Annotated in this window: 44 protein-coding genes and 1 pseudogene (1 of these 45 running past the window's edge); 21 read left to right on the forward strand and 24 right to left on the reverse strand. The window is 45.1% G+C overall.

What is annotated here, in order from left to right; genetic code table 11:
* The first annotated feature begins 15 nt into the window (after positions 1-15).
* Positions 16-416, forward strand: a pseudogene (locus H8S52_RS08040) (TraQ conjugal transfer family protein).
* Positions 413-943 carry a lysozyme gene (locus H8S52_RS08045; RefSeq protein ID WP_186909599.1) on the forward strand — a complete coding sequence of 177 codons (531 nt, stop codon included), beginning with the start codon at positions 413-415 and terminating at the stop codon, positions 941-943. Before H8S52_RS08040 ends, H8S52_RS08045 begins: the two are co-directional and overlap by 4 nt.
* Positions 944-1,006: 63 nt before the next feature.
* Here H8S52_RS08045 and H8S52_RS08050 read toward each other — a convergent pair whose 3' ends face one another.
* From H8S52_RS08050 to H8S52_RS08100, 11 genes are all read right to left on the reverse strand, one after another.
* Positions 1,007-1,228 (reverse strand): hypothetical protein, encoded by a 222-nt coding sequence (locus H8S52_RS08050; protein ID WP_186909600.1) that lies wholly within the window; start codon positions 1,226-1,228, stop codon positions 1,007-1,009.
* A gap of 115 nt (positions 1,229-1,343) precedes the next feature.
* Positions 1,344-1,652 carry a hypothetical protein gene (locus H8S52_RS08055; protein WP_186909633.1) on the reverse strand — a complete coding sequence of 103 codons (309 nt, stop codon included), beginning with the start codon at positions 1,650-1,652 and terminating at the stop codon, positions 1,344-1,346.
* 54 nt (positions 1,653-1,706) lie between these two features.
* Positions 1,707-2,009, reverse strand: coding sequence for a hypothetical protein (locus tag H8S52_RS08060; RefSeq protein WP_186909601.1), 303 nt, complete (start codon positions 2,007-2,009; stop codon positions 1,707-1,709).
* Positions 1,949-2,182: a DUF3873 family protein gene (locus H8S52_RS08065; protein ID WP_186909602.1), complete on the reverse strand. Its 234-nt coding sequence runs from the start codon at positions 2,180-2,182 to the stop codon at positions 1,949-1,951. Before H8S52_RS08065 ends, H8S52_RS08060 begins: the two co-directional genes overlap by 61 nt.
* Entirely contained in the window at positions 2,160-2,384 is a 225-nt protein-coding gene (locus H8S52_RS08070; RefSeq protein WP_186909603.1) for a hypothetical protein, read from the reverse strand. The genes H8S52_RS08065 and H8S52_RS08070 overlap by 23 nt, the downstream gene beginning before the upstream one ends.
* 21 nt (positions 2,385-2,405) lie before the next feature.
* Positions 2,406-2,663 (reverse strand): hypothetical protein, encoded by a 258-nt coding sequence (locus H8S52_RS08075; RefSeq protein WP_008655920.1) that lies wholly within the window; start codon positions 2,661-2,663, stop codon positions 2,406-2,408.
* 30 nt (positions 2,664-2,693) lie between these two features.
* Positions 2,694-3,959, reverse strand: coding sequence for a PcfJ domain-containing protein (locus H8S52_RS08080; RefSeq protein WP_186909604.1), 1,266 nt, complete (start codon positions 3,957-3,959; stop codon positions 2,694-2,696).
* A gap of 2 nt (positions 3,960-3,961) precedes the next feature.
* Complete coding sequence (locus H8S52_RS08085; protein ID WP_186909605.1) at positions 3,962-4,372, reverse strand: PcfK-like family protein; 411 nt, start codon at positions 4,370-4,372, stop codon at positions 3,962-3,964.
* A 4-nt stretch (positions 4,373-4,376) separates the two neighbouring features.
* Positions 4,377-4,634 (reverse strand): hypothetical protein, encoded by a 258-nt coding sequence (locus tag H8S52_RS08090; protein WP_008655927.1) that lies wholly within the window; start codon positions 4,632-4,634, stop codon positions 4,377-4,379.
* Positions 4,635-4,646: 12 nt separating this feature from the next.
* A complete protein-coding gene (locus H8S52_RS08095; protein ID WP_032941017.1) occupies positions 4,647-4,868 on the reverse strand; it encodes a hypothetical protein in 222 nt (73 codons plus the stop codon).
* Positions 4,869-4,879: 11 nt separating this feature from the next.
* Complete coding sequence (locus H8S52_RS08100; protein ID WP_032941018.1) at positions 4,880-5,095, reverse strand: hypothetical protein; 216 nt, start codon at positions 5,093-5,095, stop codon at positions 4,880-4,882.
* Between the two features lie 453 nt (positions 5,096-5,548).
* Between H8S52_RS08100 and H8S52_RS19810 the strand changes: the two genes are divergently transcribed.
* The 3 genes from H8S52_RS19810 to H8S52_RS08110 all read left to right on the forward strand — a co-directional run bounded on the left by H8S52_RS19810 (position 5,549) and on the right by H8S52_RS08110 (position 9,255).
* Positions 5,549-5,740, forward strand: a complete 192-nt coding sequence (locus H8S52_RS19810) for a hypothetical protein (protein ID WP_106624768.1) — start codon at positions 5,549-5,551, stop codon at positions 5,738-5,740.
* A 409-nt stretch (positions 5,741-6,149) separates the two neighbouring features.
* Positions 6,150-7,916, forward strand: coding sequence for a pectinesterase family protein (locus H8S52_RS08105; protein ID WP_186909606.1), 1,767 nt, complete (start codon positions 6,150-6,152; stop codon positions 7,914-7,916).
* Between the two features lie 19 nt (positions 7,917-7,935).
* Positions 7,936-9,255 (forward strand): acetylxylan esterase, encoded by a 1,320-nt coding sequence (locus H8S52_RS08110; protein ID WP_186909607.1) that lies wholly within the window; start codon positions 7,936-7,938, stop codon positions 9,253-9,255.
* A gap of 52 nt (positions 9,256-9,307) precedes the next feature.
* Here the strand turns inward: H8S52_RS08110 and H8S52_RS08115 are convergent, their stop codons facing one another.
* A complete protein-coding gene (locus H8S52_RS08115; protein ID WP_186909608.1) occupies positions 9,308-10,474 on the reverse strand; it encodes a dienelactone hydrolase family protein in 1,167 nt (388 codons plus the stop codon).
* 77 nt (positions 10,475-10,551) lie between these two features.
* Here H8S52_RS08115 and H8S52_RS08120 point away from each other — a divergent pair, with 77 nt between their 5' ends.
* The gene (locus H8S52_RS08120) at positions 10,552-15,024 is read left to right on the forward strand and encodes a two-component regulator propeller domain-containing protein (RefSeq protein WP_186909609.1); all 4,473 of its coding nucleotides are present in this window, start codon (positions 10,552-10,554) and stop codon (positions 15,022-15,024) included.
* Between the two features lie 274 nt (positions 15,025-15,298).
* Here the strand turns inward: H8S52_RS08120 and H8S52_RS08125 are convergent, their stop codons facing one another.
* The 3 genes from H8S52_RS08125 to H8S52_RS08135 form a co-directional block, all read right to left on the reverse strand.
* Entirely contained in the window at positions 15,299-17,086 is a 1,788-nt protein-coding gene (locus H8S52_RS08125; RefSeq protein WP_186909610.1) for a RagB/SusD family nutrient uptake outer membrane protein, read from the reverse strand.
* Between the two features lie 21 nt (positions 17,087-17,107).
* Entirely contained in the window at positions 17,108-20,332 is a 3,225-nt protein-coding gene (locus H8S52_RS08130) for a TonB-dependent receptor (RefSeq protein ID WP_186909611.1), read from the reverse strand.
* A gap of 260 nt (positions 20,333-20,592) precedes the next feature.
* On the reverse strand, positions 20,593-21,795 hold the full coding sequence (locus H8S52_RS08135; RefSeq protein WP_117741726.1) for a VapE domain-containing protein: 1,203 nt from the start codon (positions 21,793-21,795) through the stop codon (positions 20,593-20,595).
* 347 nt (positions 21,796-22,142) lie between these two features.
* On the opposite strand from H8S52_RS08135, the gene H8S52_RS08140 reads away from it, so the two are divergent.
* From H8S52_RS08140 to H8S52_RS08175, 8 genes are all read left to right on the forward strand, one after another.
* A complete protein-coding gene (locus H8S52_RS08140; RefSeq protein ID WP_005657408.1) occupies positions 22,143-22,781 on the forward strand; it encodes an HU family DNA-binding protein in 639 nt (212 codons plus the stop codon).
* A 299-nt stretch (positions 22,782-23,080) separates the two neighbouring features.
* Complete coding sequence (locus H8S52_RS08145) at positions 23,081-26,311, forward strand: SusC/RagA family TonB-linked outer membrane protein (protein WP_370527567.1); 3,231 nt, start codon at positions 23,081-23,083, stop codon at positions 26,309-26,311.
* A 22-nt stretch (positions 26,312-26,333) separates the two neighbouring features.
* Entirely contained in the window at positions 26,334-28,271 is a 1,938-nt protein-coding gene (locus H8S52_RS08150) for a RagB/SusD family nutrient uptake outer membrane protein (RefSeq protein ID WP_186909612.1), read from the forward strand.
* A gap of 18 nt (positions 28,272-28,289) precedes the next feature.
* Positions 28,290-30,170: a DUF5123 domain-containing protein gene (locus H8S52_RS08155; RefSeq protein WP_186909613.1), complete on the forward strand. Its 1,881-nt coding sequence runs from the start codon at positions 28,290-28,292 to the stop codon at positions 30,168-30,170.
* 23 nt (positions 30,171-30,193) lie between these two features.
* On the forward strand, positions 30,194-31,918 hold the full coding sequence (locus H8S52_RS08160) for a pectinesterase family protein (RefSeq protein WP_117899196.1): 1,725 nt from the start codon (positions 30,194-30,196) through the stop codon (positions 31,916-31,918).
* A gap of 58 nt (positions 31,919-31,976) precedes the next feature.
* Complete coding sequence (locus H8S52_RS08165; RefSeq protein WP_222620302.1) at positions 31,977-33,584, forward strand: pectate lyase; 1,608 nt, start codon at positions 31,977-31,979, stop codon at positions 33,582-33,584.
* Between the two features lie 42 nt (positions 33,585-33,626).
* Entirely contained in the window at positions 33,627-35,315 is a 1,689-nt protein-coding gene (locus H8S52_RS08170; RefSeq protein WP_117666858.1) for a polysaccharide lyase family 1 protein, read from the forward strand.
* 70 nt (positions 35,316-35,385) lie between these two features.
* Positions 35,386-36,819 carry a polysaccharide lyase family 1 protein gene (locus tag H8S52_RS08175; protein WP_370527568.1) on the forward strand — a complete coding sequence of 478 codons (1,434 nt, stop codon included), beginning with the start codon at positions 35,386-35,388 and terminating at the stop codon, positions 36,817-36,819.
* A 239-nt stretch (positions 36,820-37,058) separates the two neighbouring features.
* Here the strand turns inward: H8S52_RS08175 and H8S52_RS08180 are convergent, their stop codons facing one another.
* The 5 genes from H8S52_RS08180 to H8S52_RS08200 form a co-directional block, all read right to left on the reverse strand.
* Positions 37,059-39,536: a glycoside hydrolase N-terminal domain-containing protein gene (locus H8S52_RS08180; protein ID WP_186909615.1), complete on the reverse strand. Its 2,478-nt coding sequence runs from the start codon at positions 39,534-39,536 to the stop codon at positions 37,059-37,061.
* A 6-nt stretch (positions 39,537-39,542) separates the two neighbouring features.
* A complete protein-coding gene (locus H8S52_RS08185; RefSeq protein ID WP_005657388.1) occupies positions 39,543-40,193 on the reverse strand; it encodes an HAD family hydrolase in 651 nt (216 codons plus the stop codon).
* 161 nt (positions 40,194-40,354) lie between these two features.
* Entirely contained in the window at positions 40,355-42,031 is a 1,677-nt protein-coding gene (locus H8S52_RS08190; protein WP_186909616.1) for a glycoside hydrolase 43 family protein, read from the reverse strand.
* 24 nt (positions 42,032-42,055) lie between these two features.
* Entirely contained in the window at positions 42,056-43,285 is a 1,230-nt protein-coding gene (locus H8S52_RS08195; RefSeq protein ID WP_186909617.1) for a DUF4861 domain-containing protein, read from the reverse strand.
* A 107-nt stretch (positions 43,286-43,392) separates the two neighbouring features.
* Positions 43,393-44,994: a glycoside hydrolase family 28 protein gene (locus H8S52_RS08200; protein WP_186909618.1), complete on the reverse strand. Its 1,602-nt coding sequence runs from the start codon at positions 44,992-44,994 to the stop codon at positions 43,393-43,395.
* Positions 44,995-45,328: 334 nt separating this feature from the next.
* On the opposite strand from H8S52_RS08200, the gene H8S52_RS08205 reads away from it, so the two are divergent.
* Complete coding sequence (locus H8S52_RS08205) at positions 45,329-46,186, forward strand: enoyl-ACP reductase (RefSeq protein ID WP_005657379.1); 858 nt, start codon at positions 45,329-45,331, stop codon at positions 46,184-46,186.
* Positions 46,187-46,339: 153 nt separating this feature from the next.
* Positions 46,340-47,044, forward strand: coding sequence for an SAM-dependent methyltransferase (locus tag H8S52_RS08210; RefSeq protein ID WP_117955196.1), 705 nt, complete (start codon positions 46,340-46,342; stop codon positions 47,042-47,044).
* Here the strand turns inward: H8S52_RS08210 and H8S52_RS08215 are convergent.
* The 4 genes from H8S52_RS08215 to H8S52_RS08230 form a co-directional block, all read right to left on the reverse strand.
* The gene (locus H8S52_RS08215) at positions 47,010-48,128 is read right to left on the reverse strand and encodes a hypothetical protein (protein ID WP_186909619.1); all 1,119 of its coding nucleotides are present in this window, start codon (positions 48,126-48,128) and stop codon (positions 47,010-47,012) included. The two genes, H8S52_RS08210 and H8S52_RS08215, sit on opposite strands and share 35 nt — an antisense overlap.
* Positions 48,129-48,187: 59 nt before the next feature.
* Positions 48,188-49,051: a lipoyl synthase gene (gene lipA / locus H8S52_RS08220; protein WP_117741693.1), complete on the reverse strand. Its 864-nt coding sequence runs from the start codon at positions 49,049-49,051 to the stop codon at positions 48,188-48,190.
* Complete coding sequence (locus H8S52_RS08225; protein WP_186909620.1) at positions 49,052-51,268, reverse strand: S9 family peptidase; 2,217 nt, start codon at positions 51,266-51,268, stop codon at positions 49,052-49,054.
* 163 nt (positions 51,269-51,431) lie between these two features.
* The gene (locus H8S52_RS08230; RefSeq protein WP_117985839.1) at positions 51,432-52,583 is read right to left on the reverse strand and encodes a sugar MFS transporter; all 1,152 of its coding nucleotides are present in this window, start codon (positions 52,581-52,583) and stop codon (positions 51,432-51,434) included.
* Positions 52,584-52,832: 249 nt separating this feature from the next.
* Between H8S52_RS08230 and H8S52_RS08235 the strand changes: the two genes are divergently transcribed.
* From H8S52_RS08235 to H8S52_RS08255, 5 genes are all read left to right on the forward strand, one after another.
* Complete coding sequence (locus H8S52_RS08235) at positions 52,833-53,759, forward strand: TIGR01212 family radical SAM protein (RefSeq protein ID WP_186909621.1); 927 nt, start codon at positions 52,833-52,835, stop codon at positions 53,757-53,759.
* Between the two features lie 64 nt (positions 53,760-53,823).
* The gene (locus tag H8S52_RS08240) at positions 53,824-55,023 is read left to right on the forward strand and encodes an FprA family A-type flavoprotein (protein WP_005657367.1); all 1,200 of its coding nucleotides are present in this window, start codon (positions 53,824-53,826) and stop codon (positions 55,021-55,023) included.
* A gap of 38 nt (positions 55,024-55,061) precedes the next feature.
* The gene (nagB, locus tag H8S52_RS08245) at positions 55,062-55,874 is read left to right on the forward strand and encodes a glucosamine-6-phosphate deaminase (RefSeq protein WP_022103711.1); all 813 of its coding nucleotides are present in this window, start codon (positions 55,062-55,064) and stop codon (positions 55,872-55,874) included.
* Between the two features lie 212 nt (positions 55,875-56,086).
* A complete protein-coding gene (locus H8S52_RS08250) occupies positions 56,087-56,602 on the forward strand; it encodes a methylated-DNA--[protein]-cysteine S-methyltransferase (RefSeq protein WP_186909622.1) in 516 nt (171 codons plus the stop codon).
* A gap of 190 nt (positions 56,603-56,792) precedes the next feature.
* Positions 56,793-57,671: the beginning of a translation factor GTPase family protein gene (locus tag H8S52_RS08255; protein WP_005657363.1), read on the forward strand. It continues 1,278 nt past the right edge of the window; the window shows 879 of its 2,157 coding nt (coding positions 1-879); its start codon is at positions 56,793-56,795; the stop codon falls past the right edge of the window.

Here is a 57,671-nt window from a genome sequence, read left to right on the forward strand (position 1 = left end):
AAAAATCAAAGAATAATGAACATACTGAACAACAAGAACAAGAGAACATCAATCTTCAAGGCGTTGGCACTCTGCCTGTTCGCCGCAGTGTCATTCACATTCGTATCGTGCGACGACGACATGGACATCCAGCAATCCTATCCCTTCACGGTGGAAACCATGCCCGTGCCGAACAAGGTCACAAAGGGGCAGACGGTGGAAATCCGCTGTGAGCTGAAGAAAACGGGAAGTTCCGGCTGTATTACACGGCGCAGGGTGACGAGGCGCACAACTTCATCGTGGTAATAGAAGATAACTTCAAAAATTCCTACGAACTGGAATTTGACTTCAACAACTCAAACCGCTCCGATGATGAGGAAGAAAAGGTTGTTGGCACCCTGCCTGCCGGTTACTATCATCCTGTTATGAGCCTATGAGGAAGTGCAGGATGATACTGACGCTCTGTTTCCTTTCGGCGGTCTGCTCTTTGTGGGCGCAGGGCAACCGCCATAGAGAAACAGGTAAGGGAACGGGACTATACCATCTGTCCCTGCATGAGAGGGCTTTCTTGTGTACGCGCTACTTTGAGGGCTGGCACTCGGAGGGTTGCTATCCCTACGTGGGCTGGGGGCATCGTTTACAAAAAGGCGAGAAATACTCGGCACGCACCATGACGAAGCGGCAGGCAGACGCACTCCTGCGGAAAGACCTGCGGAAATTCTGTGCCATGTTCCGACAGTTCGGGCGCGACAGCGTTTTGCTTGGCACGTTGGCTTTCAATGTGGGTCCTGCGAAGCTGCTGGGCAGTAAGAGATACCCCAAAAGCAAGTTGATACGGAAGCTGGAAGCGGGCGACAGGGACATTTACCGGGAATATATCGCTTTCTGCCACTACAAGGGGGAACGGCACGCCATGCTGCTCAAACGGAGAAAGGCGGAGTTCGCGCTGCTGTACGTTCCGTAACATGGCAAGTGACTGACAAATGAAAATCCGATGAAGCCGCAACTTCATCGGATTTTCCGCTTTTCATACATTCGGAATTTCTCCTTTGCCGATTACCTCACTATCCCTGCAATGCTCGATGACGCCGGGCGAAAATCCCATGTCCCAGATTGCTATGTATCGGATATAATCCGCATACTCCTGACCTTGAAAATTCCTCCCCGTGAGGTTTTTGAAAATCATCCTTATGCTTGTTCTGTCACTACTGTGCAGGATGATTTTTCCGTTCTGTCTGATTGTTTCCATGATTAAAACTTCGTTTTTGTGAATGTTATCGGAGATTGGACAAGGTTTCTTTGCCTACTTTCTTCCCCGCCATCATGCTCATGAAAGAAAGTAGGCGGCTTCCGCCGCCCGCCTCTCAAAATCGGGTGTAAAGTCCCGTTACCATCGTGAACATTTCTTCCAGCATATCGTAATAGATACCCTCGTGCGTTTCGATGTCCTTCGTCTCACACTCGAATGTCTTTTTGCTGAACGTCCTGCGGTAGAAACGCATGTTGTAGAGGTCTGCCCCTGCATCGTAGATGATGTCAAGGCGGTTTGCGCTTGTCCTGTTCCTCGCAAGGCTCATGCGCAGTCCGTTCCCCATGTCTATGAAGTCCCTGCTACCCGTTATGGCGGCAAAGCGTCTGCCGCCTATCTGCTCCAAAATCGTCTTTGCTATCATATCCATTGTTTTTTAGGTGTTTATGTGTTGGCGGTGCGGACACCGCCAACTTGTTCAAAATTCTGTTATCTCGGCGATGGGTGTGCATCGTTTCAGCCATTCCAGCAGGCACTCCATATTGTACTCGCTCGTTATGACTGCCGTGTGGCTGTCAATGGCTGTGAACCTGCTACTTTCGTAGTCATCTATCCACTCTTTTAGGGTTGCCACTCCCCAAAACTGCGTATCTCTGAAAATGTCGTCCAATACCTTGATAGGCTTGCCGAACTTCACAATCAGCGTCTGGTAGTCTGCGTTCATCGTTTGCCCTCCTTTCCTCCCTTTGCCGTAAGCCACTTGTCCCGTGCGGCTCGGCACTCGTCCAACGTGGGTTTGACACAAGAGAACAACTCTCCGTCTAAAGGGTGGTGGTAATCATACTGCACAAGTGTCCGCTTGCGTCTGCCGATACCCGATTGGAAACGTTCGTATTTCTCCGTACCTGCTTCCGTGCAGGTGCTTACTCCGTTAACGGTCATTCGTGTTGCCATAATCATCTTTTTGAATAAATTTTTCTAAATACTTTTCCTGCACTCCGAGTGCTTCTGCATAGACACTCAATTGGGCAGCATAGTAGGTACGGTAGTAACTTCTCTCCATTTCGTTCTTGGATAATCCGATATGCGCCTTTATATCGTTCAAATGTCTTTTGACGATATACTTGTAGTAATGAAGTTTCCTCTTTCTGTCCATAATCGTTGCTTTTAATGGTCGTTAAAAATGTACTGACAGGACTCTGTTTTTCATTACCATTTCGGGGTTGCTCGTATAGCGTTGGTGAATCCAAAAGTGCCTGCGTCCGTAGCCGTAATGGAAGAACTTGTCAAGTTCGTGTTTTTCGGCAAACTCCTTTACACCCCGTCTTAACTGCTCCTCACTCGTTGTCAGAGTGAGGAGGTTCACAAATTCAAGAAACATCGTGGGGATTTTATCGTCCCACAAGCAAACCATGCTTTCAAATCTTACTTCCATGTTGTTCAATATTATAATTATAGGTTGATATTATGCTGCGTTCATCCGCTGACGGATAAGGCTCATGTTACTGTTCACAAGGGCGATGATGCGGTCGTGGTACTCGGTGTTCCCGTTGCATACGCCACGGCACTGCACCACCTCAAAGGTTTTCAGTGACACCTCCACCGTTTCTATGCGCCTGCCGTCTATCCGTGCGGAGAGTATCAGGGAATTTTTCCGATTGTGGTAGCCGCCCACACAATGGTGCATTAGCCTTCCTTCCGTTTCCATTTCCTCCACGCTTTCAATGACCTTGACAAGTATAAGGTTGTCAGAGAATGCAAGTCCGAAAAACATTCCTTTGGTTTTCAGATAATTCTTCTCGTCCTCAATCGCTTTCATGCGTTGCTGTTCCGTCCGTTCACGTTCCCTTTGTCGGTTGCGCCTTGCCACCAGCTTGTCGTGTTCGGATTTGAGGTCGGAGGGGCAGACGTACTTCGGGCTGTTCGTGTCCTTGCCGAAATGCCGCAGGAGGTCTATGGTGTCGCACCACATTGAGCCGTCCGAAATGGTGTAGCCGTTGCGGATACATATCTTCACGGATGCCCAATACCTCTCCATGTCGAAACGTGATGTCAGATAGTGGTGCAACATCGGGTATTGCCCTGCCTTCATAAGTGTTTCGGCTCGGCTGTCGGAAAGCAAGGCAGGGATGAGTCTGGTCGGCACTATGTCGTGGAAGTCACCGTCAAAGCCGTTCCTGCGCAATACGTCCAAAACCTTGGACTTGGGATATATCGGGGAATAGGCGATGTGGCGGTATGCCGCATTGTCGCTGCGGACTGCAAGCGGAGAGCCGAAGGAGAACGTGTCGATGTAGCAACCCGACACACGCTGTATGCCCACCACCGCCATGCGCCCTTGTGCGTTCCACCAATACTGCCCGATTTCAAGCGAATAAGGCTTTGCCTTGCAGCCTTTCTCCATCTCCACGACAAGCAGGAACATGCGCAGCACTTGGTATTCTCCGCTCGTGGTGAGGACGGTGAAATACTGCTTCTGCGGAAGTTTGCGCTCGAAAGTTTGGCGCACTTTCAGCCTTGCACCGCACTTGGGGCAGGTGCAGTTGTCGCTTGGCTCTGCCATAAGCCAGCCGTGTCCGCAGTCCATGCAGGTGGTACGACCTTTCGGCAGTCGGTAGGCGTAATGGTCTATGCACTCACGGAACGCCCAATTCATTTGCCGTTTGGTTATCGGGCGAAGGCTTTTGCTTTGGGCAAGCACAGCCTTTTCAAACTTGTTTCTCGGTTTCATAATCAGAAGTCAAATAATGATGGTTCTACTTTGGTTTCTTTTTTCGCTGTCGGCTTGTTGCGGTTCTGCAACTTGCGGACTTCCTCGTCTTGATATTGCCGGATAGCCTTTTGCCGTGCCTCCGCTTTTTCCTCCGCCGTGAGTTCCACAACGTGGTTCACCGCCACTTGGCATTGGATAGGCTTGCCCACCTCTATCTCGTTCTCGTCATAGTAATGCACGGCTTGTCCGTAAATCTCCCCGTCCGTGAAGCCGTTGCAACCACTGTTCTTCACATAGTTCAGAATGTAGGTGATGCAATCGTCCATGTTCTTGGCAGGGTTGCGGTAGTTCTTGGCAAAGAGCGCATCTTCCGCTGCACGCTGCTCCAAATACATCTGTATCGTTCTCTTGAAATGGTCTGTTCCTTTCATATCGTCAAATTTTAGCTGGGTTGTCATTCAGATAAAGTATGTCGCAGTCCTCCACTTCGGCAGGTAGTCCGAAAAGTGGATAGTATGAGAAGTACGGCTGTGCGTTGCCGTCCATGTCCGTGAGGGGCGAAACGATTTGCACCTGCCAATCGCTTGTCCATTTGTCTATCAAGCGGACTTCTTCCTCCGTCAGCCCCGCCCGGTCACCGCCCGTAAGGTAACACAAGCTCCATGTAGGTATCTTTTCCGTTGTCTTGTTCATATCGCTGTCATTTTAGATTGTCTGTTTCAGTATTCCTCTCCAATAGGTCGGCTCAACCTCGCTCAAAAGGAAGTCCATGAAGTCCTTTCGTGCGTCCTTGTTCAGTTCTCGGTAGAGTTCACGGAACACGGATATGTTGCCGTTGATGTACGTTTCCACCATATACACGAAGATGTTGCCCACCTCGTAATATCTGCACTGCTGTTCTACTGTCTTGCTGCTTCTCTTTGCCATGTCGGTAGGGGTTAAAGGGTAAATAACCAAAGAATAAATCCGAAGAAGGCGATAGTGGAAAGGATAGCCACGATTACGCCTATCGCCACTCGGAACACTCCGTTTACAATCTCCATGATGATGTCCCAAAGGATGCCGAACATCCCGAAGGCGGTGCGCACCATCAAGCCGCATATCGCAAGCCCTATGTACTGCGCCATTTGTCTGAAATTTGCCGTTGCCGTCATATTTTCGCTGTTTTTGATTTTTTGTTTTTTAATGCGGATTCAAGAGCTGAGGGAGTTGAGTTTCAAACTATCTATCTGCCTCTCGTTTATCCGACATTTTTTTAATGCGTCTTTCTGTCGCATCGGTCGTTTTCGTTTCGGGTGCTTGAAAAGGTAGGGATTAGGGAATGCAAGGTTTTTCGGCCAAAATACTACCCGCAGGGCTGGAGATTTTTGCCGGAAACAGGAGGCTTGACCTTGCTTTCCCGTCCAATCCCGGAGTTACCTTTGCGCCCAGAACGGAAATGACTGCCTGATGCGGCCCACTGAAAGGCGCGAAAATGGAGGTAAACGGAAGTGGAGGCAGATTAGACAGGAAAAACTTCAAAAGAGAAATCCGTAAAAAGAAGAAGCCTCAAAGGAAAAGGAATATCGCCGGAAGCGTGAAACCGGGCAAACCACATGCAAGGAAGTATGATTTTATATGTTCGGCCAGACTTGTCAGATCGGGCGGATAAAATCATTCTTCCCGGTTTGCCTGCTGTGGGTGACGGCTTGTGCCATTCATGGGCAAGCGGTCATGCACGGCTTTCCGCTTACGGCTCAAAGGAACAGCAAAAAAGAAAAAGTCCTCTGAAAATCCGTAAAAGCACCTCCTTGGCATAAGCGCAAAAAGAAATGGGCCTCGCGTCATAAGTCTGAAACGATAATCGCTCGTTCAGGCGTGACGCAAAGCCCTTTTCTCCGCTTATGCGGTAGTCGGCATACGGTCGTCCAAAATCCTTTTGGGCGATGGTGTACCGACGGACAAAACCGCTTTTACGGAAAAGCCCGCAAAAATAAGGTGAAAAAATCAGGGAGATTTTGTCTTAATCTCCCGTTTTATTTGTACTTTTGCACTTGAAGAGTTCTTTGAAGGTTACGCAACGTGCAGAAGGATGATGCAGTAGATAACTAACTAAATCGTAACCTATTACCATAATGAGCGGATAATGCATGCTCATTTTCAATATCTTAGACCTTTCTCATAACTTCCTGATACAAATATAGCGATAAATAATAAGTTTGAAAAACCATGAAAAGTAAATTGATTCTGCTGTTGGCAGCTTTTTTCTTGTGTTCCGCTTTCAAGGCCGATAAACCGGTAATTACCATTTTTATGATTGGTGATTCTACGATGTCAAATAAGTCGTTGGTGGGTGGTAATCCCGAAAGAGGGTGGGGGCATGTCCTGCCCGGTTTCTTTTCTGAAGACATACGGGTGGATAATCATGCCATGAACGGACGCAGTTCCAAGAGTTTTATCGATGAGGGGCGCTGGGACAAAGTGCTTTCACTGATAAAGAAAGGCGATTATGTTTTTATTCAGTTCGGGCACAACGACGAAAAGCCCAAAGCCGACCGCCATACAGACCCGGGAACAACCTTTGATGCCAACCTGCGTAAGTTCGTTAATGAGACTCGTGCGAAAGGCGGTATTCCTGTTCTGTTCAACTCCATTGTGCGCCGTAACTTTGGTACGGCCGATAATAAAGCCGTAGCGGAAGCTATTCTTCAGGATGATATTCGCAAGGGAATCAATCCTGATGCCAAACAAGACGCTTCTCAGGGAAATAATGTGGTGGAAGGAGACAAACTGATTGATACGCACGGAGCATATCTGGATTCTCCGCGCAATGTAGCAAAAGAGTTGAATGTTCCTTTTATTGATATGAATAAACTCACCCACGATTTGGTAGAAGGCTTGGGGCCGAAAGAATCGAAGAAACTCTTTATGTGGGTGTCCGCCAACACAATTGCTGCCATGCCTAAAGGTCGTGAAGACAATACTCACCTCAACATATACGGTGCACGTGTCATAGCCGGTATTACAGTAGATGCCATTGCCAAAGAAGTGCCGGAATTGGCAAAATATGTCCGCCATTATGATTTCGTGGTAGCTCAGGATGGCAGTGGCGATTTCTTTACTGTACAGGAAGCTATTAATGCCGTACCCGATTTCCGTAAAAATGTACGCACCACGATATTGGTGCGTAAAGGCGTATATAAAGAAAAACTGATTGTGCCCGAGAGCAAGATTAATATCTCTTTGATAGGACAGGAAGGAGCTGTCATATCCTATGACGACTATGCCAATAAACAGAATGTCTTTGGAGAGAACAAAGGTACGTCCGGTTCATCTTCCTGTTATATCTATGCGCCCGATTTTTATGTGGAGAATATCACGTTCGAGAATACATCCGGTCCGGTAGGGCAGGCTGTTGCCTGTTTTGTCAGTGCCGACCGTGCTTATTTCAAGAACTGCCGTTTTCTCGGATTTCAAGATACACTCTATACGTATGGGAAGGGAGTGCGGCAGTATTATGAAGATTGTTATATAGAGGGTACGGTCGATTTTATATTCGGTTGGTCTACGGCGGTATTCAACCGTTGCCATATTCATAGTAAACGTGACGGGTATGTCACAGCTCCTTCTACCGATGAAGGACAGAAATACGGCTATGTATTTTATGACTGCAAATTAACTGCGGATGCCAACGTGAAGAATGTTTATTTGTCCCGTCCGTGGCGTCCTTTTGCTCAGGCTGTGTTCATTCATTGCGATTTAGGAAAGCATATTCTTCCGGTCGGTTGGCATAACTGGAATAAGAAAGATGCTGAGAAAACCGTTTTCTATGCAGAGTACGACAGCTATGGCCCGGGTGCTAATCCTAAAGCACGCGCTGCTTTCTCCCATCAGTTGAAAGATACGGAAGGATATGAAATAGAGTCTGTTCTTGCCGGTACTGACGGTTGGAATCCGGTTGCTAATGGCAATGCATTGGTAAACATTAAACGTTGATTGATAAAACAATTCTGACATGGTAAAGAATAAAACAATATTGGGAGTTCTTATTCTGCTATTGGGTTTGGCATTGACTGCCAGTGCGGAAAATTATCCTTACAGGAGCGATGTACTTTGGGTTACCGTACCCAATCATGCCGATTGGCTCTATCAGACAGGGGAGAAAGCTACCGTAGAAGTACAATTCTATAAATACGGCATCCCGCAGGATGGTGTAACTGTCTGTTATGAACTTGGAGATGACATGATGCCTTCGGATACGAAAGGCTCTGTTACGTTGAAGAATGGTAGAGCCGTTGTTACTATCGGCACAATGAAGCAACCCGGATTCCGGGATTGCCGTTTACAGACCACTATCGCTGGAAAAACTTATAAACATCATGTAAAGGTAGGTTTCTCGCCCGATAAACTTCAACCTTATACGAAGATGCCTGCCGATTTCGATGAATTCTGGGATAAGAGTAAGTCTGAAATTGCAACTTTCCCTTTGTTGTATACGAAAGAGCGGGTTGAAAAGTATTCTACCGACAAGATAGACTGTTACTTGGTTAAACTACAGTTGAACAGTCGGGGACAAAGTATTTACGGCTATTTAACCTGTCCCCGGAATATGCAGAAAGGTGCTTGCCCGGTAGTGCTTTGTCCGCCGGGTGCAGGAATCAAAACTATCAAAGCCCCTCTTCGTCATAAATACTATGCAGAGCAGGGATGTATCCGTTTTGAGATGGAGATACATGGACTCAATCCGGAGATGTCCGAAGCGGAGTTCAAGGAAATCAGTAATGCGTTCAACGGCAGAGAGAACGGGTATTTATCAAACGGACTGGATAATAAGGATAATTATTACATGAGACGCGTTTATCTGGCATGTGTCCGCAGTATTGACTTTCTAACTTCTTTACCCGAATGGGACGGTAAGAATGTCATTGTGCAAGGGGGTAGCCAGGGAGGTGCTTTGGCATTGATTACCGCCGGACTGGATACACGGGTAACAGCGTGTGTAGCCAATCATCCGGCTTTAAGCGATATGGCAGGCTATAAGGCTGGCAGAGCGGGAGGTTATCCGCATTTCTTCCGTGTAGCAGGTATGGATACTGCCGATAAGTTGAATACAATGGCTTATTATGATGTAGTAAACTTTGCCCGCCGGATAAAAATTCCTACTTACATGACTTGGGGATACAATGATGATACTTGTCCGCCCACTACCAGTTATATCGTATATAATGTGTTGAATTGCCCCAAAGAAGCGCTAATCACTCCTATTAACGAACACTGGACATCTGAAGCTACGGAGTATGGGCATTTACTTTGGATAAAAAGACATCTGAAATAGCGATTGACCATTAGCGGTCAGTGATTGTTATTAATAAAGTTATCACTGACCGTTAATCCTTATTTCTCATTTCTTTGTTAAAGAACTCCAATACCTCTTCCTGCATCTCCTTGTTAAAGAAATGCTTCTCATCCCATATCTTAGTCACAAGCCTGTCACCGGCATGTTGACTGTCCCATACTGTTCGCATTGTTTGATATGCATCTCTTACTCCTTCTATCGGGAATAACTTATCTTTGCTTCCATTGAAGAAAAGGGCGGGTTTAGGACATGCGATACTTGCTGTATGCGGATAATCCAGATAACGCCTTAAGTTTGGAATAAGCATGGAGTAAGCGGAACCGCCTTTATTCTGATTATTAGTCAGCGTCATCAGATGCTCTGTGGTATTCATCCAGCAGATGGAAGCGGATGCTTTTATACAATCAGTCAGCGCAGCCAGCATCCAGGAACGGTAGGCACCCATTGAGAACCCGAGGCAACCTACTCTATTTTTATCGACAAATGGCAGTGAAGCCAGAAACTCGGCACTACGCACATCATCCATGTTGATAAAAGCCCCCCAGGATGCTCCCATTTGCATGAAATTGGAAGCCAGTGCCTGCTGTCCGTCATAACTTACTCCTTCCTTTCGTCCGCGTTCTCCCCAAAACAGGGCGTCGATAGACAGTACTACGTAACCGTTTTGTGCAAAGTAATCTCCGGTATATTGTCCGTCGTAACAACGGACCACCCAATCTTCGGCATCAGCCGATATTTCCGGTGAGACTCCGAAAGGACGTACCATTTTCTCTTTGCCGATGGAGAAGTGTGCTCCATGATCGTGCAGCATTATCACAGCCGGAAAAGGCCCTTTTCCGTCAGGAACCAATAAATAAGCCGGTATGCGAGACCATTCCGAAACATTAAACCATATCTTGCGGGCTTCATATCCCGCCCGCTGCTCTGTTCCGACGACAGACATATCGTATTTCGCGGGAGCAGGTGGCAGATTCTGCATGCACTCCATCACTACATTTCGTGTTTCGATTTTCCATTTCCCGAAGTCTTTTGTGGTAGACTTTCCCCATGCTGCGGGATAGGTAAGTTGCTGTTTCAGTTGCTCGTAGAAAACGGGCATGTTTTTTGTCACTTCATAACTTACCGTATCAGCTTGTTGAGCCTTTATACCCAGACTTACGGTAAGGAAAACAGCATAAAGTATAACGCTTGGTTTCATAGTGGTATTTAAAATAATGACAAATATACGATATTTTCGGCGAAATGCGTATCTTTACCCCACAGAACGAATATGTTATGAGAAAACTTCTATATCTGGTCATAGGCTTATTGTTTGTATTTGCATTACCGTCCGGAGCACAGCCGGAGTGTGTCTTTACCCATTATTCGTCCGAAGAGGGACTTTCGCAGAACACTGTCATGAGTATTCTGCAAGACAGAAAGGGAAATATGTGGTTTGCCACTTGGGATGGCATCAATAAATTCGACGGGTATGATTTCAGGACTTATAAGGCAAAGTTTGATAACCGCATTAACCTGACAAACAACCGGGTGGACTATATGTATGAAGACCGGTACGGTTTTCTGTGGCTGCTTACTTACGACAATCAGGCTTGGCGTTTTAATCCCCGTACCGAAGTATTTGAACGTGTTCCTGCCATGAAAGAAGAAGGAAGCAGGTTTGTGGTAACTTCAATCAAGGTATTGCCTTGCGGTTCGGTCTGGTTACTTTCGGAGGGAGAAGGAGCTATCCGTATCAAGACCGATCCGGAGAGTTTTCGCCTTTCATCAGAGATGTACTCAGCTGATAACGGTTTGTTTCCGGCTGCACGTGTATACGATGTTTATGAGGATGCTTCCGGAAATGAGTGGATGCTGACTGACAATGGGCTGGGGATGCTTGCTGCCGAAAGTGGTGCCCTTACGTCCTTTTTCGTAGAGAAAACATTGAAGAAAGAGAAAGGCGGCCAAATTTTTTATACAGCCCAGGAATGTGGAAATGAAATCTTTTTCGGGTCGGATAGCGGACGCGTATGGCGCTATCAGAAGAAAAACGGCCGGTTTCTGTTATTGCAGTTGCCTTGTGCCTCACATATCGTGGCTGTAGGAAAGATTGACGAACATAATCTGATAATGGTTACAGAGACAGACGGCTTTTTTACTTACAATACGCCCGCTAAGACAACTGTTCATTATCCGGCTTCCCGTCTGCCGGGTACTCCTGTTCACTCCATTTATATAGACAGAAACTCGGAAGTATGGTTCGGGCAGGATATTGCGGGAACCGTTGCACATTTTAATGCAAGGACAAAAGTGCTGAAAACGGAAGTAATCCTGGTAGAGCCTACATCTACCGACCGTTCCCGTCCGGCTTTTCACGTGCACGAAGATATTTTCGGTTCTGTTTGGGTGCATCCCTATGGCGGAGGTTTTTCGCGTTTCGATAAGGCTGCTAATTGCCTGCGTCCTTTCTATAACGGCTTTTCGGATACCGACTGGCGTTTTTCCAATAAAATCCATTCTGCTTTTTCCGACAGGCAAGGCAATCTGTGGATGTGCACCCATTCCAAGGGACTGGAGAAAATCACTTTCCGCTCTTCCTTTTTCAGTATGATGACGCCGGAACCTCATCGGTATGAATCATTGAGCAATGAGGTGCGTGCTCTTTGCGAAGACACGGAGCATAATCTTTGGGTGGGACTGAAAGACGGCAAAATAAGGATTTACGATAAGAATCGCACGGAACTGGGATACTTCACGGAGACAGGTACGATATCACATACGGGGATACCGTTAAAGGGAAATACTTATTGCATATTTCAAGACAGTAAGCACAACATTTGGATTGCAACCAAGGGTGAGGGATTGGTAAAAGCCCGGCCTCAGGGTGGAGGACATTATAAACTGACCCGCTATTGCCATAGCAGGGATGATATCTACAGCCTGAGTGACAACAATGTATATTGTGTCTATGAGGACGTGAAAGGACGTATCTGGGTTGCCACTTTTGGAGGAGGAATCAACTACCTCACCCATAATCGTGGCGGACGGGAGATATTTGTCAACCACCGTAACAACCTGAAAGGTTTCCCTATAGATAATTGCCATAAGGTGCGCTTCGTTACAGGTGACCATCGCGGAAATATATGGATTGCCACTACGGTCGGCGCATTAATGGTAAACAGTGATTTTAAGAAGCCCGAAGATGCAGTGTTTCATCACTATGTACGTGTGCAGAACGATGTAAACAGCTTGAGCAATAACGATGTGCACTATATTCTGTCTACCCGGAAGAACGAACTTTATCTGGTTACTTTCGGCGGCGGGCTGAATAAGTTGCAGACTATAGATGCTGTCGGCAACGCAATATTCAAGTCGTATGGCGTGGCCGAGGGATTGCCTTCGGATATATTGCTCTCCATACGTGAGGATAACAGGGGTAATCTTTGGATGAGTACGGAGAATGGCATCAGCAAATTTATTCCAGAAGAAGAACGTTTTGAAAACTATGCAGACGGTCATGTCTCGCCTCATGTCCGCTTCAGCGAAGCGGCATCGGCCTATACTTCGTGGGGAGACTTGCTGTTTGGTACGAGCAACGGCGTCTTGTTGTTCAATCCCGATTCTATCAGGAAGAGCACATATGTACCGCCGTTAGTGTTTTCCAAATTGCTTATAGCCAATGAAGACGTTGTTCCGGATGAAAAAAATATATTGAAAGAGAGTTTGGATGATACCCGTGAATTGCAACTCTCGCACGAGGAAAATATTTTCACGATTCGTTTTGCCGCACTTGACTATACGGAACCTGCCGGAATACAGTATGCCTATATTCTGGAGGGATTTGAGAAATCTTGGAACTATGTCGGCAAGCAGCGTACCGCCACCTATACCAACCTGCCCAAAGGGCATTATGTGTTTAAGGTACGTGCTACCAATGCCGATGGAGTATGGACGGATAACATGCGCTTGCTTGATATTGAAGTACTTCCTTCCTTTTGGGAAACTCCTTTTGCCTATTTCCTGTATGTCCTGTTTGTTCTGTTGATTATAATAACGGCTGTCTATATCTTATTTACGATTTATCGTCTGAAGCACGAAGTTGTTGTGGAACAGCATATGACAGATATGAAATTGCGTTTCTTTACGGATATTTCCCATGAACTGCGTACTCCTTTAACGCTGATTTCTGGTCCGGTAGAGTACGTGCTGGAGCATACGCAACTGCCGGCGGATGCCCGTGAACAGCTACAGGTTGTGGAGCGCAACACAAATCGTATGTTGCGTCTCATCAATCAGATACTCGACTTCCGTAAGATTCAGAACAAAAAAATGAAGATGCAGGTGCAGCGTGTCAATGTAGTGGCCTTTACCCGCAAGATAATGGAGAATTTCGATTCGGTGGCCGAGGAGCATCACATTGACTTCTTGTTCGAAACGGAAAAGCCCGAACTTTATCTGTGGGTGGATGTCGATAAGTATGAAAAGATTATTTTCAACTTGCTCTCCAATGCTTTCAAGTATACTCCGAATGGAAAAATGATAAAAGTTTTTATCCATGAGGACGAAGAAACCGTTTCTATTGGCGTGCAGGACCAGGGTATCGGTATTGCCGAGAATAAGAAGAAATCTATTTTTGTCCGTTTTGAGAATCTGGTAGACCGTAATTTATTCAATCCAAGTACCGGCATCGGCTTGTCGTTAGTAAAAGAGCTGGTGGAGATGCACAAAGCTTTGATTACGGTAGATAGCAAGTTGGGAGAGGGCAGTTGCTTCAAGATAGACTTTATGAAAGGCAAGGAGCAGTATGACGAATCGGTGGAATTTATGCAGGACGATATAACAGTTGGTCTGGAGGCTTATTACCGGCAAACGGCGGATACGGAAGACGCGCAGCCCTCACAACCGGAAACGGGTTCTCAGGAAAAAGGCGGTGGAGATGCATCCAAAGATTTGATGCTGCTGGTAGAAGATAATTCCGAACTGCGTATTTTCCTGCGCAGTATCTTCGCTTCCGAGTATCGCATTGTAGAGGCTGCCAATGGTATGGAGGGGCTGAATAAGGCGTTGAAGTTTCTGCCGGATATTGTTATCAGCGATGTGATGATGCCGGAAAAAGACGGTATCGCTATGACCCGTGAATTGCGTGCTGATATGACTACCAGCCATATTCCCATTGTGTTGCTTACGGCGAAGTCGTCCATCGAAAGTAAGTTGGAAGGATTGGAGTACGGTGCTGATGATTATATAACCAAGCCTTTCAGCGCTACCTATTTAAAAGTACGTGTAAAGAACCTGCTTGCCCAGCGGCAGAAACTGCAAACGTTGTACCGCCATAACTTGATGCAGGCGGGAGCGGTTCCAGCCGTTGCCGATGAACAGAGTACCGGTAATGTCCAGGATAATCCTCAAACGGATAAATCTGCGGCAATGTCTCCCAACGACCGTAAGTTTATGGATAAACTTATAGAACTGATGGAGAAGAACATGGATAACGGTGACTTGGTGGTAGATGATTTTGTGCAGGAACTTGCCGTGAGCCGTTCCGTATTCTTCAAGAAGTTGAAAACCTTGACCGGATTGGCGCCTATCGAGTTCATCAAGGAAATGCGTATCAATCGTGCAGTTCAGTTGATAGCCACCGGTGAGTATTCCATGACGCAAATATCCTATATGGTGGGTATCAATGACCCTCGTTATTTCAGTAAGTGTTTCAAGCAGAAAATGGGAATGACACCCACGGAGTATCGGGATAAAGTGCTGAAATAAACCATTATTTCGTGTTCGGAATGAACATAAACTGTTGGAGCCTTGTTGTATTTGAATTACTTGAAAACTAAACAAAGTTTATGATTATATATTTGATATGCTTGCTGGTTATTGGCTTGATAATAGCCTGGAATATAAAAAAGGCTCCTTCGGATAAGGATTTGTGGGGAGAGGATGAGTAAGCTGTAAAAAGAGAAAGATGAATTCCGAAGTATCAGAATTTCGGAATTCATCTTTCTTTTAGTGAATATTATTCAGAAAACGGAAGCAATAATCAATATCCGGGATTTTGGTCTTCCATACTCAACTGGCCGTTGGCATCGATAGCTGCTTGTGGGATAGGCCATAATAATTTTTCTCCTATGGTAGCAGCGGCTGTACCTATCATATGCGGATTGTATTTGTTGTTGTATTCAACCAATTTACCGGTACGACGAAGGTCCATACGACGATAACCGTTTCCAAACATTTCGCAGGCCGACTCTTTCAATATGATGTCCAAATCAATATTATTTTCAGCTGTTAAACCGGCGCGTTCACGTACAACATTCAAACGCTCCAAGGCTTTGGGATCATTCAATTTGTAGTAAGCTTCGGCTGCTACGAAAAACATTTCCGGCAGTGTGATTACGTGGAGGTCGCGGAAACTCTTTCCGGCATTATAGTCAGCGGTTTGGCTGTCGTCAAATTTACGGCAAGGCTGTACAGACCAACTGAGTTTTTGCGTGGAGGCATCGTCAAAATCATATTTGGCAATAACCCCGTCCGGATATTCTGCCAGGTCTTTTACGTAAGTGGACATTGGCTCCATTTTGGCTGTTTTATCATTTTGTGGAATGATAAATGTGTTTTTCCGGTTTTCCGGGTCTTTGGCACGCCACTCAGCAACGGAAGCAGCGTCACTTTCCCAATAAGCCGGATAATACACTCCTACCATTTTGCCGTCAGCTTTGCCGCCATTTTTGTAGAAAGAGAAATAGTCGCCGATAGGCTTGCCTTTTTCATCTTTAAATCCGTTCTTGATATCCCATTCTTTCTTGACCAGTAGGGTCTTCATGAAAGTTGCATCGTAGCGTTTGTCTCCTTTTTCAAAATTTCTCAATGCATGCATGTAAGGTATGAAAGATGAACTACCATTTTTCATGCCTTCTTCGCTACCCCCGTAATAGTTGGAAAAGAAACTCTGCCAACGATTACCGTCATTTTTGTCATGCTGGTTTTCTGCATCGTATTCCACATCGAAGATGAACTCTTCATTGTCATCTCCGGAACGGTCGGCAGCCCATAATTTGGCGAATTCGGTTGTCAGTTTACGTCCGGCAATAACTTCGTCGGCATAGGCTGCCGCTTTGGTAAAGTAATCATCTTTCTTTAAGTCCCATGCAGCAGACAAGTAAGTTTTTGCCAGCAATGCCTTAACGGCTTCTATGCTGGCTTCCCCTCCTCCTTTTGTTGCAGAAGAAGCAACCAATTTGTTATTGTCGATAATGTTGGTCAGTTCTGTGATGATATGCGTATATACTGCTTCTGCCGTAGCACGGGGCTGTTCTTTGATTTCACCGGCCTGTTTGGCATATTCGGTTACTAAAGGAACGCCACCAAAATTATTGACCAGCAAGTAATAATACAAACACTCGATGAAACGACCTTCATCAATGTTTTTTTGTTTTATATCTTCACTCACCGTTGATTGTGCAGCATAGTACTGAATGGCAAGACATGAACGTATTCCATCGTAGCAATCTGTGTAGAAGTTTTTTACAGTCCCATTTTCAGGAGTAAAATTAGACCAACGGTGAAGAGCTGCACTGATATCATTGCGTCCATCCTGATACAAGTCTGTTCCGGAGTTGAAATAAGCGGTTACATCACTGCTGTTAAAGATATTTTTCAGTTGGGCGTATGCATCGTATGTCAGAGCTTGTAAACCGGCAGAAGTGGTAAAATATTCCACATCATTTACCGCGCTTTTATTGTCAGGCGTGAGGAAATCGTCACAGCCGGTCAATGTGATAGAGCCAGCCATGCACATTGTGTATAATAGTTTTTTATATAGTTTCATATTACTTATATGTTTTACTGGTTAGAATTTGATATTTGCACCAATCTGGTAGGTTACGGAAGCCGGTCCGCCGTCAGTCAGGTTTGCGCTTGCCCATTCCGGATCGAAACCATCGTAGCCGGTGAAGCAGAACGGATTAAGTACGTTTACGTAAAGGCGTAAATGTTTAACGGCTATTTTGCTCATCCACTTCTTCGGGAAAGTATAACCTAAAGTGATGTTTTTAACCTTTACAAAAGACGTTTTTTGGTATCTTACTCCCGAGCTGCTTTTACTGAAGTAACCGCCACCTGTTTTTTCATAATTGTTAGGATAGGGGTAAGCACCCATGTGCGGTGTTTCCAAGTAAGTGATGTCTCCTGTTGCCTTGTCCAAAACCGGAGTTCCTGCCGGGATATAGTAATCGAAACTCATCTTTTGACGGCCACGGTCGCTGATATCCATGTATTGTTCGTGGAAATAACTGCGTGACCATTGTCCTTGTTTGGTGTAAAGCATAAACGAAAAGTCGAAGCCTTTATAGGTCATTGTGGAGCTCAGGCTACCGGTCCATTTAGGGTCGGTGCATCCATAAATCTGCTTGTCCTCATCATTGATTTTTCCATCATCGTTCCAGTCGTTTACAGCCATCTGGCCTTCGTACCATTTCAGTTTATTGGGACTCTTGGGACCATATTTGTCGTACACTTCCTGTAATGTATAGTGTTTGTCTCCATTGATAGTGTGCATCGTGACTCCGTCCGCCGTAATTACACCTGCATAGGTGTAGTCGCGCAGTACATTCAGGCGTTCGCCTATGAACCAGTTGTTGCTGACATCGTCTCCGCTCGGCAGTTCTTTGATTTTACTCCAGTTGCGTGCGAATGCTACATTGACATCCCATGTAAAGTTCTGGTTGCGTATAACTCCGAAGTTGACGCCCAACTCAATACCGGCGTTCTGAACAGAGCCAATGTTGGTTGTCAGACTGCTTTCTCCGGTTTCCAAAGGCACTGTCGATTTCATGATTTGTCCGTCGGCAAGGCGGCGATAAGCATCTGCCGTTATATTGATCCGGTTCTGCAATACGGCAAAGTCCACACCGAAGTTGAATTCCTTGATTTTCTCCCACATCAGGGCTTGGTCAATGATTCCGTTACCGTAATAACCTTGGAATTCATTACCGCCGATTACAGCATAAGACGGTCCCGATGTGTAATAGCTTGTAGCATAATCTCCTACATTATTGTTACCGGTAATACCATAGGACAGGCGAAGTTTCAGATTGTCCAACCATTCCACATCTTTCAGGAAATCTTCTTCGGACATTCTCCATGCCAGGGCGGCAGAGGGGAACCATCCCCAGCGGTTGCCTTTTGCGAAGCGTGAAGAGGCATCGGCACGTACGGTAACTGTGGCCATGTAACGTTCTTTGTAGGCGTAGTTCAGTCGGGCAGCTACGGAAACCATGGACGATTCGGTATACGAGGACTTGGTAGCCTGGTTTTTGGCACCTTTTTCCATGGCATGGTAAGACAATCTGTCATCAGATATATTGGTAACGGATTGGGTATAAGTTTCTTTGTCTGTTCTATACATGGAGAACAGTCCCATAGCTCCCAAGCGGTGATTGCCCTGGGTCTTGGTGAAATCAATCTGGTTATCCCATGTCCAGTCCAGCCGGTCTGTGTTGACAACCGATGCATAGTTTTGCTTTTTATTCTGGTAATATGCCGTTCCGTCAGGATATTTGTCCGAAACGCCGGTACCCATGAAGATGCCTTGACGTCCATGGTAGAAGTTGGGAGAGAAAGTCGTTGTGAATTTCAGTCCTTTCATAAGATTGAAGCGGAGATAAGCATTACCGAACACATGGAATTTGCGGGTCTGATTTTCGTAAGCATCGATATCCAAATCAACCAATGGAGACGGAGTAGATGTTAAAGACATATTGCCCACTTTTGCTGGTTTGGCCAACAGGTTTCCGTCTTCATCCCACGGAGAAATGACCGGAGCAAACCAGAAAGCATTGTTGTAAGGAGAATACGCATTGGAAGAATCGGTAATCCAGTCATCCTGCACATCGTATACCATATTGACCGACATACCTGCTTCCACTATTTTAGATAATTTGCTGTCGAAAGCAGCTTTGATGTTGAAGCGGTCATAGCTGTTTTTCTTGAAAACATTTTCTTCGCCTTGATAACCAGCACCCAAGCGGTAGGATGTTTTCTCGCTTGCACCGCTTGCACTGATGAAGTGGTTTTGTTGTGAACCGGTCTGCAGTACCTGGTCTGCCCAATCATAACTTTCATTATTCATCCACCGTGTATACAAAGGTGACTCTTTCCACTCAGTGCCATTCTGGAATACAGACTGCAAGTCTGCATCTTTGATTATATATTTGATATGTCCCGTTTCGTCCGGACCGCTTGAAGTTGTATATTTGGCAAAGCGGTAGTTCATCCATTCCGTAGACTCCATGAATTTGGGCATGCGGGCTACTTTTCGGATACCGTAATAACCATCGTATGTAATTTCTACCGGTTGGGCTTTGCTTTGTCCGGCTCCGGCTCCTTTAGTGGTAATCAAAATCACTCCTTCGGATGCACGCGAACCGTAGATGGCTGTGGAAGAAGCATCTTTCAGCACATCGATACGTTCGATATCTTCGGAGTTCAGAAAGTCGATAGAAGAGACTACCATACCATCCACTACGTAAAGAGGACCGTTTGAATTGTTAATGGAAGATTGACCGCGGATTTGCATGCTGAATTTACCATTGGCGCGGCTGTTGGTTGCCGTGATGTTGACTCCCGGAACAGATCCCTGCAGAGCATCTTCTACGCGGAGCGCACCACGGGCGGCCAATTTATCGGCAGAAACCGAAGCCAAGGAACCTGTCACATCGGTTTTCTTCATTGTTCCGTAACCTACCACCACCACTTCATCCAATGCCTGCGCATCTTCTTTCAGTGTTACCTTAATGTTCTTCTGGCTGCCCACTGTAACGGTTTGCGTGATATAACCGATAAATGATACCTGGATTTTTGCATTGGGTTGTACACTGAGTTTGAAATTACCGTCAATATCGGTAATTACACCGTTGGTCGTACCTACTTCCAATACGTTTGCACCGATAATAGGTTCACCTGTACCGTCGATTACGGTACCTGAGATTTGGTGACCTTGTGCAAAGGCGATTAAGCATAGCATACTCAACGACAGAGTAGCCAATGCTCTTTTTGCAAGTCTTTTTAGATTCATAAGTTTGTTTTTTATAGTTATTAAATATAGTAAGGCTGATAATCGTAATGAGGTATTCTCACCCGTTATCGAGCACAAAAATACATGATACATCGTAAATATTATAGTATTTTTTGATATTCTTTGTGGAAAAATTAACTGTTATCCTCTGACTGTCCGTGTGACATATTCTCCTTTCTCCCTTCACATCTCCCTATTCATCAGGCTTTGCGGGTGAACCCTTTGTTGGGAGGACCATAACGGACAAGCACCTCATTTTTTTATGTCAGAGACACTACCGGATAGAAATTTCCATAGCGTCCGTGCTTTCGCAGAAAACCGGCAGGCACGAGCTGCTGCGAAAAACTGTTCGGGTTGCTTCCCCTCATGGCGGCAGGGTTTTGCTTTTTCAGTTCTTTGAAGATGTCGGCAGCGGAGAGATTTCTTATTTTTTCTTTTGGGTCCTCGGATGTTGCAGGACGGAAACAACTGCGTAGTACTTCTTCTGCCGGATTGCGGTGCTGGAAGATGAGGTTGTGCTCTTGGAGCTCTTCCTCTTCTTCGGCCGAAAACCAATAGCGTGCTCCATCCGAAAGTTCCTGTTTCAGTTGTGCATAGATTTGCTTGTGCTCAATGCAGGTACAATCAATTTTATCCTTTACCTCTACACAGAGAAAACGGCGGCTGCCGGTGTTGTCAGACAATAAGTCGAAACGGTTGCTCGTGCCGATGAAAGAAGCGATACGGGGCAGGTTACGGAAATTCTTTTGGTATGCCTTGCAAAGGTTTAAATCCGCCATTTGCATCAGGTTTTTGAGCAGTGGTATTTTTCCTGGAGAATATTTATCGAATTCATCGAGGTTCAGCAGTCCCATTTCCGACATTTTGCGGGTGGCATTGCTCCGTGAGGTAAGCTCCACTTCATCCGAATAGTAGCGGGACAAGCTGTCGGGCATCAGACTTTTGCAGAATGTGGATTTCAGACAGCCCTGTCGGATGCTGACGAGTAGGGGAGCTACGCTGTTGGCATGCTTTCCAGTCTGTCCTGTCCATTGGGCAGTGAGACCGAGCATCCATGTATGGAAACCGTTTATCCAATATGATTCGGACGAGATGCGTTGGGCCAGTCGGGTTATCCGGTCGATGCCATCCCAAACGGGAAGCTGTTCAAAATAAAGCAGGAAGGGATGATATTCAGGTACATGTTTGGAGAAAAGAAAACGGCTGATATCTTTGTCCCAACATAGAATTCCCCGGGCATGGGCTTCGAGGCATAGGGTATTCAGTTCCCGTTTGCCAATGGTGACAAACGTTTTGTCTGCGGCATTGGCGGGGCGGTATTCGGTTTCGTCTGTCAGCAGGTTGTAACGGAAGAGGTAACTGTTTTGCAAAAAGCGGTTTACCTGTTCTGTCAGGTTACATTTTTGCACGCGGGCAGGTTTGTCATGCTTCCGGTTTCTTAGTAGAAAGAGGATAAATTTCATAATGCTTTTTTTCATGGTATGCATTGTTTTTATTAATGGGTTCATGCCACTAAGTTACTATCGGCAGGAAGCCTTTTGCAAGCCTTTCTTATACTATTTTTATTGGTGGTACAGTATGTGGAAAGACCTTGTGTTATTGTATTTTCAATGTGAGATAATTCTTTTTCTCTCGTTGCAAAATAGGGTGTTGACTATAGTCAACCGTTCTGTTCATTACTGTTGGCTGTTCTGTTTACAACAGTCGGCTGCTTTGTTGACTGTTGTCGGTAACCGGTTTATCTTAAAGGAAAAATAGATTATCTCGTAGGAAAACACTATATTTACACAATATAAATAAATACTGCACAATGGCAATTCATTTTGAATGGTATGAGAATCCGGTTCCACCAAACCGGCCGGATGAGAAAAAACTCCATGCACGCATTACGTACAATGGAAAGGTAGGGACAGACTACGTGAGGCGTAAAATCCAGGAGCGTTGTTCGCTGACGGAAACGGATGTAACGGCTGTGCTCGATGCACTGTCGCATGTGTTAGGGCAGGAACTGGGCGACGGACGCCAAGTGCATCTGGACGGGATAGGCTATTTTCATCCTACGCTGAAATGTATAGAAGAGGTGACGGCAGAGACGAAACGCAAAAATACCAAGGTTCGCTTAAAAGGTATCAAGTTTCGTGCCGACCAGGCATTGAAGAACGAAGTAGGAGCTGTAAAGCTTAAAAATATCAAGCATGACGGACACTCCAGTAAGTTATCGGACGTGGAAATAGACATGTGTCTCCGTGCTTATTTTGCCGACCATCAGCTGATGACCCGTGCAGACTTCCAACAGATTTGCGGATTTATGAGGTCGAAGGCTATGGAACATATCCGCAGATTGAAGTTGGAAGGAAAAATACGGAATATAGGGCTGCCTATGCAGCCGATATATGTGCCTGTGGAGGGATATTACGGGATAAGCAGGGATAGGATTGTCAGGAAATGATTTTTAGACTTTTATTATGGATTTGCGGGTGAAGGCTTGGAAAGAGGCTTCACCCGCAAATGCTGATGGATAGGGAGATGTGAAGGGTAAAGAGATAAATGACAGATGGATATAAGCATATATCCTTATGATGTTTTTTTAGCAGGTAAAACAATTTTTAGCAGTTTTATGTCAAAATCTACACAAGAGATGTGACTTAAAAAATGAATTTTGCCCCGTGAACAAATATCGTGGAGAACATTATTTTTTTAACACATCTTTTTATGTATAATCAACAAAGACTAAAGAAAGTTGCTTTGATGCTCATGATGAGCATGCTTTGCCTGATTTCCTTTGCACAGGAAAGACAGGTGCAGGGCATCGTGAAAGACAAGAGCGGTGAACCGATGATTGGTGTCAACGTTTTGGTAAAAGGTACCACCAACGGTACCATAACTGGAGTGGACGGAGATTTTACGCTTTCGGGCGTGAAAAAGTCCGATATCCTCTCTTTTACCTATATCGGCTTTAAGAATAAAGAGCTGAAGTATGAAGGAGAGAAACTGCTGAATGTGGTTTTGGAAGAGGATTCCGAGTTATTGGATGAAGTTGTTGTCATTGGTTACGGTACGGTGAATAAGCGAGACCTGACCGGTTCCGTAGCTTCCGTCAGTTCGCAGGATATTGCATCTATTCCGGTATCTAGCGCTTCCGAAGCATTGACCGGTAAAATGGCGGGGGTGAATATCACTACTACGGAGGGTTCTCCCGATGCGGATATTAAGATACGTATACGTGGTGGTGGTTCTTTGTCGCAAGACAATTCACCTCTTTATATAGTAGACGGTTTTCCTGTATCCAGTATCAGTGACATTGCTCCGTCTGAAATTCAGAGTATTGATGTCTTGAAAGATGCTTCTTCTACAGCTATTTACGGTGCACGTGGTGCTAATGGTGTAATTATCGTTACTACCAAGAGTGGTAAAGAAGGAAAGGTTCAAGTGGATTTTGGCGCTTCGTTCGGTTTTAAGAAAGTGACTAAAATGACCGAAGTGATGAGTCCTTATGATTTTGTAGCTTATCAACGTGAAATCGGTTCGTTGGATTACGGAAATTATAATGATATGGATATTTGGAAATCAATCGATGGTATTGACTATCAGGATGAGATATTCGGACGAACAGGTAATCAGCAGCAATATAATGTGAATGTGGCCGGGGGTAGCAAACAATTGACCTACAGTGTAAGTTATGCTCATAATGAAGAAAAAAGCATTATGCTTGGCTCAGGCTTTAAGAAAGATAATATCAATGCAAAGCTTAAGTCGGAACTGAACAAATGGCTGACTTTAGACTTCAATGCGCGTTTGAGTTATTCTACTATCGAGGGTTTGAGTGGTGGTGCTGATACGAATGAGTCCAATGCTGCTAATTCTACTGTAGCCAATGCGGTGGTTTTCCGTCCGGTCAATGCTTTGTCTCATAGTTCGGATGATGATGAGGAGAGCAATGCTGCTTTACAGAAAACGCCTTTGGAACGTTTGCTGGCAACGAATAAAGGACGCAATTCTTTCCGTCAGAATTATAATTTCGGTTTGAATTGGAAGCCGTTTAAGAACTGGACTTTCCGCTCGGAATTTGGTTATGGTTGGAGATATGAAGATACAGAACAATATTGGGGTACTGACGCTGTAAGTAACTCTAAATATGGTTATAACGGACGTCCTCAGGCATATTTGCTGCGTGAGACGACAAAGAACTGGCGCAATGCCAATACTCTTACTTACGAAAATAAGAAAATGTTTGATGGTCGTGACCGTTTGAATGTGCTCGTGGGACATGAAGTGAGCAGCAGCATGGAGGAATCCATAGAGAATGTGTCTGTAAATTTCCCTACAACAATGGGATTTGAGGATATGAAAGCCAATATGGGGGCCGGCACGGCATTGCCGAACCAGTCTACTATCTCTGCCGAAGAGAACATGCTTTCATTCTTCGGGCGTGTCAATTACACGATGATGGACAAGTATTTGCTTACGGTAACGGTACGTGCCGATGGTTCCAGTAAGTTTGGAGATGGAAACCGTTGGGGCGTTTTCCCCTCTGCCGCATTGGCATGGCGTATTTCCGATGAGGCGTTTATGGCTAATACAAAGGATTGGTTGTCTGCATTGAAATTGCGTTTGAGTTTTGGTACGGCTGGTAACAACCGGATTAATTCAGGGCTTCTTTATACTACTTACTCGTTGAGTGGCAATGATTCCCGTAATCCTTTCTTCAATGGAACCAGTACACCTATGTTGGAACATGGGACCTATCTTTATAATCCAAAGTTGAAATGGGAGACTACCGTTACCCGTAACTTGGGTATTGACTATGGTTTTTGGAACAATCGTATTTCGGGTTCGGTAGATGTATATTGGAATACGACCAGAGATTTGCTGATGAAGGCGGAGATACCCGGTAACTCCGGTTATTCTTATCAGTATCAGAATTTTGGACAGACTTCGAATAAAGGTATTGAAATGTCGATGGATGCAGTATTGGTAGATACGAAAAACTTCAGCTTGAACTTTACTGCCAATGTTGCCTACAACCGAAACCGAATTGACAAATTGACCACCGACAGCCCTTGGCAGAGTAGCAATTGGGCAGGAAGCACTATTTCCAAATATGAAGATTTCCGTGTGGAAGAGGGTGGACGTCTGGGTGAAGTATGGGGATTCCGTACCAATGGATATTATACAGTATATGATCCTGTTACCAATCCGACCGGAGAATTGGTATGGGGCGATAAACAATGGGTGCTGAAAGATGGCATGAAAGACAACAGCCCTACGATAACAGGAGGTTCTTACTATCCTGGCGGATTGAAAATACAGACCGATGAGAATGGAAATCCTTTGAAACAGCGTCTTGGAAACACTGTAGCTCCTTGGGTAGGCGGTTTTGGGCTGAATGGGCGTTTCGGCAATAGCCGCACCGGTGAGTTGGATGTGAATATCTTCTTTAACTATTCTACCGGCAATGTGATTATCAACGGTACAAAACTGGCATCGTCTTTCCGTTCCGGCTCTAGGACCGGTTATAACTTGAATAATGATTTCCGTCTTGGTAACCGATATACATGGATCGATCCGGAAACAGGCTTGAATCTTGCCAGCTCTTCAACCGCAGTCTTGAATCATTATGGTGACATGCAAGCTGCCGGATTGCGCCTGAATGAAATTAATTCCAATGCCAATATGTATAATCCGGCTGCTGCTTCTACGATGCAGTTAATAGATTATGCGGTGGAGGATGCTTCTTTCTTGCGCCTGAACAATCTTACTATCGGTTATTCGCTGCCTAAGCACCTTGTTAAGAAAGCATTCTTGCAGAATGTAAGGGTTTATCTGACCGGATATAACTTGTTCTGTTGGACCAGCTATAGCGGAGCCGATCCTGAAGTGGATGTGAGCAGCAAGCGCAACGCCATGACACCGGGTGTGGACTATGCCGCTTATCCCAAGAGCCGTACGTTTGTAGGCGGCATTAACATTACATTCTAAAACCTAACAGATATTGACTGATATGAGAAATATATATAAAACTTTATGTTTAGCGGCAGGGTTGGTTGCTATGACTTCCTGTTCTGATTTTCTGGATCAGACTTCTCCTTCCGAACTGGATAATAAAACTACTTTTAATAACACATACTATACGGAACTGACCGTGAATAAGATTTACGGAAGTCTGACTCAGGACCAAGCCTACTCCAACTTTATGCCTATTATAGCAGGTCTGAATACGGATTGTGAATTGGTGGACGGACTTGGTACCGATGCCAGCAATACCTCCAGCGAACGCGGTAATATGAATTACAATGCTAATCCGGGTTGGACGCAACTTTCGCGTGTGTGGAATGTGATGTATGGCATTATTGAGAACGCTAATCTGGTAATAGATGGCATAAACAACAGCGAGCTGATTAAGACGAAAGGCGATGATTGCGATACGATGCTACGTTTCCGTGCCGAAGCTAAAGTGTTGCGTGCAATGATTTATTTCGACTTAATTCGCCTTTTCGGAGATATTCCGTTTGCTACCGGTGCTTCGGATAGCAATCTGGAAAATGTGTATGTAGGGAAGACTGACCGTGATGTTATTATGGAGGCTTTGATTGGCGATTTGGAAGAATCCATTCCTTATCTGCCTTGGGCAGGTGGTACAACTTACACCACAGAGCGTGTCACCAAAGGATATGCACATGGTTTGCTGGCAAACATAGCATTGACCCGTGCCGGATGGTTTATTCGTGAAGCAGCGAAGGAAGGATATGTGACAGCTACGGAAAACTCAGATCCGGCTTATCCTACTCAGCGTTGCGATGATGAAAAACGTCATGAGATGTATAAATTGGCAGAGGAACATCTTGCCGCTATCATCAATGATAATACACACTCGATGACTCCCACTCTTGCAGGTTATTGGAATGGGGTGAACTTGTGTGAACTGGATAATACCTATCGTGAAAATTTGTTTGAAATCCCGATGGGGCTGAATAATAGCAGTGAATTGGGGTATACTGTAGGATTTCGTGTAAACGGTGCTTTTCCCGGTGGTGTGTCTGAGGAACATAACTATGGTCCGAAAGGTAATTCCAGTGGTAAGCTCAAACTGACAGCTCCTTATTATATGTCTTTTGATGCTGCAGACCTGCGTCGTGACCTGACTTGTGCCCTGATGCAGATTCGTACGAAGAGTGGCGTTTATAAAGAAGATATGCTTGGCAATGCCCCTTTTGCCATTTATTGCGGCAAGTGGGACTATCGTAAGATGAAAAATCGGAAAGACGGTTGGTGGGATGCTGTGAAAGCAAGCGACCAGAAAGTGTGCAGTGGCATCAATGTTGTAAAGATGCGCTATCCTCATGTTTTGCTTATGTATGCGGAGGTTATGAATGAACTTTACGGCAGCTATAATACAGGTGGCGAGTATTGTTCAAAAACAGCTTTCGAAGCTCTTTCCGAGATACATACACGTGCCTTCAACGGTGACAAGGCTGCTGCAGAGGCTCATTTGACGAAACTCATTAATGAACAGGGCTTCTTTGAAACGATTGTTGATGAAAATGCCTGGGAATTGGCAGGTGAGGGTGTACGTAAATTCGACCTTATCCGTTGGAATTTGCTCAGTGCCAAGATTGACGAGTTCAAGGAGAGCTATCGTAATGCAGTGAATAATGGTTCATATCCGGCTAAAATTTATTATAAGTTCAAGGAGGATAATTTCACGATTGATGTAACCACATTCAATTACAACGAACCTGTGGAAGCCGGTTACTTTAGCGCCAATTTCTTCGGCAGAGAGACTACAGATGCCAAGCAGGAGCAACTGCTTGTTAATCTGCCCAGTATTTCGGCAGGATTGAACCGTGTAGTGAAAAACCGTTATTTGCTTCCTATCGCTTCTACCACGATTTCTACATCGAATGGCAAGTTGCATAATTCTTATGGATATAGTGATTAATCTTAAACACTCAAGGAAATGAAAAATATCAGAAATATATTGGCTAAAGGAGTATTTATGCTCCTTGTCTCTTTACTTGCAATGGCATGTACAGAGAAAAGCGATTGGGGTATTGATGCCTCGTACAGCCGTCCGTTTGGAACCAATGAGGATGGTATAAATGTGACAAAAGATGAAAAAGTAGCTCGGGTTACGGTAACTTGGGATGCCATGCCCGGCGTAGAATATTATATTCTTGAAATAAGCAAGAATGAGCTGACTGATGAAATTCCTATGGGATCGGAAGAGAACGGTAATCTTGTTTATGGGAATACGGTAGAAAACCGCATATTGAAAGCTCCTTTTTTAATTGACAATCTGGAAGCAGGTGCGGAATATTATCTGCGTATTAAGTCTGTGGCAAATGGCAAGGAATCCTATTGGGCTTATTTAGACGAACCGTTCAAAACAGTAACGGAAGAGGATGTATTGAATGTGCCTGCCGAAGAGGATCTTCCAGTTGCATCAGGTAAGGTACGTATGTCATGGGAAGCTGGTCTGACGGTAACGCATTTCGAGATTGTGGGCGGCGCTGCTCCTATAGAGCGGGCAATTACGGCTGAGGAAGCTGCTGCAGGAGAGGCATGGATTGAAGGACTGAAAATATTCACAGCTTATACTATCAACATTTATAATAATGAAACGTTACGCGGTTCACAGGAAGTGGTAGTGCCGGGATTGGAAATAGAGTCTACCGTAGATGAGATTACAGCCAATACGGCAAGATTCTCTTGGGATAATACAGTGGATGTGGACCAATATATCTGTCAGCCCTCTTCGGCGCCTACTCCGGATGATGCCACCGGAGCTGTTTCGCTAAGTGCTTCCGAGGTAAATGAACATGCCGTTATTATACCGAATCTGGAACCAAGTACGGAATACACAGTTTATGCTTTCTATAATGGGGCTATATGTGCACGTGCTACATTTACAACAAAGAAGGGAAAACCTGTTGGGTATACGGAATATAATGATGTTGAGGCTTTAATAGCCGATTGGGATAACTTGTCCGGTAATATTTTAGTGACAATCAGTGCAGATGCGGATTTGAGTAACAAATCTGAGATACCTGCTGCGGTTACTAATATTGTCTTTTGGGGTGAGGGAGCTACACAACCGAAATTAGCTGTTAAGAATATGCAAACTTTAGGGGCTATTGATAAAATAGAGTTTTATAATCTGAATATCAGTGCACTTAGTAACGATTGTGTTATTGCTCCGAATACAGAAGGTTCTTCTATAGCAAATATTGAAATAACTTCATGTACTATAGAAAATTATCGGGGTATTGTTCGTATGCGTAAGGTAAATGGGGAAAGTAGTCTGAAATTGAATATTGATGACTGTATTATTAGAAACTTGGGTACTAAAAGCACAAGTAACTACTATGGTATTGTTCAAACGGATGGGGCTGTGAAATCTGTAATCATTAATATGATGAACTCTACTTTTGCTAATCCAGGTGGAACCAGTGCATCGCTCCTAAGAGTTGATAAGGCTGATAATTCCATTTCTGTAATTAAAAACTGTACTTTCTATAATTTAGTTGATAAAGATGCTCTTGTGAGAGGAGCGAAAGGTAGTCTTACTGTAGAAAATGTTTTATTTGCAGGTAGTAATACTTTCCAGATATTCTATGATGATAAAACTCTTCCGGCTTCTTTAAATTGGTCGAAAGTTTATAGAACATCAGACCTTACTGTTTCAAAACCTGGTTCTACATCTACTACAGCTTTGTCCTATTCTTCATCCCAACTGTTCCCGAATGCATCTTCAAGTACCGATGTGCTTGATTTGACTTTCGGTGCAGATATTCCGAATGAAGTTAAGATAATCGGTGATCCGCGTTGGAATAAATAATAAATTTAATAACATGAACTAATATGAATACAAAATCTATTTATACAGTAGGCAAATGCTTGCTCCTCTTGTTACTTATCTTCACAGGTTATGCCTGTGAAGATAACGATGAAGGCAAGGAAAATACAAGTGCTCCTGTTCTTATTTCATGCAATATCAATGGTACGGAGGTTGATCTTGCTAATATTGATTCGGAAACGGAGAACAATTTGACGGCGGGTACTGATGGTTATGTGGAGTTTGTCTTTAGCAAAGCCATGCGCCAGACTCCGCCGACTAAGGATGAAGAAACCGGTGAAGTGCTGACAACCGGAATTTATTTCAATGATAAGGTTGCTTCCAATCAGATTGTCATCAATTATGAGAAAGTCCGCTATCCTTATTCTGTCAGTGAAGGTTCCGAATGTTCCTTATTTATCGAGGCAGGTACATTGACGGATATGCAGCATCGTCCTTACAGCAAAGATATTACTTTGAAGTTTACAGCCACTTCCGGTATTTCCGGTGGAGATAGCGAAACGGTGTTTGATGCTGTTGTTGATGCAAACGGAAGAGGTGATTATACCACTGTACAAGCTGCTATTAATGCCGCTCCTGCCAATTTGACATCGCCTTACCTGATTTTTATTGCAGCAGGAACCTATAATGAATGTGTATATATACCTAAAACAAAACCGTTTATTCATTTGATTGGAGAAAATCCTGACAGAGTGAAAATTCAATTTGCGTTGAATCGTGTAGAGGAGCAAACTAATTCGGATACATGGCCTTATTCTATTCACAATCCTAATTCACCTGCGCGCCTTGCAGGATATACCACAGATCAGAATTGTGTAGTATTGATTAAAGCCACTGATGTTTACCTGGAGAACATTTCCATTATTAACTTGTACGGTGCATTGAAAAGCCGCTATGACGGTGGTCTTGGAAAAGGTGGACAAGCTGAAGCTCTGTGTAGCCATTATGATAGATTGGCTATGAATAATTGTAAATTGGTTTCATTCCAGGATACGTGGTGGACGCGTTTCCAGAAAGTGAACGGAACGTATGGTATTTGCCGGGCTTATGTACAAAATTCATGGATTGAAGGTAGTACGGACTATATCTGGGGAAGTGGTGATGTGCTGATAGAAAACAGTACTTTTTATAACACGGGCAATGGTAGTTTTATTACGGCTTCACGTAGTAACGAAACCGATGCTTATGGGTATGTGATGAAAGACTGTACGATAGACGGTGAGGCAGGTATAACCGCTTTTTCTTTCGGACGTCAGCAATCAACTTCTGCGAAGGCGGTTTTCATTAACACTGCTTTGAAGATGGATATTATAGACGGTCATTGGACTGCGGGTAGCGCAGCGCCTGCTCTTTTTGGCGAATATAATACGGTTGATAAAAATAATCAGGTAATTTCAACAGGAGATATGACAGTTGGTAGTGGCAGCAGTCAGTTTACTGCAAAAGTTCTTTCTGCAGATGAAGCTGCCGGATATACTTATGAGAACATCATTGCCAGAGAGGGATGGAATCCGAAACAATATATGCAGACCCCAGGCACTACTATGGCTACCTTGGATGGTACTACTTTAAGTTGGAATGCAATAGACGGAGCTGCAGGTTATCTTATTTTTGTGAATGGCGTCTATTTGGCGCAGACTACCGAAACTTCGGTATCTGTTACGACTGCTGCTGACGGGGTATACACAGTCAGGGGAGTAGGACACTACGGAAGTATCAGTGCTGAATAATTGTTTTATAAAAGCCGGTAAATCTGCTGCCGGCTTTTATGTATTAAAAAACTTACTTATGAGAATATTGAAACTCGTTTATTTTGGTTTGCTGTGTTTCATCCTTTCTGCTTCAGTAGTGGCATGTTCGGATGATAATCCGGTTTCTGGCGGAACGGAAGTTCCGCCAGAAACTGATAATAATGGGGATGGAGATAATAATCCGGATACGGATAATACATTGGAAGAGTATCCTGCTCCGGACCGTTCTTCGATTGCTGCATTTCCAGGTGCATATGGCGCCGGTCGGTTTACTACAGGCGGAGCAGGTGGAAAGGTGTATGTGGTGACTTCATTGGCAGACACCAACGAAAAAGGGACTTTGCGTTACGGTATCAGCCAAAGCGGAGCGCGTACGATTGTGTTTGCAGTGAGTGGACTGATAGATTTGAACAGCCCGCTGAAAATAGTAAATGGTGACCTGACAATTGCCGGTCAGACAGCTCCCGGAGACGGTATTTGTTTGAAAGGTTATCCGGTTTCTGTACAGGCTGATAATGTCATTATTCGTTTTATGCGTTTTCGAATGGGATCTGATAATTTCACAACTGAAGGTGAGGCGGATAGTGGCGATGCACTTTGGGGAAAGCAACATAAGAACATCATCATAGATCATTGTTCCATGAGTTGGTGTACGGATGAGTGTGCTTCCTTTTATGATAATAGCAATTTTACTATGCAGTGGTGTATTATCAGCGAGAGTTTGAACCGTTCTGTACATACCAAAGGTAATCATGGGTATGGAGGTATTTGGGGTGGCTCACCTGCTACGTTCCACCATAATCTTCTGGCACATCATAGTAGTCGTACTCCTCGTCTATGTGGCAGTAGGTATACCGGTAAACCCGGCAATGAAAAAGTAGATTTACGCAACAATGTCTTTTATAATTGGGGACCTACCAATGGCGGCTATGCCGGTGAAGGAGGAAGTTATAATTTTGTGAATAATTATTATAAACCGGGGCCTTCTACCAATGAAAAACCAAATATTGTCAATCGCATTTTTCAGCCGAATGGAGATGATGGAAAAAATAAAAATGCAAAAGGAACATGGGGAATGTTTTATCTGAATGGTAACTATTTTGATGGTACATGCCCTCAATTAAATCCTGCTTATCAGTCTTTGCTGGAGGAGGTGAACAATGATAATTGGGTCGGTTTGCAGCCGAATGAGACATCCGGTGTACTCTTACCTTCCGGTGGAAAGTCTGCTATTCAGGCTAACTCGGAATTTACAATAACCGATGATGCGGCATTATTTACGCAGTCTGCTTCAGAAGCTTATAAAGCCGTACTGCTGTATGCCGGTGCTTCGTTGAAGTCTGATGCGGTGGACAGGCGTATAGTAGACAATGTACGTAATGGAGATTATACGGCCTCAGGAAGTAACGGCAGTGTGCTGGGACTTATTGATAAGGCAACGGATGTGGGAGGATGGCCTGTATATGTGAAAGAGAATGCCCCTGTGGATACAGACGGCGACGGAATGCCGGATGCTTGGGAGGCAGCCAATGGGCTGAATCCGAAAAGTTCTGCAGATGGAGTCAAATATAATCTGAGTAAGGAATATACAAATTTGGAAGTATATATCAATAGCTTGGTAGAGAAACTTTATCCGGCTAAATGATATTTGTATAATTACATATTTGGATTAAAAAACGGATAAGATATGAAAGGTATATATTGGTTGTTCTATTTGCTATTTGTTTTGGGATTCGGGGTTATTTCCTGTTCCGGAGATGATCCGATTGTAGATTCGGAAGGAAATATAGGTAGCAACGGCGACGATGAAAGCAATGGTGAGGAAAACGACTCTCCTGATACCGGAGTGAAAACATTGGACTATGGCGAGTTATTTGCTTTTCCTTATGCTGAAGGTCATGGTCGCAATGCGACCGGTGGCCGCGGAGGTGCTGTATATGTTGTGACACGTTTGGATGACCCTGCCAGCAAGCCGGAAGGAACTTTACGATATGCAGTAGAGAAAAGCGGTGCACGAACTGTTGTTTTTGCAATTTCCGGTACTATCATGCTGGAACGTGAACTTAAAACAAAAAATGACAATCTTACGATTGCAGGGCAGACCTCGCCGGGAGGAATCTGTATAGCAAATTATCCTTTTACCATAAACTCTGATAATGTGATAATCAGATTTATTCGCTTCCGTCCGGGTAATATCAATACGGATAATGATGGTCTGGGAGGTTCGGATAATAAGAATATTATTATCGATCATTGTTCTGTAAGTTGGGGAACGGATGAAGGATTGTCTGTATATGGTTCGGAATATACTACGGTACAGTGGTGCTTGGTTGCGCAGTCATTGCGAGCAACTCCTGCCAAAATAACAGGAGAGAAATTTAATACTCATGGATACGGAGGCAATTGGGGAGGACACTATGCTTCTTATCACCATAATATAATTGCTCATTGCGAAAGCCGGGTACCACGTCTTGGACCTCGCTACACGACATTGGCTCTTGATAAGGGTGAACTTGTTGATATACGCAATAATGTGTACTATAATTATGCGGGAGAAGGCTGTTATGGCGGTGAAGCTCAAAAGGTGAATCTTGTAAACAATTATTATAAACCCGGACCTGCAACTAAACTTTTTACCGGCAGTAAGGAAAAACGTCAGTATCGCATTGCCAAACCCGATGTGTATCCGAAAGATTATTCGGGAGCAGATTATAAAAAATGGCTTCAGACCTGGGGCAGGTTTTATGTTAGTGGAAACTGTGTGGAAGGATATAGTGACGTGACTGCCGATAACTGGCAAGATGGTGTATTCGGACAAATGGATGCTAAAAATTGCGAAGGCGGGGAGAGTTCAGCCCTTTGGAAAGAACATACAAGCATAAAGGTAAATTCTCCTGTTTCCGGAGCCGGACATGTGACGACCCATTCTGCCGTTGATGCTTATGATATGGTTTTACAATATGCCGGTGCTTGCAATTATAGGGATAAGCTTGATGAACTTATTATAAGTGATGTCAGAAAAGGTGTGGCAACTTGTACAGGCAGTGCCAAAGAATGGGAATCATTGAAGGGATGGTCGGATAATAAACCGGGATATATCAATAAGCCGTCTGACATTGGTACTAATGCCGGACAATTGGATGAAAAGGGATTCCCGGTTCTGGCAACAGATACTGAAATATGCACTGAAGATACTGACAGTGACGGAATTCCGGATTATTGGGAAAAGGAATATGGGCTTGATTTTAAGAAAAATGATGCGAATGAACGGACTGTTGATGTTAATGGTAAATATACTAACATCGAGATGTATATGAACAGTCTTGTACACGGTATTATGGAGGCTGGCAGTAAAGGCGGTGCTGTGGCTGATTGAGATGTGTTTTGTTTAAAAAGAATTTGTTATGAAAAAGAACTTGTTATTGGCTGTCTGCATGGCAGGGGTTATGGTATCTTTTGTTTCTGAGGCATTTGGACAGAGTTTGCCGGTATATGATACTCCCGACCGTTCTAAGATTCCGGCTTTTCCGGGTGCAGACGGAGCAGGAAAATACACAACCGGAGGAGCCGGTGGTGAGGTATTGGTCGTAAACTCTTTGAAAGATGACGGAACAGAGGGTACTTTACGTTGGGCCTTGAGAAAGAAGGGACCTCGTACTATAGTTTTTGCTGTTAGTGGCTTGATTGAATTGCAGTCACCTCTGAAAATTAATAACGGTGATGTTACCATTGCTGGACAAACAGCGCCGGGAGATGGTATCTGTTTGAAAAATTATACGTTGAGCGTACAGGCAGATAATGTAATAATCCGTTTTATCCGTTCGCGTATGGGGGCAGAGATAAAACAAAAAGGCGATGATGCGATGAATGGTTTTAAACATCATCGTAATATCATTATTGACCATTGCTCCATGAGTTGGAGTACCGATGAATGTGCAACTTTTTATGATAACAGTAATTTTACGTTGCAATGGTGTATTATCAGCGAAAGCCTTGCAAATTCCATTCACGAAAAAGGTGCTCATGGGTATGGTGGTATATGGGGCGGTCAAACGGCGTCTTTTCATCATAACCTGCTGGCGCATCATATGAACCGTACTCCGCGTTTATGCGGAAGTCGTTATACTGGCAAGCCTGAAGATGAAAAAGTGGATTTGTTCAATAATGTAATCTATAATTTTGGTAGTGATGGAGCGTATGCCGGTGAAGGAGGAAGCTATAACTTTATAAATAATTATTATAAACCGGGACCTCATACGGCTACTAAATCATCTTACAAACGTTTGTTTACTGCTTATTCCGATGATGGGAAACATCAAAATGTAAAAGGAACGCATGGTGTATTCTTCTTTTCCGGAAATTATATGGATCCCACTTGTGAAAAACTGAACGAGAAACAACGTCAGGAGATGATGTTGGTTAATAAGGATAATACAGTTGGATTGATAGTGAAGAATAATTTTGCTCCGAAAAGCGATTTGCTGGCAAAGCAGCCGTTCGATTTTGCAGAACGTACTTCTTTGCAGTCTACATGGGATGCTTTTGAAGCTGTCCTTCAATTCGCCGGCGCATCATACAGCCGTGACATAAATGATAAGCGTATTGTAGGGGAAACCCGTAAAGGGATATATACCAATGAGGGTAGTCATGGGAGTACAAATGGCATGATAGACAGACCGGAGGATGTTGGTGGGTGGCCTGAATATAATTCTAAAACAGCTTTGGCTGATGCCGATTTGGATGGTATGCCCGATGAATGGGAGATAGCTAACGGGTTGAATCCGAATGATGCCTCGGATAGTAAAAATTATAACTTAAATGCAAATTATACGAATTTGGAGATTTATCTGAATAGTTTAGTGGAACATCTCTTTCCCTAATGAATCTCTTCTTTCTTAAATAGGAGCATTTGGTAACTATCCTAAAGAATAAGATGGTATATGGAAATGATTGATTATAATTACTCCATATACCATCTTTATATTTAATATTCTGTATTGTCTACTAATTCTTATCTATTCAGACATACTATTTTGAAAAGAATCTGAGCCTATTTATGAGATAGCATCAATAAAGACTTGGAATTTTAAATGTATATGTAACCTTACATTATGGTAAACTAATCGGTAGGGAGAAACGTATACCTTTCTCCGGCTTTGGTCTTGATGTCATAAATATACGATTGCTGCTTTTGAGGTACTGATAGCGGTGCATTGGCTGCAACCAACGGCTTCCGTATCGGTTGGGATAGCAGCAGTGGATTATTGCATGACTCTTCTGTCGCCGGTGTCAGCTTTTCTCCATTCAGATATAAAGGGGAGGTGGTACGTATGCGTAAGGTTCCGCCGATGGTGGAAGTTATGGTAACCGTTTGCACTTTCCCTTTTTCCCATTTCATCTCTTCCAGCAGAAAACCGCCGCGACAGCGAATTCCTTTTATAGTGCCATGTTCCCACACATCGGGCAATGCAGGCAGGAGATGAATGGCACCGTCATGGCTTTGTACAAGCATTTCGGCTATGCCGGCCGTGCAGCCGAAATTGCCGTCTATCTGAAAAGGCGGATGGGCATCGAACAGATTAGGATAGGTTCCCCCGTTTTGTCCGCGTTCATCGGTGGTGGGGTGGAGTTGTTCGGTAATCAGTTTGTAGGCGTGATTACCGTCGAGCAGCCGTGCCCATAGACAGACTTTCCATCCCATAGACCAACCGGTGGAGTGGTCTCCACGGGCAATCAGCGATTTCTTGGCCGCTTCAAAAAGAACGGGAGAATTATAGGCGCTGATTTGACGGCCTGGATATAGTCCCCATAGGTGGGAAACATGACGGTGGTGGTCCTGAGGATTGTCCCAGTCTTCCATCCATTCTTGCAACTGTCCCCAGCGTCCTACCTGCATGGGTGCCAAATGCTTGGCCACAGTTTGCAGGCTGTCTGTGAAGGATTTATGCTCATTCATTAAGGTGGCGGCTTGAATGGTATTGTGGAAGAGGTCGTAAACCATTTGATTATCCATCGTAGCACCGGCAACAATTACAAAATCGCGTTTACCGTTAACAGACGGACTGTTTTCCGGTGAATAGGAAGGAGCTACTACCAGCCAGTTGTTTTGGGGTTCGCGTACTAAGAAGTCCAGATAAAATTCGCAGGCGCCGCGCATAATCGGATAAACCTCTGCCAAGTAGTTCTTATCGCCGGAGAACAGATACCGATCCCATAAGTGCTGGCAGAACCAGGCGTTACAAGTGGGCCAAACGCCATATTTAGGACCGTCTACGGCGCCTGTACTGCGCCATATATCGGTGTTGTGATGCAACGTCCAGCCACGGCAGCCGTACATGGCGGCACTCTCGCGACCTTGTATGGCTACTTCTTTTACCAATTGCAGAAACGGCTCGTGCATTTCGGGTAAGGCAGTGGTTTCTGCCGGCCAATAATTCATTTCTACGTTAATGTCGGTGGTGTACTTCCCGTCCCAGGGAGCGCGCAACTGATAGTTCCAGATGCCTTGCAGGTTGGCGGCTTGTCCGCCCGGCTGTGAAGAGCATATTAAAAGATAACGTCCGAATTGGAAGTATAGGGCAGCCATTTGCGGATCGGCAGTAGAACTGAATTCTTTTACACGTTGGTCTGTCGGTTTCTTGACTTGGGAATTGCTGCCCAAGTCGAGGGAAACGCGGTTAAAGTATTTTTGATAGGCGGCAATGTGGGCTTCTTTTCTTTTTGTGTAGTTCTTGCCGGCCTGCTTCATGTATTGCCGTGCGGTTTTAAGTGCATCTCCCGATACGTCTTTGTAGTTTATGAAGTTTGTGCCGATGGATACGTACAGAACAACGCTATTGGCATTCTTGACTTGCAAAGTACTGTCGGAGGTTGCTTTTAGCGTACCGCCGTTATTCTCAATCCGGGTAAGTGCGGTGAATCGAACCTTTCCTTCAATGCCTTCGTGGTCGTTGGCCTTTCCGTTGAGTTGCAATTCGTTGCGGGAAGAGATGCGGCGCTCTGTGTTTTCGGTATAAGGAGTGGTGTAATGCGCAGTGAAAGAAATGCTTCCTTTTTTCGAGGCTGTTAGTCTGATAACTAATAACCGGTCGGGAAATGAGGTGAATGTTTCCCGTACGTAAGTAATGCCATTGGCTGTGAAACGGGTGGTGGCTATTGCCCTTTCAATATCCAGATCCCGGTAATAGTCATCGTATTTACTGATTCCTTCAAAATCGAGATGCAGTGTGCCGACCGTTTGATACGGCATTCCATTGGCGGATTGTGAACAGATGGCAGGGCCGCATAACTCTTGCGCTTCTTTATTTTTCCCTTCGAATATCAGTTGGCGTATGCGGGACAACGCTTCTTTTGCCTTGGGATTGGTGTTGTTGTGAGGTGAACCGCCCCAAACAGTCTCTTCATTGAGCTGGAACCGTTCGTGTATGGGGTCGCCGAAGACCATTGCTCCCAAGCTTCCGTTGCCCAATGGCAGAGCTTCTACCCATTGTCTGGCAGGGCTGTCGTACCATAGTTTCAGGACGATATCATTTTGTGCCGTCACCTTACCGCCGATACAGCAAAAGGTAAGGATTAGCATGAACCATTTTTTGATCATAGCTTGTCAGTTTATCCGTTTTAAGATTTCTTCCGCTTTGTCTGCGATATAATCGGGGTGAAACTCCTCTAACTCTGTCCGTGGACGGAACCCCCAGGTTACTCCGCAAGACGTTACTCCGGCATTGATTGCCGTCTGCATATCCACGCCGGAATCTCCTACATAAAGCACATCTTTTCTATCTGTTTTGGCAATGGATAGAATATCGTCTACAATGGTCGGGTCGGGTTTCACGTTTACTCCTTCCCGTTGGCCGAATACGGCGACAAAGTTTATTTTCGGGAAATAGTGAGCTATCAGTTTTTGAGTTGCTGCTTGGTATTTATTGGATGCAACCGCTATTTGCAGTCCCAGCGACTGTAATTGTTCCAGCAGTTCGGGTATGCCGGGATAGGGACGGCTCTTGTCGGCATTGTGTGCATCGTAGTAAGGAATGAATTCCTTACGGACACGGAGCACATTTTCCTCGCTCTTCTCTCCTTCGGGAAGGGCCCGCTCAAATAGTTTGTTGATTCCGTTGCCCACCATGAAGTTATAGGCTGATTCCTCGTGGGTGGGGTAACCAAGTACGCTCAATGCATGGTTGGTGCTTTGCGCCAAATCGGCAATGGTATTTAATAATGTACCGTCTAAGTCGAATATAACAAGTTTCTTCATTGTTTTCTCTTTTTTATTTTGGGAACAAAGATATAACAATTTGCAGGGGTTATATAAAAACTCACCATAGATAACGCGGATTAATACCGATTTTAAGATAGATACCTGATAAACCGGAAATCAATGTTATCTATGGTGAGGCAGTATTTCCATGAAGCCTGTTATTTGGTAATTCTGAACCAGTCTACATCTGTCCAGCCGCCGTCGTTGGTAACGATAGCCGGGCGGGTACAGAACATGCCAACTTTGGCACCGATCCACTTGCCTTCTTTTACTTGGAACGGTTTGCCCAATGGCTGGAATTTTTTTCCGTTGAGGCTGTAACTGAAGTGGCACATTACCAACAGGTCGTGTCCGCCTTCGCTCTTGGAAATCTTTTTCCTGTCAGAGGTGAACTTGGCACGCAGGTAAATCGTATTATCCTTTAAATCGACTGTACCGTTTACGGTTTCGGGAGTACCTTTGTCCGCTTTGGGGCAAGATACTTGAGATAATACCAGGCCTTTGTCCGTATTTTCCAGGATAAGTCCGGCGTAGTCAAGTCCCATAACTACCAGTCCGGTACGTTCTCCTTTGTATTTCTCCGTCGGTTTGAAGGTCAGCTTCATTGTGGCGGTAAAGTTGTCGGAAGGAGTTTTTTGCAACAATAGGTTGGCTGCATCCCAAAGGTTCTTATATTCTTTGACAACCGGGTAGGAGTAAAGACGTACAATGCCCCGGTCGCCTGCATAATAGGCCCATTTCTCATTGATGTTGGCATGCCATTGCCACTGCGGAGAGAGGGTATAACTGTCAAACTCATCGCTTTCTTGCGGAGTGCAGATAGGATATGTCTTGCCTACGTTCGGCTTCGTATGAACCAGAACCGGGTCGCCGCAGCCGTCGCCGTCTTTGTCGATGCCGATAACCGGCCAGTCGTTTACCCATTTCATAGGTTGCAGGTGCACCAGACGGCCGTATGCGCCGACATCCTGAAAATGCAGGAACCAGTCTTCACCGGTAGGAGTGTCTACCCATGCTCCCTGATGAGGGCCGTTGATAGGGCTGTTACCCTGTGCCAGTACCTTCTTCCATTCGTAAGGGCCGTATATGTTCTTGGAGCGGAGGACAACCTGCCAGCCGGTGGGCACGCCGCCTGCCGGATGGAAGATGTAGTAATATTCTCCTCTTTTATAGAGTTTGGGACCTTCGCAGGTCTGATGCGCTTCATGACCGTCGAAGATGATGCGCGATTGTGTTATGGCTTGGGTGGCATCCGCATTCAACTCGCAGATGGATATGATGCTTTTCAATCCGGCACGGCTTCCTGCATAGGCGTGTACCATGTAGACCTTTCCGTCTTCATCCCAGAAAGGGCAGGTGTCTATGATGCCCTTGCCCGGTTTTACGAGCACGGGTTCTGTCCACGGGCCTTTGGGGTCTTTGGCTTTTACCATGAACGCGCCTTGGTCGGGGTCGCCCCAGAAGATGTAGAATTCACCGTTATGATGGCGGATGGCAGGCGCCCATACGCGGTTGCCATGCTCCGGACGTTCCGGTGTTTCGATAGGGGGGAGGGCGTAGGGAACGGCAGCGCCGATGATACTCCAGTTAACGAGGTCTTTGGAGTGTAAAATCTGCAGACCCGGCAGGCAGTTGAAACTGGAAGAGGTCATATAGAAATCATCTCCTACGCGGCAGGCATCCGGATCGGAATAGTCTGCGTAGAGTATCGGGTTCTTATATTTACCGTTGCCTTGGTCGGCTACCCATACCTCGGAAACATAATTCTTTTCTTGTGCCGCCAGCGGCATTGCCAGCAGCAGGCTGAGTCCTAAAAGTGCGTTTCTGCTTTTCATGTTACGATTTGATTCTTTGAGTGTTTAATTCTTGATTTTAATCTGAACCGGGTGTTGCAACTCTTCTTTCCACTCGCGCATATAGGCAAACCATGCTTCGGGAGTAGGATATCCGAAAGTTTCCTTGCATGAAGTAAACATGGTGTAATGGTGGAAACGGTCGCTACCCGGTGCAGAAAGGGTATAAAGGAAATTATCTTTATCTTTTACTTCCTGACGGATATATTTCTGAGGAATATAGGTGGCAATGCCCACTGTCTCTTTGGCGTATTTTACGGTGTCGTTGACCGGCCAGTGCCTTCCCCAACTGCCTATCAATCCTTTGTGATCTGATTCCGAGCGTGTTTCGTTGCCCATGATATTCTGCACACCGGTACAGAACACTTCGTTCTCCAGCGGTTCGTCAAAGAAAGTCTCTACCAGCAGGTCACGGTGTCCGGCATAAAGGATATAGCGGTTGGTCATGTTCAATTCTTTTCCCTGATAGTTCCAGCCTTTTACGGCTACATCGACTATGGTGCGTACAGGGCCGTAAGCAAGAATACTTTCGGTGCGGAAAGCTATCGGTTCTATGTGGGTGGCCCTCGTTCCGTCCCAACCTTTCAGGGCGCCGACACCGCAACTGTTGCCAACCATCAGTACATCGTCTCCGAATCCGCGTGCAAGCTGTTCGTCATTGGGATAGAAACCGCTTTCCTTGATTTCCAGTCCTTTTTTGAACTTGCCATACGGGTCAACGGTTTGTTTTTGATTGAAATAAACGCGGTAGGCCACCAATTCCGATTCGAACATCGGTCCGTGCCCGTGTAGCATATTATAAAAATTGGTAGTGCCCGGTACTGTAACCGACTGTGTGGGGGCGTGCTTCTGCTTTTTTGCATCGCGTATCAGCATTTCGGCAAATACACGTGCCGGATAGGTCTTGTCTGTTTGGGCAGAAGACAAGGTAACTGCCAGCGTTTTTTTGCTTCGGGCAGGAATATCCATGACAAATGCCAGTTCATCGGCTTTTAAATCGCCGTTCAAGTCGTCCAGTTGCGAGGGGATTTCCTCACTGCCGTTCATTACAACAGCCGAACGTACGCGGAAGCCGGGTTGCAGGTCTTTGATTTTCAGTACTACCGGAGCATCGCTCTTGTCCTTGCTCCATGAGTTGGTTACTTCTACCGAAATGGTTTTGGTATTTGGTTGTGATTGTGCGGCAAGCGTGCATGCGCACATTAACAGGAAACCGGTTAAAAAGGTCGTTTTCATAAGGAATGTGTTTAATAAACTGCGGCAAAATTAAACTAAATAGAGCAGACAGCTCTTTCCCTTTTGGCAAAAAGACTGTCTGCTTTGCGCTTATTGCTTATTGAACTTTACTTAAAATCCAGCACTTTTCCTTCTGCGTCAATAGCGGAATATACCTTTCCGTCCACTTTCAGATTTTTGGCGTTTTTCACATCCAATGTGTGTCCCTTAGTCTCTATATGTATGTTTTCCAATGTGACACCTTCCGCCTGGCTGATGACAACGCCTTCTTTGGCATCGTTGATGATTACATCCTTTACGGTTACATTCTTGATGGGCATTTCGGGCAGTCCGTTGAAGAACATGGCGCGTCCGGAACCCTTGCAGATGATATTGGAGATATGAATATCCCGGAAAGACGGTGTTTCAACGGTCACTTGGGGAACTGCTGTCTTCATGCGGCCTTTCAGGTCTTCTTCCGTTTCTTCACCGGCAGCCTTGCCGCCATAGAATAGGTCGAAGAGCAGTGCTTCGTGGGGTATATCAATCATGTGGATGTTGTGAATATAGATTCCCTCTACAACACCGCCGCGTCCTCTGGTGCTTTTAAAGCGCAAACCTACGTCTGTGCCGAGGAAAGTGCAATCTGTTACATAAATATTTTTCACGCCGCCGGACATTTCACTGCCCACAACGAAACCGCCATGACCGTGTAACACAGTGTTATTCTTTACGATAACGTTCTGGCAAGGTTCACCGCGTTTGCGTCCGTCCTCGTCTTTACCGGATTTGATGCAGATGGCATCGTCACCGGCATCGAAGATGTTATTGATTATCAATGCATTCTTGCAGGATTCCAAATCCAGGGCATCGCCGTTCTGAGAATACCAGGGATTGAATACTTTTACTTGGTTAATGGTGATGTGCTCGCATGATAGCGGATGCAGACACCAGCTTGGTGAGTTCTTGAATGTAACACCCTCTAACAGGACTCTTTTACTCTTGACGATATTGAGCAATACGGGGCGCAACCACGGACGGATTTCATTCCATTCCTCGTCTGTTTCGATACCTTCGGGATTATTGAAGTTCTTGCAGGCCAATGCTCCCTTTAGCGATCCGGCTGTGGGATACCATATGGATTTGTCTACTACACCGCCCGACTTGACAAGTGCATCCCATTGGCCGGCAGTCAGTTTGCTTTTTTTCACCGGACGCCAGCTATCGCCCGAACCGTCGAATACACCATAGCCTGTAATGGCTATGTTTTCTGCGTTGCGCGCAGAAATAGGCGACTGGCAACGGCGGGTATTCAACCCTTCAAACGATGTCTCAAGAATGGGATAGGCATTGAAATCATCTGTAAAGACAACGAGGGCATTTTTCTCCGTATGCAGATTGACGTTGCTCAATAACTCAATAGGACCTGTCAGCCACAATCCTTCTGGAATGACTACTTTACCGCCGCCTTTTGCATTGACGGCTTTAATGGCATCATTAATCGCTTTTGTGTTTAAGGTAGTTCCGTCGCTTTTGGCTCCGAATTGCAGGATACTGACTGTATAATCAGGAAACGACGGCTGCTCAACCTTTGGCATGTTGAAAGGCAATTCTTTATAGATGTTCTCATCTATAGAATTTTTGCATTGGGCATGAACAGCATTCTGTGCAGGCAGTAATGCAAGAGAAAATGTGGTAAGCGTAAATAGCTTTTTTAGTAATGTGTTCATTCGTGATACTATGTTAATGAATTTATGAATTCTGATTTGCGGATTAAGCGGCATTTCCTAATCTTTACTTTCCATCTTATTACTTCCCCGTAAGCTGCTCTCACGAGTGGCTTACGAAAGAAATAATAAATGATTCATGTTAACCTAATTCTAACCTTAAATAAATTATTATGAAAAAACCTCTTAATTACCGTTTGCAAATGTATCGGGCTTTGGTAGAAAAGATGTGTACAAATTGTTGGTTTTGGTGTATTTTTTGCGGTTTTACCCTTTTCTTTGCGTGCATTCGGGGTTTTTGCACTATCTTTGCAACTCAAAACTTAGTAAAAAAGGTATGAGTTACAATTTGTTGAAAGGAAAAAGAGGCATTATTTTTGGTGCTCTGAATGAGCAGTCCATTGCCTGGAAAGTAGCAGAAAAAGCAGTAGAAGAAGGTGCAACGATCACCTTGTCCAATACACCTGTCGCTGTACGTATGGGTGAAGTTTCAGCATTGGCCGAAAAACTGAATTGCGAAGTCATAGCAGCGGATGCCACCAGTGTGGAAGATTTGGAGAATGTATTCAAACGCTCTATGGAAGTGCTGGGCGGTCAGGTGGATTTTGTCCTTCATTCTATCGGTATGTCTCCTAATGTACGCAAGAAACGTACATACGATGACTTGGATTACGATATGTTGGATAAGACGCTGGACATTTCGGCAATATCTTTCCATAAGATGATACAGGCTGCCAAGAAGATGAACGCTATTGCCGAATACGGTTCTATCGTAGCTTTGAGTTATGTGGCAGCGCAACGTACGTTCTACGGTTACAATGATATGGCGGATGCAAAAGCACTGTTGGAGTCTATTGCCCGTAGCTTTGGTTATATCTACGGACGTGAGCACAATGTACGTGTCAACACAATTTCCCAGTCTCCGACAATGACCACTGCCGGTTCGGGTGTAAAGGGTATGGACAAACTGTTCGACTTTGCCAACCGTATGTCTCCGCTGGGTAATGCTTCGGCTGACGAATGTGCGGATTACTGTATCGTTATGTTCTCCGACTTAACCCGTAAGGTTACTATGCAGAATTTGTTCCACGATGGCGGTTTCTCCAGCGTAGGTATGAGTTTGCGCGCTATGGCTACTTATGAAAAAGGTCTGGATGAGTACAAAGACGAAAACGGAAATATAATCTACGGATAAAAAAGGATGATGAAGCGGTAAAGTGATAGGGTATTCAGGCTCATAGCCTTATCGCCTTACCGCTTTACCGCTTTACCGCTTTACCGCTTTACCGCTTTTTTATATCCCTTTATAAATCTTACCACTCTATTTTTATTTCTTTAGTTGATTTACATGGAAACTGCTCTTTATCTGTTGCCTGTTACTTTAGGCGATACTCCTGTTGAAACCGTATTACCCTCTTATAATAAAGAAGTGATTTTAGGTATCCGTCATTTTATAGTGGAGGATGTGCGTTCGGCACGTCGTTTCCTGAAGAAAGTCGACAGGGAAATAGATATTGATTCGCTTACGTTCTATACGCTCAATAAGCATACTTCACCGGAAGATATATCCGGATATTTGAAACCGCTTGAGGCAGGAAATCCAATGGGAGTGATTTCCGAGGCAGGATGTCCGGCTGTTGCCGATCCGGGGGCGGATGTGGTGGCTATAGCGCAGCGTAAGAACTTGAGGGTGGTTCCTTTGGTCGGGCCTTCTTCAATCATATTATCGGTTATGGGTTCCGGTTTTAACGGACAGAGTTTTGCCTTTCACGGATATTTGCCTATTGAACCCGGTGAGCGTGCCAAGAAACTGAAAGCGTTGGAACAACGCATGTATAATGAGCATCAGACCCAGCTTTTTATAGAGACTCCCTATCGTAACAATAAGATGATAGAGGATATTCTGCATAACTGCCGTCCTCAGACCAAACTTTGCATTGCTGCCGATATTACATGTGAGGGAGAGTATATTAAAACGAAAACGGTGAAAGAATGGAAAGGGAAGGTTCCCGATTTGTCTAAAATTCCTTGTATTTTTCTCTTGTATAAATAATTTCTTTTGTGTGTTCGTATTCACGTTCGAAACAACTGCTGAAAAAGTTTCTGTGAAGGTTATGCTCTATTTGCTGGAATGTCCAAAGTTTTCCGTCTTTGAACTTTTTGTTGCATAGGATGGAATCATTGTTCAGGTCAAGGATAAAGTTGTAGACCAGGCGGTTGGTAATTTCATTCTCAAAGTGGTACATGAAACAGAAGTGGAGATTTTGGGGCGGAGCTGAGGGAAGGATTTCTTGTAAGATTCTTTCAGCACCTTGTTCCAGAGTTTCTCCATACAATAAGTAGTTCTCCATTAATATATCCGTTTTGCCTTTTTCGAGTATGCTGCATTGAGGACGGGGCAGTAAAAACAGCATACCGTGTGAAGTTACGGTGATGCGGATAACGGGATTGATATATTCGTTTTTCCGGTTGATGGCTTCTGAGGCCATTGCTTTTCCAATAACATCTCCTTTTTTTGTCACGATAGGTACAAATACGGTATGACTCATTATCTTGTTGAAATAGTATATGCCGAACTGATTGAACAAGATACCCAGTATGAATACGCAGGGCGGCATGATACGGAATAAAATGTAGCGTAGCGTATCGTTCAGCGGATGCCCGAACAATATGGCAAGCGATATGATAAGAAAATGCAGGAAACCGATGAGCAGTAATACACGGGCCGATACTATGGCGGCTTCGGCTCCTTGTGCAAAAAACTGCTTGCAGCATTTATGGGTCTGGGCTGTGTGATAGTTCAAAAAGCGTCTTCTATTCAGAAAGATGATGAGCGGAGGTATAATCGCACTGATTTCCAGCGTAAACGGAAACATTGCTTCCGGACAATAATCAGCGGAAAAAAAGGAAGTTATTGTCAATAACAGTAACATTCCTGTCGTGCTGTATAATATGAATTGGGGGATATGCGGCCCCTTGCGCTGCCACATATAGATACTGGACAACACACCTACGCCTGCACCGATGTAGATAGCAATGTCTTGTATTATGAATTCACATAATATAATGGATATAATAACGGGAATATATCCGAGCGACATATTAAACTTAGATGATAGAATTCGTTGCTTGCCCATTACTACGCTATTTTGCCGTTTCCTATTCAACAAACAGCCGGTATAAAATGTTCTTTATTTCATTTTTTTTGTAGATATTGGGTTGATTTTTCTGCATGGTAGGACGAACGGACCAATGGTGCGCTTTCTACCTGGGTGAATCCTTTTTTTAATCCGAGTTCCTTGTAGGCGGTAAATTGGGCAGGGGTAACATATTCTGCTACGGGATAATGCTTATGCGTAGGTTGCAGATATTGTCCGATAGTGAGTATCCGGCAACCTGCGTCGCGCAGGTCGTCCATGAGCGCTGCCACTTCATCCGGAGTTTCCCCCAATCCTACCATAATGCCGGATTTGGCAACAGTGCCGCTTTCGGATATCTGCCGCAATACTTCAAGACTTGTTTCATAATGAGCAGCACTCCGTACCAGCGGACTGATACGTTTTACGGTTTCCATATTATGGGAGATTATCTCCGGCCGGGCTTCGATAACCATGTCTACGAGTTCCTTTCTTCCCTGAAAGTCAGGAATCAGTACTTCAACGGTCGTATCCGGGTTGAGGCGTTTGATTTCGCGGATTGTTTGCACCCAATGGGCGGCTCCCAAATCCGGCAGGTCGTCTCTGTCTACGGAAGTGACAACGGCGTGGGAGAGCTTCATTAAGGCGATGGATTCGGCTACGTGCACCGGTTCTTGCGGGTCAAGCGGCATGGGCTTGCCTGTTTGTGTATTGCAGAACTTGCAGCAACGGGTACAGATATCTCCCCCTATCATAAAAGTGGCCGTACCTTTTCCCCAACATTCTCCCATATTGGGACAACGTCCGCTGCTGCATATCGTGTGCAGGCAGTGGGATTCTACAATGCGTTTTGTCTCGGTATAACGTTCGTTGGCACCGATACTTATTTTGAGCCATTCCGGCTTACGTACTCTTTCGCTCATTTACTTTTTCAATTCCCGATTAAAGAAGTTCGTTAATTTGGTATACAGATGCAGACGGGTGTTGCCTCCGAAGATGCTATGGTTGCGGTTGGTATAGACCTGCATGTCGAACTGTTTGCCGAGTTGCACGAGGTGTTCGGCATATTCCGCGCAATTCTGGAAATGAACGTTATCATCCGCCATGCCATGTACCAACAACAGATTGCCATGCAAATTGTTGGCACGGGTAAAGGCAGACGAGGCTTTGTAACCTTCGGCATTTTCTTTCGGGGTACGCATGAAACGTTCGCCGTATACGGTATCGTAATAGTTCCAGTCGGTAACCGGAGCAACGGCTGCTCCGGCTTTGAATACGGGAGTTCCTTCGCTCATGCTCATAATGGTCATGTAGCCGCCATAACTCCAGCCCCAGATTCCGATACGATTTTTATCTACGTAAGGTTGGCGTCCTAAGTACAGGGCGGTTTCCACTTGGTCTTTGGCTTCTTTGACACCGAGATTCAGATAGGTGCTTTTGGCAAATTCCGCACCGCGTCCGCCCGTTCCCCGTCCGTCTACGCACACTACGACATAGCCTTGGGAAGCCATGTAAGTTTCCCAGCTCACACCGAACTTGTCAAGCACCTGCTGCGAGCCTGGACCGCTGTACTGATACATCAGAACCGGATATTTTTTGCTTGCGGAGAAGTTTGCCGGCTTTATCATCCAGCCATTCAGTTCAGTGCCCTCGGAGGGCTGGAAAGAGAAGAACTCCTTCTTCGGCATATCATATCCGTTTAATTTCTGCTTCAGTGCGGCATTATCTACAAGTGTGGTCAGCGTTTTGCCGTTATTGTCGTTCAGGGTGATGACAGTCGGAATGTCCAGGCTTGAATAGCGGTTCATGAAATACTTCATGTCTGTACTGAACAGGGCGCTATTTGTCCCTGTATGCGATGATAATTTTGTTTTTTTGCCTTTGCGGTCTATCTTGTAGATAGCGCTGCGCAGCGGACTTTCTTCGTTGCTGCTGTAATAAAAATTTCCGTTTTCAGGGTCATAACCCAGAAAATCCTGTACTTCGTATGAGCCGGAAGTGACCTGTTTGATAAGATTTCCGTTTATATTGTACCAGTACAAGTGGTTGTATCCGTTTCTTTCACTGACAAAACTGAAAGTTTCCGGATAGAAAATGATGTTGTCAAATACATTCTCGCGGATATAAGTGTCGCTCTCATCACGTACGGCCAGCTTGCATACGGTACTGCGAGGGTCGGCAAAATACAGGTCGAACCGGTTCTGGTGGCGGTTCAGCGTCATGATGGCAAGCTTGTTCGGGTCTTGTGTGAAACGGATACGGGGAATGTAGCCGCCTTCTTCCAAAGGAAGATTGATTTTACGGGTTACTTTGGATTTGATATCAAAAGTATGTACGGATACTTTTGAATTCTTTTCACCTGTCTTGGGATATTTATAAGTATATTCTCCCGGGTATTTCTCGTAAGGGGCAATATGAGGCACTTCTCCGGCAAATACAGGGAAAGTATAAGAGGGAACTTCCCGTTCGTCGAAACGGATGAAAGCCAGCATCTTGCTGTCGGGACTGAATTCCAAGGCACGGTTAAATGCGAACTCTTCTTCGTATACCCAGTCTGGAATGCCGTTCAGCACTTCATTGCGGCTGCCGTCTTCGGTCACCTGGCTTTCGCTGTTGCCGTAAAGTAATTTAACGAGGAAGATGTTGTTGTCGCGCACAAAAGCCACTTGGTTTCCATCGGGCGAGAAGATGGGTACTTGTTGCGGTCCGCCGTCCGACAGTTTCTCCACTACATTGTTTATCTTGCCGTCCAAATTCCGCTTCAGGCTATATATATAATGTACTGCTGTATAAGAGTGGCGGTATACAGGCACTGTTTCTGTTGCAATAAGCAATTTGCTGCCGTCCGGAGCAAAACTGTAGCTGTCGAACTTCTTGAACGTACACTCGCGGGCAGTAGCTGCATCGAACAGCACTTCTACCGGTTTACCTGTCTTGAAAGAGTATTTGATGATTTGTGTCTTATCCGCATTCATTTGCGAATAATGTTCGCCGTCTCCCGGAATAGGGATGACACCCGAAATGTTTTGAGGGATAAATTCTCCGGATACGATTTCTTTCAAATCGAGTGGCTTGCTGTTCTGGGCAAAGCCTGCCAGTGCACAAAGGCAGAAAAAAAGTGCAAAACTTATTTTTTTCATATCTCTTAATTCGGTTATTCAGGGCAAATATACGATAAAGCGAAAATCTAATCTAATTAATTAATGATAAATTCCGTTTTGTGTCAGGAAATTTTTCCTGTTTTTTCCACCATGTCGTGAGTTTTCTTTAATAATTCCCGGCAGAATACAGAGGGTAAATAATTTATTTGAGTGAGCGCTTAAACAAAACAAGCATGATAGCCAGTGAACCTATCATTATATAAGGGTAAAGCACGATGCCGTTGTCATATGTGAAAACCATTCCCATCAGTCCGTTCATGGCAGTTTGTCCTATAAGGGCGATGGCGAGAGCTATGCCGAATGCCGTTCCCGACAATGAAGGGTAGCGGGTTCCGAGAATACTCAGGATAACCGGATAAGTAGACGATAATCCCATTCCTATTACAGCCATTCCCGCAGCAGCCCGTATGAAACCGGGAGCCGCTGTCAGCAGGGCAAAGCCTGTTGCGGTAAGGACAAGACTGTAGGGGAGCACCTTTGCCGGTTGTATCTTTTTGAAAAGTACGATTTGCAGCATACGTGCTACGGTGAGTCCGGCAACCATACAGGTGAGTGCTATCAATCCCTGATTGGCAGGTATGTCGGTTACCTGACCGAAATAACTGGTGGACCAGTTATTGCATACTCCTTCAATGCCGCTTTGAAAGAAAAGAATGAAGCTGAGCAGCAGCAGGCTGCTTTCTTTCAGCAGGCCTAATCCTTCCTTTACAGGAAATCCCTGCGCTTGTTTGGGTGCGGGAAAACGTATGGGGATGCAGAACAATATGCCTGCCAGCATAATGATGCCTATACCTTGCAGGATGGTTTCAAAAGAGTAATGCTCGGACAGGATTCCCAACAGGCTTGGTATGCCAAGCGCTCCCAACCCGTAGAACACTCCCAGGAAGCTGATCCGGGAGCCTTTTTCGGATTCTCCGGAGATGTCGGAAACCAAGGCGTTGGTTTCACCGTTAAGGATGCCGCCGCCCAGACCTATGCCTACAATGGAGATTTGAAGGAGCGGGATGCTTTCGAAAAATATCAGTCCTTCCAATCCCGATAATACGATGATGCAACTGGGCACCAACAATGCTTTGTGTCCGAAACGGTCCGCAATAGGACCGAAAATCAACGAACCGGCCAACATGCCGATGGGAAGAAAGGTTACCAGTGACGTAGTTTGCAGTCCGCTTAATTCCAGTTTTGTGACGAGAGAAGGCAGTACCGAACCCAATGTAATCATTGAAACACCGAAAAAACACATTCCGATGCACGCTGCCGTGAACACAAGATTCTTATGATAACCGCTATTCATACAAATGTTTTTTTGATGGTAGGAATATTTTGTTGTGTCTTTCCATATTATATACAAAGTTATGAATTTATTTCAATCGCTATGCTTCCGGTATTATAAATTTGCATGTAGAATATGTAATCGGACTCTGAAATGTATTTGTTGACGAATATGTGCCTCTTCCATGGCAGTTATTAACATATCTAATCCGTTTTCTATTAGTAAAAATCGAAGAAAAGTTTTACTTTTGTTTCTAAATAACATAGGCTTATGAGTGCGACTCCTCTTTATAATGAATTTCCTTCTTTCCTGAAACGTTATTTTCCGTATAAGGTACAGAAAATTTCGTTGAATGCCGAGTTTACCTGTCCCAATCGTGACGGGAGCAAGGGGTACGGCGGCTGTACCTACTGCAATAACCAGACTTTCAATCCCGACTACTGCCGTACCGAGAAGCCGATAGCCCTGCAACTGGAAGAAGGAAAGCGTTTTTTTGCGCATAAATATCCCGAAATGAAGTATCTGGCATATTTTCAGGCTTACACCAATACGTACGGAGAACTGGAGTCCTTGAAGCGGAAATATGAAGAGGCGTTGGCGGTAGACGGAGTGGTGGGGCTGGTTATCGGTACACGTCCCGACTGCATGCCCGATGATTTGCTGCGGTATCTGGAAAATCTCAACAAGCATACTTTCCTTTTGGTGGAATACGGTATTGAGAGTACTCGCGACGAGACACTCCGCCGCATTAACCGCGGGCATACTTTTCAAGTTACTGTCAATGCGGTGGAGCGTACGGCTGCTTGCGGAATACTGACCGGCGGACATGTAATCCTGGGGCTGCCGGGCGAGACTCACCGCAGTATCGTGGCACAGGCGAAGGACCTGTCGCGTTTACCGCTCACTACGCTGAAAATGCATCAGTTGCAATTGATACGCGGCACCCGTATGGCTATGGAATATGAACGGAATCCCGAAGACTTCCATCTTTTCAATGTCGATGAATATGTTGATCTCGTGGTGGAGTATGTAGAGCATCTCCGTCCGGATATTGTTCTGGAACGCTTCGTCTCCCAATCTCCCAAAGAGCTGCTTATTGCACCCGACTGGGGACTGAAAAATTATGAGTTTAACCACCGGGTGCAAAAAAGAATGAAGGAACTTGACGCATATCAAGGAAAGAAGTATGAAATGTGAGAAAAAAGACTTATTTTTGCCGCTGATTAAATATGGAATCAATCTAAATTAGAAGATAATAACAATGAACCCAAAAACAGTGATAAAAGGAAAAATCCACTATGTGGGAGTGAATGACCGCAATAAGCATTTGTTTGAAGGTATGTGGCCATTGCCTTACGGAGTGTCTTACAACTCTTACCTGATAGACGATGAAACGGTTGCGCTGATTGATACTGTAGATATTTGTTACTTTGAGGTATATCTTCGGAAGATAAAGAGCATAATCGGCGAACGTCCCATCCAGTATCTTATCATCAACCATATGGAACCGGACCATTCCGGCTCTATCCGCTTAATCAAACAGCATTATCCCGACATCATCATTGTTGGAAACAAGCAGACTTTCGGTATGATAGAAGGTTTCTATGGCGTGACGGGCGAGCAATATATGGTAAAAGATGAAGACTTTCTTGCCTTGGGCCACCACAAGCTCCGTTTCTATATGACTCCGATGGTGCACTGGCCCGAAACCATGATGACCTTCGACGAAACGGAAGGCGTGCTGTTCTCCGGTGACGGCTTCGGGTGCTTCGGTACGCTCGATGGCGGATTCCTTGATACACGCATGAATCTGGATAAGTATTGGGATGAAATGGTTCGTTATTACTCCAATATCGTGGGCAAGTACGGCTCTCCCGTGCAGAAGGCATTGGCAAAGCTGGGCGGTCTGCCCATCTCCACCATCTGCTCCACTCACGGACCGGTATGGACGGATAATATCGCCAAGGTTATCGGCATCTACGATCGCTTGAGCCGGTATGCGGCCGAAGAGGGTGTTGTCATTGTCTACGGTTCCATGTACGGCAATACCGAACAAATGGCGGAAGCCATTGCTGCGGAACTTTCCGTTCAGGGCATCAAAAATATTGTGATGCACAATGTCAGCAAAAGTAATCCGTCTTACATCATAGCCGATATATTCAAATACAGGGGTCTGATAATCGGAAGCCCCACGTATAGTAACCAGATTTATCCGGAGATAGAATCACTGCTCTCCAAGATATTGGTACGTGAGGTGAAAGGCCGTTATCTGGGTTACTTCGGTTCGTTCTGCTGGGCAGGTGCAGCCGTGAAGCGCATGGGCGAATTTGCCGAGAAAAGCAAGTTTGAAATCGTGGGCGATCCGGTGGAAATGAAGCAGGCCATGAAGGACATTACCTACGAGCAATGCGAGAATCTGGCACGCGCCATGGCGGAGCGTTTGAAGAAAGACAGACAATAAAGTTACCCCTAATTTATTAACCTGATAAAATAATTGTAATGAGACTAATCATTCAACCGGATTATCAATCCGTATCACAGTGGGCGGCACATTATGTAGCTGCCAAAATCAAGGCTGCCAATCCTACCCCCGAAAAACCGTTTGTATTGGGATGTCCCACCGGTTCTTCGCCTCTGGGTATGTACAAGGCCTTAATCGACCTGAACAAGAAAGGTATTGTATCTTTCCAGAACGTAGTGACTTTCAACATGGACGAATATGTAGGCTTGCCGAAGGAACACCCCGAAAGCTACTATTCCTTTATGTGGAACAACTTCTTCAGCCACATCGATATCAAGCCGGAAAATACCAATATCCTGAACGGCAACGCTGCCGACCTCGATGCCGAATGTGCACGTTATGAGGAAAAAATCAAGTCTTACGGCGGTATCGATCTCTTTATGGGTGGTATCGGTCCCGACGGACACATCGCTTTCAACGAGCCGGGCTCTTCCTTGTCGTCGCGTACCCGTCAGAAAACGCTGACTACCGACACCATCATTGCCAACTCCCGCTTCTTTGACAACGATGTAAACAAAGTGCCCAAAACATCTTTGACCGTAGGTGTAGGCACTGTGCTCAGCGCAAGGGAAGTGATGATTATTGTAAACGGCCATAACAAGGCCCGTGCCCTTTATCATGCGGTGGAAGGACCTGTGATGCAGATGTGGACAATCAGCGCGCTGCAGATGCACGAAAAGGGAATCATCGTTTGCGACGATGCCGCTACGGCAGAGCTGAAAGTCGGTACATACCGTTATTTCAAAGACATCGAGGCAGACCATCTCGACCCAGAGTCTTTGCTGAAATAGGAGCGATACATTTTAGATAAACGGCCGCCCGTTCTTCTCTTTGTTGTGAGAGGACGGGCGGTTTTTACTTGTAAGGAAATTTATCTGCTACGCTTTAATATGACCGTAATCAGGTATATGTATCCGGTTTCATGATAGCGTAACAGGTGTTTTTTCATTTTCAAACTCTTAAAATTGGAAACAGATAGATGTAATTATCCTATTTCTGCTGTATGAAAGATAAGAATAAAATCATAGTTAATCCCTATCAATCGCCCTGCGGCGTGTTGTTGCTTGGTTCGATAGGCGATAAACTCTGTCTTTGCGACTGGCGGACGGAAAAGCATAGTGCCCGGGTGGACAACAGACTGAAACGGATGTGGAATGCCGAATTTGAGGAAGGTACTTCGGCTGTAATTGAAAGCGCCCGGCAACAGTTGGACGAGTATTTTGCCGGAAAGTGGCAGACATTCGATATACCGCTCCTATTCATAGGTACGGATTTTCAGAAGACAGTGTGGAGTGAATTGTTGAAGATACCTTTCGGCACGTCAGTTTCCTATGGAGAAGTGGCACGGCGCATCGGCAGACCTGCGGCTGTGCGTGCTGTAGCTAATGCCAATGGAGCAAATCCGATGTCGATATTTGTTCCTTGTCACCGGGTAATCGGCAGTGACCGTTCCTTGACCGGCTACGGCGGCGGGCTTGGCTCCAAACAGAGATTACTTGAGCTGGAAGGGGTTTTGTGATATTGATTACAGGCTGAAGTGCAGCTTTTCCGGATACCATATAATAAGGTATATAGCCGATGTGTTACATAACATAGTTTAGTAACACAGACGTTTTATTGCTTTTCTTTTGATTAATTTCTAATTTGCGGCTCACTAAAATAATGGCATACGGAAGCATGCTGAGTATTCACTTTAAATCTTATATATCATGAAAGTATATCAGACGAATGAAATTAAGAACATTGCCCTCCTTGGCAATGACGGCTCGGGTAAAACCACTCTCACGGAAGCGCTGCTCTTTGAGAGTGGTATTATAAAACGTCGCGGCAGAATTACTGCCAAGAATACGGTCAGCGATTACTTTCCGGTGGAGCAGGAATACGGCTATTCTGTGTTTTCCACCGTTTTCCATGTGGAGTGGAACGGTAAGAAGCTGAATATCATAGACTGTCCGGGCAGTGACGACTTTGTGGGAGCGGCCATGACGGCACTCAACGTTACCGATACGGCTATCCTGCTGCTGAACGGACAATACGGCCCCGAGGTAGGTACTCAAAATCATTTCCGCTATACGGAGAAGTTGGGCAAACCGGTTATCTTTCTGGTAAACCAGCTTGACCATGAGAAGTGCGATTATGATATGGTATTGGAGCAACTGCAATCAATCTATGGTTCAAAAGTGGTTCCCGTTCAATACCCGCTGGCTACCGGACCTAATTTCAATTCGTTGATTGATGTACTTCTGATGAAAAAATATTCGTGGGGACCGGAAGGCGGAGCACCCACAATCGAAGATGTTCCCGCTGAGGAGATGGAGAAAGCGACCGCCATGCATAAAGCATTGGTGGAGGCCGCTGCCGAACACGATGAAACCCTGATGGAGAAATTCTTCGAACAGGATTCTCTGACCGAAGACGAGATGCGCGAGGGTATCCGCAAAGGATTGGCTTCCCGCGGCATGTTCCCCGTATTCTGCGTATGTGCGGGCAAGGATATGGGTGTGCGCCGTTTGATGGAGTTCTTGGGTAATGTCGTTCCGTTTGTAGACGAAATGCCTCCGGTGCACAATACACGCGGTGAAGTTGTG

Source organism: Bacteroides sp. NSJ-48, from assembly GCF_014287405.1.
GTDB lineage: Bacteria > Bacteroidota > Bacteroidia > Bacteroidales > Bacteroidaceae > Bacteroides > Bacteroides stercoris.

Bases quoted from the DNA above. Each gene is read 5' to 3' on its own strand.
- H8S52_RS08045 (WP_186909599.1), top strand. From the start codon at position 413: ATGAGGAAGTGCAGGATGATACTGACGCTCTGTTTCCTTTCGGCGGTC.
- H8S52_RS08050 (WP_186909600.1), bottom strand. From the start codon at position 1,228: ATGGAAACAATCAGACAGAACGGAAAAATCATCCTGCACAGTAGTGAC.
- H8S52_RS08055 (WP_186909633.1), bottom strand. From the start codon at position 1,652: ATGATAGCAAAGACGATTTTGGAGCAGATAGGCGGCAGACGCTTTGCC.
- H8S52_RS08065 (WP_186909602.1), bottom strand. From the start codon at position 2,182: ATGGCAACACGAATGACCGTTAACGGAGTAAGCACCTGCACGGAAGCA.
- H8S52_RS08070 (WP_186909603.1), bottom strand. From the start codon at position 2,384: ATGGACAGAAAGAGGAAACTTCATTACTACAAGTATATCGTCAAAAGA.
- H8S52_RS08075 (WP_008655920.1), bottom strand. From the start codon at position 2,663: ATGGAAGTAAGATTTGAAAGCATGGTTTGCTTGTGGGACGATAAAATC.
- H8S52_RS08080 (WP_186909604.1), bottom strand. From the start codon at position 3,959: ATGAAACCGAGAAACAAGTTTGAAAAGGCTGTGCTTGCCCAAAGCAAA.
- H8S52_RS08085 (WP_186909605.1), bottom strand. From the start codon at position 4,372: ATGAAAGGAACAGACCATTTCAAGAGAACGATACAGATGTATTTGGAG.
- H8S52_RS08090 (WP_008655927.1), bottom strand. From the start codon at position 4,634: ATGAACAAGACAACGGAAAAGATACCTACATGGAGCTTGTGTTACCTT.
- H8S52_RS08095 (WP_032941017.1), bottom strand. From the start codon at position 4,868: ATGGCAAAGAGAAGCAGCAAGACAGTAGAACAGCAGTGCAGATATTAC.
- H8S52_RS08100 (WP_032941018.1), bottom strand. From the start codon at position 5,095: ATGACGGCAACGGCAAATTTCAGACAAATGGCGCAGTACATAGGGCTT.
- H8S52_RS19810 (WP_106624768.1), top strand. From the start codon at position 5,549: ATGATTTTATATGTTCGGCCAGACTTGTCAGATCGGGCGGATAAAATC.
- H8S52_RS08105 (WP_186909606.1), top strand. From the start codon at position 6,150: ATGAAAAGTAAATTGATTCTGCTGTTGGCAGCTTTTTTCTTGTGTTCC.
- H8S52_RS08110 (WP_186909607.1), top strand. From the start codon at position 7,936: ATGGTAAAGAATAAAACAATATTGGGAGTTCTTATTCTGCTATTGGGT.
- H8S52_RS08115 (WP_186909608.1), bottom strand. From the start codon at position 10,474: ATGAAACCAAGCGTTATACTTTATGCTGTTTTCCTTACCGTAAGTCTG.
- H8S52_RS08120 (WP_186909609.1), top strand. From the start codon at position 10,552: ATGAGAAAACTTCTATATCTGGTCATAGGCTTATTGTTTGTATTTGCA.
- H8S52_RS08125 (WP_186909610.1), bottom strand. From the start codon at position 17,086: ATGAAACTATATAAAAAACTATTATACACAATGTGCATGGCTGGCTCT.
- H8S52_RS08130 (WP_186909611.1), bottom strand. From the start codon at position 20,332: ATGAATCTAAAAAGACTTGCAAAAAGAGCATTGGCTACTCTGTCGTTG.
- H8S52_RS08135 (WP_117741726.1), bottom strand. From the start codon at position 21,795: ATGAAATTTATCCTCTTTCTACTAAGAAACCGGAAGCATGACAAACCT.
- H8S52_RS08140 (WP_005657408.1), top strand. From the start codon at position 22,143: ATGGCAATTCATTTTGAATGGTATGAGAATCCGGTTCCACCAAACCGG.
- H8S52_RS08145 (WP_370527567.1), top strand. From the start codon at position 23,081: ATGCTCATGATGAGCATGCTTTGCCTGATTTCCTTTGCACAGGAAAGA.
- H8S52_RS08150 (WP_186909612.1), top strand. From the start codon at position 26,334: ATGAGAAATATATATAAAACTTTATGTTTAGCGGCAGGGTTGGTTGCT.
- H8S52_RS08155 (WP_186909613.1), top strand. From the start codon at position 28,290: ATGAAAAATATCAGAAATATATTGGCTAAAGGAGTATTTATGCTCCTT.
- H8S52_RS08160 (WP_117899196.1), top strand. From the start codon at position 30,194: ATGAATACAAAATCTATTTATACAGTAGGCAAATGCTTGCTCCTCTTG.
- H8S52_RS08165 (WP_222620302.1), top strand. From the start codon at position 31,977: ATGAGAATATTGAAACTCGTTTATTTTGGTTTGCTGTGTTTCATCCTT.
- H8S52_RS08170 (WP_117666858.1), top strand. From the start codon at position 33,627: ATGAAAGGTATATATTGGTTGTTCTATTTGCTATTTGTTTTGGGATTC.
- H8S52_RS08175 (WP_370527568.1), top strand. From the start codon at position 35,386: ATGGTATCTTTTGTTTCTGAGGCATTTGGACAGAGTTTGCCGGTATAT.
- H8S52_RS08180 (WP_186909615.1), bottom strand. From the start codon at position 39,536: ATGATCAAAAAATGGTTCATGCTAATCCTTACCTTTTGCTGTATCGGC.
- H8S52_RS08185 (WP_005657388.1), bottom strand. From the start codon at position 40,193: ATGAAGAAACTTGTTATATTCGACTTAGACGGTACATTATTAAATACC.
- H8S52_RS08190 (WP_186909616.1), bottom strand. From the start codon at position 42,031: ATGAAAAGCAGAAACGCACTTTTAGGACTCAGCCTGCTGCTGGCAATG.
- H8S52_RS08195 (WP_186909617.1), bottom strand. From the start codon at position 43,285: ATGAAAACGACCTTTTTAACCGGTTTCCTGTTAATGTGCGCATGCACG.
- H8S52_RS08200 (WP_186909618.1), bottom strand. From the start codon at position 44,994: ATGAACACATTACTAAAAAAGCTATTTACGCTTACCACATTTTCTCTT.
- H8S52_RS08205 (WP_005657379.1), top strand. From the start codon at position 45,329: ATGAGTTACAATTTGTTGAAAGGAAAAAGAGGCATTATTTTTGGTGCT.
- H8S52_RS08210 (WP_117955196.1), top strand. From the start codon at position 46,340: ATGGAAACTGCTCTTTATCTGTTGCCTGTTACTTTAGGCGATACTCCT.
- H8S52_RS08215 (WP_186909619.1), bottom strand. From the start codon at position 48,128: ATGGGCAAGCAACGAATTCTATCATCTAAGTTTAATATGTCGCTCGGA.
- lipA (WP_117741693.1), bottom strand. From the start codon at position 49,051: ATGAGCGAAAGAGTACGTAAGCCGGAATGGCTCAAAATAAGTATCGGT.
- H8S52_RS08225 (WP_186909620.1), bottom strand. From the start codon at position 51,268: ATGAAAAAAATAAGTTTTGCACTTTTTTTCTGCCTTTGTGCACTGGCA.
- H8S52_RS08230 (WP_117985839.1), bottom strand. From the start codon at position 52,583: ATGAATAGCGGTTATCATAAGAATCTTGTGTTCACGGCAGCGTGCATC.
- H8S52_RS08235 (WP_186909621.1), top strand. From the start codon at position 52,833: ATGAGTGCGACTCCTCTTTATAATGAATTTCCTTCTTTCCTGAAACGT.
- H8S52_RS08240 (WP_005657367.1), top strand. From the start codon at position 53,824: ATGAACCCAAAAACAGTGATAAAAGGAAAAATCCACTATGTGGGAGTG.
- nagB (WP_022103711.1), top strand. From the start codon at position 55,062: ATGAGACTAATCATTCAACCGGATTATCAATCCGTATCACAGTGGGCG.
- H8S52_RS08250 (WP_186909622.1), top strand. From the start codon at position 56,087: ATGAAAGATAAGAATAAAATCATAGTTAATCCCTATCAATCGCCCTGC.